The sequence below is a fragment of the Actinoallomurus vinaceus genome (assembly GCF_039542055.1).
GTDB lineage: Bacteria > Actinomycetota > Actinomycetes > Streptosporangiales > Streptosporangiaceae > Actinoallomurus > Actinoallomurus vinaceus.
In genome coordinates, this window is sequence record NZ_BAABHK010000001.1 from 1068995 (window position 1) to 1123658 (window position 54664).

59 protein-coding genes (1 of these 59 only partly in view) are annotated in these 54664 nt (G+C 70.7%); 32 read left to right on the plus strand and 27 right to left on the minus strand.

Annotation, left to right across the window (positions count from 1 at the left end; all coding sequences use genetic code 11):
- Positions 1–155: 155 nt before the first annotated feature.
- The 5 genes from ABEA24_RS04950 to ABEA24_RS04970 all read left to right on the plus strand — a co-directional run bounded on the left by ABEA24_RS04950 (position 156) and on the right by ABEA24_RS04970 (position 5883).
- Positions 156–1640, plus strand: a complete 1485-nt coding sequence (locus ABEA24_RS04950) for a DUF4331 domain-containing protein (RefSeq protein WP_345429401.1) — start codon at positions 156–158, stop codon at positions 1638–1640.
- Between the two features lie 53 nt (positions 1641–1693).
- Positions 1694–2989: a tetratricopeptide repeat protein gene (locus ABEA24_RS04955; RefSeq protein WP_345429402.1), complete on the plus strand. Its 1296-nt coding sequence runs from the start codon at positions 1694–1696 to the stop codon at positions 2987–2989.
- An 85-nt stretch (positions 2990–3074) separates the two neighbouring features.
- Entirely contained in the window at positions 3075–4511 is a 1437-nt protein-coding gene (locus tag ABEA24_RS04960) for a hypothetical protein (RefSeq protein ID WP_345429403.1), read from the plus strand.
- A gap of 62 nt (positions 4512–4573) precedes the next feature.
- Positions 4574–5152, plus strand: coding sequence for an ECF RNA polymerase sigma factor SigK (sigK, locus tag ABEA24_RS04965; RefSeq protein WP_345429404.1), 579 nt, complete (start codon positions 4574–4576; stop codon positions 5150–5152).
- Complete coding sequence (locus tag ABEA24_RS04970; protein ID WP_345429405.1) at positions 5152–5883, plus strand: anti-sigma factor; 732 nt, start codon at positions 5152–5154, stop codon at positions 5881–5883. Before sigK ends, ABEA24_RS04970 begins: the two co-directional genes overlap by 1 nt.
- A gap of 57 nt (positions 5884–5940) precedes the next feature.
- Here ABEA24_RS04970 and ABEA24_RS04975 read toward each other — a convergent pair whose 3' ends face one another.
- Together ABEA24_RS04975 and ABEA24_RS04980 are read right to left on the minus strand one after the other, a co-directional pair.
- Positions 5941–6558: a DJ-1/PfpI family protein gene (locus ABEA24_RS04975; RefSeq protein WP_345429406.1), complete on the minus strand. Its 618-nt coding sequence runs from the start codon at positions 6556–6558 to the stop codon at positions 5941–5943.
- 139 nt (positions 6559–6697) lie between these two features.
- Complete coding sequence (locus ABEA24_RS04980) at positions 6698–7630, minus strand: SRPBCC family protein (protein WP_345429407.1); 933 nt, start codon at positions 7628–7630, stop codon at positions 6698–6700.
- A 279-nt stretch (positions 7631–7909) separates the two neighbouring features.
- Here ABEA24_RS04980 and ABEA24_RS04985 point away from each other — a divergent pair, with 279 nt between their 5' ends.
- Together ABEA24_RS04985 and ABEA24_RS04990 are read left to right on the plus strand one after the other, a co-directional pair.
- A complete protein-coding gene (locus ABEA24_RS04985) occupies positions 7910–8548 on the plus strand; it encodes a TetR/AcrR family transcriptional regulator (RefSeq protein WP_345429408.1) in 639 nt (212 codons plus the stop codon).
- Positions 8549–8635: 87 nt separating this feature from the next.
- Positions 8636–9457: a class I SAM-dependent methyltransferase gene (locus tag ABEA24_RS04990; RefSeq protein ID WP_345429409.1), complete on the plus strand. Its 822-nt coding sequence runs from the start codon at positions 8636–8638 to the stop codon at positions 9455–9457.
- Positions 9458–9478: 21 nt separating this feature from the next.
- Here ABEA24_RS04990 and ABEA24_RS04995 read toward each other — a convergent pair whose 3' ends face one another.
- The 4 genes from ABEA24_RS04995 to ABEA24_RS05010 all read right to left on the minus strand — a co-directional run bounded on the left by ABEA24_RS04995 (position 9479) and on the right by ABEA24_RS05010 (position 14664).
- Positions 9479–10324, minus strand: coding sequence for an FAD binding domain-containing protein (locus tag ABEA24_RS04995; protein WP_345429410.1), 846 nt, complete (start codon positions 10322–10324; stop codon positions 9479–9481).
- A 118-nt stretch (positions 10325–10442) separates the two neighbouring features.
- Positions 10443–12908 (minus strand): xanthine dehydrogenase family protein molybdopterin-binding subunit, encoded by a 2466-nt coding sequence (locus ABEA24_RS05000; protein ID WP_345429411.1) that lies wholly within the window; start codon positions 12906–12908, stop codon positions 10443–10445.
- Positions 12905–13390: a (2Fe-2S)-binding protein gene (locus ABEA24_RS05005; RefSeq protein WP_345429412.1), complete on the minus strand. Its 486-nt coding sequence runs from the start codon at positions 13388–13390 to the stop codon at positions 12905–12907. The genes ABEA24_RS05000 and ABEA24_RS05005 overlap by 4 nt, the downstream gene beginning before the upstream one ends.
- A gap of 434 nt (positions 13391–13824) precedes the next feature.
- Complete coding sequence (locus ABEA24_RS05010; protein ID WP_345429413.1) at positions 13825–14664, minus strand: AraC family transcriptional regulator; 840 nt, start codon at positions 14662–14664, stop codon at positions 13825–13827.
- 136 nt (positions 14665–14800) lie between these two features.
- Between ABEA24_RS05010 and ABEA24_RS05015 the strand changes: the two genes are divergently transcribed.
- The 3 genes from ABEA24_RS05015 to ABEA24_RS05025 all read left to right on the plus strand — a co-directional run bounded on the left by ABEA24_RS05015 (position 14801) and on the right by ABEA24_RS05025 (position 18724).
- Positions 14801–15583 carry a phytanoyl-CoA dioxygenase family protein gene (locus ABEA24_RS05015; protein ID WP_345429414.1) on the plus strand — a complete coding sequence of 261 codons (783 nt, stop codon included), beginning with the start codon at positions 14801–14803 and terminating at the stop codon, positions 15581–15583.
- A gap of 396 nt (positions 15584–15979) precedes the next feature.
- On the plus strand, positions 15980–17281 hold the full coding sequence (locus tag ABEA24_RS05020; RefSeq protein ID WP_345429415.1) for a DUF2079 domain-containing protein: 1302 nt from the start codon (positions 15980–15982) through the stop codon (positions 17279–17281).
- 12 nt (positions 17282–17293) lie between these two features.
- Positions 17294–18724: a hypothetical protein gene (locus tag ABEA24_RS05025; RefSeq protein WP_345429416.1), complete on the plus strand. Its 1431-nt coding sequence runs from the start codon at positions 17294–17296 to the stop codon at positions 18722–18724.
- Between the two features lie 441 nt (positions 18725–19165).
- Here the strand turns inward: ABEA24_RS05025 and ABEA24_RS05030 are convergent, their stop codons facing one another.
- Positions 19166–20467 carry a sensor histidine kinase gene (locus ABEA24_RS05030; protein ID WP_345429417.1) on the minus strand — a complete coding sequence of 434 codons (1302 nt, stop codon included), beginning with the start codon at positions 20465–20467 and terminating at the stop codon, positions 19166–19168.
- Positions 20464–21132, minus strand: a complete 669-nt coding sequence (locus tag ABEA24_RS05035) for a response regulator transcription factor (RefSeq protein ID WP_345429418.1) — start codon at positions 21130–21132, stop codon at positions 20464–20466. Before ABEA24_RS05035 ends, ABEA24_RS05030 begins: the two co-directional genes overlap by 4 nt.
- Positions 21133–21223: 91 nt before the next feature.
- Between ABEA24_RS05035 and ABEA24_RS05040 the strand changes: the two genes are divergently transcribed.
- Both ABEA24_RS05040 and ABEA24_RS05045 read left to right on the plus strand, forming a co-directional pair.
- Positions 21224–22519, plus strand: a complete 1296-nt coding sequence (locus tag ABEA24_RS05040) for a COG4705 family protein (protein WP_345429419.1) — start codon at positions 21224–21226, stop codon at positions 22517–22519.
- Positions 22520–23201: 682 nt separating this feature from the next.
- Positions 23202–23405: a DUF1737 domain-containing protein gene (locus ABEA24_RS05045; RefSeq protein ID WP_345429420.1), complete on the plus strand. Its 204-nt coding sequence runs from the start codon at positions 23202–23204 to the stop codon at positions 23403–23405.
- A 147-nt stretch (positions 23406–23552) separates the two neighbouring features.
- Here ABEA24_RS05045 and ABEA24_RS05050 read toward each other — a convergent pair whose 3' ends face one another.
- Complete coding sequence (locus ABEA24_RS05050) at positions 23553–24293, minus strand: SDR family NAD(P)-dependent oxidoreductase (RefSeq protein WP_345429421.1); 741 nt, start codon at positions 24291–24293, stop codon at positions 23553–23555.
- A gap of 147 nt (positions 24294–24440) precedes the next feature.
- Here ABEA24_RS05050 and ABEA24_RS05055 point away from each other — a divergent pair, with 147 nt between their 5' ends.
- Both ABEA24_RS05055 and ABEA24_RS05060 read left to right on the plus strand, forming a co-directional pair.
- Positions 24441–25073 (plus strand): TetR/AcrR family transcriptional regulator, encoded by a 633-nt coding sequence (locus ABEA24_RS05055; RefSeq protein WP_345429422.1) that lies wholly within the window; start codon positions 24441–24443, stop codon positions 25071–25073.
- A 278-nt stretch (positions 25074–25351) separates the two neighbouring features.
- On the plus strand, positions 25352–26059 hold the full coding sequence (locus tag ABEA24_RS05060; protein WP_345429423.1) for a hypothetical protein: 708 nt from the start codon (positions 25352–25354) through the stop codon (positions 26057–26059).
- 184 nt (positions 26060–26243) lie between these two features.
- On the opposite strand, the gene ABEA24_RS05065 is transcribed toward ABEA24_RS05060, so the two are convergent.
- Together ABEA24_RS05065 and ABEA24_RS05070 are read right to left on the minus strand one after the other, a co-directional pair.
- Entirely contained in the window at positions 26244–26438 is a 195-nt protein-coding gene (locus ABEA24_RS05065) for a hypothetical protein (protein WP_345429424.1), read from the minus strand.
- Complete coding sequence (locus ABEA24_RS05070; protein WP_345429425.1) at positions 26435–26716, minus strand: hypothetical protein; 282 nt, start codon at positions 26714–26716, stop codon at positions 26435–26437. The genes ABEA24_RS05065 and ABEA24_RS05070 overlap by 4 nt, the downstream gene beginning before the upstream one ends.
- A 141-nt stretch (positions 26717–26857) precedes the next feature.
- Here ABEA24_RS05070 and ABEA24_RS05075 point away from each other — a divergent pair, with 141 nt between their 5' ends.
- Entirely contained in the window at positions 26858–27652 is a 795-nt protein-coding gene (locus ABEA24_RS05075; protein WP_345429426.1) for a helix-turn-helix domain-containing protein, read from the plus strand.
- Positions 27640–27732 carry a DUF397 domain-containing protein gene (locus tag ABEA24_RS53440; protein ID WP_425551141.1) on the plus strand — a complete coding sequence of 31 codons (93 nt, stop codon included), beginning with the start codon at positions 27640–27642 and terminating at the stop codon, positions 27730–27732. The genes ABEA24_RS05075 and ABEA24_RS53440 overlap by 13 nt, the downstream gene beginning before the upstream one ends.
- A gap of 55 nt (positions 27733–27787) precedes the next feature.
- On the opposite strand, the gene ABEA24_RS05080 is transcribed toward ABEA24_RS53440, so the two are convergent.
- Complete coding sequence (locus ABEA24_RS05080) at positions 27788–28378, minus strand: short chain dehydrogenase (protein ID WP_345429427.1); 591 nt, start codon at positions 28376–28378, stop codon at positions 27788–27790.
- Positions 28375–29349 (minus strand): NADP-dependent oxidoreductase, encoded by a 975-nt coding sequence (locus tag ABEA24_RS05085; protein ID WP_345429428.1) that lies wholly within the window; start codon positions 29347–29349, stop codon positions 28375–28377. The genes ABEA24_RS05080 and ABEA24_RS05085 overlap by 4 nt, the downstream gene beginning before the upstream one ends.
- A 158-nt stretch (positions 29350–29507) precedes the next feature.
- Here ABEA24_RS05085 and ABEA24_RS05090 point away from each other — a divergent pair, with 158 nt between their 5' ends.
- The gene (locus tag ABEA24_RS05090) at positions 29508–30404 is read left to right on the plus strand and encodes a helix-turn-helix transcriptional regulator (protein ID WP_345429429.1); all 897 of its coding nucleotides are present in this window, start codon (positions 29508–29510) and stop codon (positions 30402–30404) included.
- A gap of 3 nt (positions 30405–30407) precedes the next feature.
- Here ABEA24_RS05090 and ABEA24_RS05095 read toward each other — a convergent pair whose 3' ends face one another.
- Positions 30408–31568, minus strand: a complete 1161-nt coding sequence (locus ABEA24_RS05095) for a PucR family transcriptional regulator (protein ID WP_345429430.1) — start codon at positions 31566–31568, stop codon at positions 30408–30410.
- A gap of 119 nt (positions 31569–31687) precedes the next feature.
- On the opposite strand from ABEA24_RS05095, the gene ABEA24_RS05100 reads away from it, so the two are divergent.
- From ABEA24_RS05100 to ABEA24_RS05120, 5 genes are all read left to right on the plus strand, one after another.
- Positions 31688–32614 (plus strand): proline dehydrogenase family protein, encoded by a 927-nt coding sequence (locus tag ABEA24_RS05100; protein WP_345429431.1) that lies wholly within the window; start codon positions 31688–31690, stop codon positions 32612–32614.
- 15 nt (positions 32615–32629) lie between these two features.
- Positions 32630–34255, plus strand: coding sequence for an L-glutamate gamma-semialdehyde dehydrogenase (gene pruA / locus ABEA24_RS05105; RefSeq protein WP_345429432.1), 1626 nt, complete (start codon positions 32630–32632; stop codon positions 34253–34255).
- A 121-nt stretch (positions 34256–34376) separates the two neighbouring features.
- Complete coding sequence (locus ABEA24_RS05110) at positions 34377–34712, plus strand: YciI family protein (RefSeq protein WP_345429433.1); 336 nt, start codon at positions 34377–34379, stop codon at positions 34710–34712.
- A gap of 2 nt (positions 34713–34714) precedes the next feature.
- Positions 34715–35926: an RNA polymerase sigma factor gene (locus ABEA24_RS05115; RefSeq protein WP_345429434.1), complete on the plus strand. Its 1212-nt coding sequence runs from the start codon at positions 34715–34717 to the stop codon at positions 35924–35926.
- Between the two features lie 81 nt (positions 35927–36007).
- Positions 36008–36715 carry a DUF899 family protein gene (locus ABEA24_RS05120; protein ID WP_345429435.1) on the plus strand — a complete coding sequence of 236 codons (708 nt, stop codon included), beginning with the start codon at positions 36008–36010 and terminating at the stop codon, positions 36713–36715.
- A 53-nt stretch (positions 36716–36768) separates the two neighbouring features.
- Here ABEA24_RS05120 and ABEA24_RS05125 read toward each other — a convergent pair whose 3' ends face one another.
- Positions 36769–37557, minus strand: coding sequence for a thioesterase family protein (locus tag ABEA24_RS05125; protein ID WP_345429436.1), 789 nt, complete (start codon positions 37555–37557; stop codon positions 36769–36771).
- A 61-nt stretch (positions 37558–37618) separates the two neighbouring features.
- Entirely contained in the window at positions 37619–37738 is a 120-nt protein-coding gene (locus tag ABEA24_RS05130; RefSeq protein ID WP_345429437.1) for a 3,4-dihydroxy-2-butanone-4-phosphate synthase, read from the minus strand.
- 141 nt (positions 37739–37879) lie between these two features.
- Here ABEA24_RS05130 and ABEA24_RS05135 point away from each other — a divergent pair, with 141 nt between their 5' ends.
- Both ABEA24_RS05135 and ABEA24_RS05140 read left to right on the plus strand, forming a co-directional pair.
- Complete coding sequence (locus ABEA24_RS05135; protein ID WP_345429438.1) at positions 37880–38518, plus strand: flavin reductase family protein; 639 nt, start codon at positions 37880–37882, stop codon at positions 38516–38518.
- A 173-nt stretch (positions 38519–38691) separates the two neighbouring features.
- Positions 38692–38907, plus strand: coding sequence for a hypothetical protein (locus ABEA24_RS05140; RefSeq protein WP_345429439.1), 216 nt, complete (start codon positions 38692–38694; stop codon positions 38905–38907).
- A 172-nt stretch (positions 38908–39079) separates the two neighbouring features.
- Here the strand turns inward: ABEA24_RS05140 and ABEA24_RS05145 are convergent, their stop codons facing one another.
- Complete coding sequence (locus tag ABEA24_RS05145; RefSeq protein ID WP_345429440.1) at positions 39080–40618, minus strand: alkaline phosphatase D family protein; 1539 nt, start codon at positions 40616–40618, stop codon at positions 39080–39082.
- A 191-nt stretch (positions 40619–40809) separates the two neighbouring features.
- Between ABEA24_RS05145 and ABEA24_RS05150 the strand changes: the two genes are divergently transcribed.
- From ABEA24_RS05150 to ABEA24_RS05170, 5 genes are all read left to right on the plus strand, one after another.
- Positions 40810–41583 (plus strand): TetR/AcrR family transcriptional regulator, encoded by a 774-nt coding sequence (locus tag ABEA24_RS05150; protein ID WP_345429441.1) that lies wholly within the window; start codon positions 40810–40812, stop codon positions 41581–41583.
- Positions 41583–42782 (plus strand): cytochrome P450, encoded by a 1200-nt coding sequence (locus ABEA24_RS05155; RefSeq protein WP_345429442.1) that lies wholly within the window; start codon positions 41583–41585, stop codon positions 42780–42782. The genes ABEA24_RS05150 and ABEA24_RS05155 overlap by 1 nt, the downstream gene beginning before the upstream one ends.
- A 29-nt stretch (positions 42783–42811) precedes the next feature.
- Entirely contained in the window at positions 42812–43033 is a 222-nt protein-coding gene (locus ABEA24_RS05160) for a ferredoxin (RefSeq protein WP_345429443.1), read from the plus strand.
- A 241-nt stretch (positions 43034–43274) separates the two neighbouring features.
- Positions 43275–43679 carry a cupin domain-containing protein gene (locus ABEA24_RS05165; RefSeq protein ID WP_345429444.1) on the plus strand — a complete coding sequence of 135 codons (405 nt, stop codon included), beginning with the start codon at positions 43275–43277 and terminating at the stop codon, positions 43677–43679.
- Between the two features lie 65 nt (positions 43680–43744).
- Positions 43745–45223, plus strand: coding sequence for an MptA/MptB family glycosyltransferase (locus ABEA24_RS05170; RefSeq protein WP_345429445.1), 1479 nt, complete (start codon positions 43745–43747; stop codon positions 45221–45223).
- A 78-nt stretch (positions 45224–45301) separates the two neighbouring features.
- On the opposite strand, the gene ABEA24_RS05175 is transcribed toward ABEA24_RS05170, so the two are convergent.
- Positions 45302–45535: a hypothetical protein gene (locus ABEA24_RS05175; RefSeq protein ID WP_345429446.1), complete on the minus strand. Its 234-nt coding sequence runs from the start codon at positions 45533–45535 to the stop codon at positions 45302–45304.
- The gene (locus ABEA24_RS05180) at positions 45522–46742 is read right to left on the minus strand and encodes a PspC domain-containing protein (RefSeq protein ID WP_345429447.1); all 1221 of its coding nucleotides are present in this window, start codon (positions 46740–46742) and stop codon (positions 45522–45524) included. The genes ABEA24_RS05175 and ABEA24_RS05180 overlap by 14 nt, the downstream gene beginning before the upstream one ends.
- 120 nt (positions 46743–46862) lie before the next feature.
- Here ABEA24_RS05180 and ABEA24_RS05185 point away from each other — a divergent pair, with 120 nt between their 5' ends.
- Together ABEA24_RS05185 and ABEA24_RS05190 are read left to right on the plus strand one after the other, a co-directional pair.
- Entirely contained in the window at positions 46863–48026 is a 1164-nt protein-coding gene (locus tag ABEA24_RS05185) for an ATP-binding protein (RefSeq protein ID WP_345429448.1), read from the plus strand.
- A complete protein-coding gene (locus ABEA24_RS05190; protein WP_345429449.1) occupies positions 48023–48712 on the plus strand; it encodes a LuxR C-terminal-related transcriptional regulator in 690 nt (229 codons plus the stop codon). Before ABEA24_RS05185 ends, ABEA24_RS05190 begins: the two co-directional genes overlap by 4 nt.
- Positions 48713–48748: 36 nt before the next feature.
- Here ABEA24_RS05190 and ABEA24_RS05195 read toward each other — a convergent pair whose 3' ends face one another.
- From ABEA24_RS05195 to ABEA24_RS05230, 8 genes are all read right to left on the minus strand, one after another.
- Positions 48749–49243 (minus strand): beta-class carbonic anhydrase, encoded by a 495-nt coding sequence (locus tag ABEA24_RS05195; RefSeq protein WP_345429450.1) that lies wholly within the window; start codon positions 49241–49243, stop codon positions 48749–48751.
- Between the two features lie 175 nt (positions 49244–49418).
- Positions 49419–49856: a GNAT family N-acetyltransferase gene (locus tag ABEA24_RS05200; protein ID WP_345429451.1), complete on the minus strand. Its 438-nt coding sequence runs from the start codon at positions 49854–49856 to the stop codon at positions 49419–49421.
- Positions 49857–49953: 97 nt separating this feature from the next.
- Complete coding sequence (locus ABEA24_RS05205; RefSeq protein ID WP_345429452.1) at positions 49954–50325, minus strand: hypothetical protein; 372 nt, start codon at positions 50323–50325, stop codon at positions 49954–49956.
- Positions 50326–50341: 16 nt separating this feature from the next.
- A complete protein-coding gene (locus ABEA24_RS05210; protein ID WP_345429453.1) occupies positions 50342–50824 on the minus strand; it encodes a roadblock/LC7 domain-containing protein in 483 nt (160 codons plus the stop codon).
- Entirely contained in the window at positions 50821–51678 is an 858-nt protein-coding gene (locus tag ABEA24_RS05215) for a hypothetical protein (protein WP_345429454.1), read from the minus strand. The genes ABEA24_RS05210 and ABEA24_RS05215 overlap by 4 nt, the downstream gene beginning before the upstream one ends.
- Positions 51668–52003 carry a hypothetical protein gene (locus ABEA24_RS05220; RefSeq protein ID WP_345429455.1) on the minus strand — a complete coding sequence of 112 codons (336 nt, stop codon included), beginning with the start codon at positions 52001–52003 and terminating at the stop codon, positions 51668–51670. The genes ABEA24_RS05215 and ABEA24_RS05220 overlap by 11 nt, the downstream gene beginning before the upstream one ends.
- Positions 52004–52278: 275 nt before the next feature.
- Positions 52279–53220, minus strand: coding sequence for a nucleoside hydrolase (locus tag ABEA24_RS05225; RefSeq protein WP_345429456.1), 942 nt, complete (start codon positions 53218–53220; stop codon positions 52279–52281).
- A gap of 53 nt (positions 53221–53273) precedes the next feature.
- Positions 53274–53984, minus strand: a complete 711-nt coding sequence (locus ABEA24_RS05230; RefSeq protein WP_345429457.1) for a PIG-L deacetylase family protein — start codon at positions 53982–53984, stop codon at positions 53274–53276.
- Positions 53985–54073: 89 nt separating this feature from the next.
- Between ABEA24_RS05230 and dhaK the strand changes: the two genes are divergently transcribed.
- Positions 54074–54664, plus strand: partial view of a dihydroxyacetone kinase subunit DhaK gene (gene dhaK, locus ABEA24_RS05235; RefSeq protein ID WP_345429458.1) — the 5' portion only. Its footprint extends 405 nt past the window's final position; 591 of the gene's 996 nt are visible here — the first part of the coding sequence; its start codon is at positions 54074–54076; the stop codon falls past the right edge of the window.

Below are 54664 nucleotides of genomic sequence, written 5' to 3' on the forward strand. Positions count from 1 at the left end.
TGCGCGGGCGGCCTCGGCGGCCGACACGCGCTGAGTCTCCGGTGACGCCGGTAGGCGCTGAGCCCTGTCGCGAACTTCGTGCGAAGAGGACCAATCCGCTCGCCGTCGAGTGACGAATAGCGGTCGGACACAGCACCCGCACGAAGGAAGCTGCGATGTCACGATCACTGCCGGCCCGGTCGAGGGCCGTCGCCGCGCTCGCGGTGGGAGGCGCTCTCCTCATCGGCGGTCTGGCCGGCCTGGCGCCGCCCCGGGCCACCGCCTCCAGCCACCGCGAGGCGCCGCTCATCTCCGGTGAGCCGCAGTACGACAACACCGACGTCTACGCGTTCGTCAGCCCCGACAAGCCCGACACCACCACACTGATCGCGAACTTCATCCCGTTCGAGGAGCCGGCCGGCGGCCCGAACTTCTACAAGTTCGCCGCGGACGCCCGCTACGACATCAACATCGACAACGACGGCGACTCCCAGACCGACCTCACGTACCGGTTCGAGTTCCAGCACCACTACAAGAACCGCGGCACGTTCCTCTACAACACCGGCCCGGTACGGAGCCTCGACGACCCGAACCTCAACTTCACCCAGACGTACGACCTGACGCTCATCCACCGGGCGCACGGGACCGCGCAGTCGGCGCGGACGCTCATCGACGACGCGCCGGTCGCGCCGTCGAACGTCGGCCAGGCGTCCATGCCGGACTACCGGACCCTGCGCACTCAGGCCGTCAAGCCGCTGCCGCAGGGCGGGCAGGTGTTCGCCGGGCAGGCGGAGGATCCCTTCTTCCTCGACCTACGGGTCTTCGACCTGCTGTACGGCGGAAACCTGAAGGAGGTCGGCAACGACACCCTGCGCGGCTACAACGTCAACACGATCGCGCTCCAGGTGCCGTCCAAGACGCTCGCCCCCACGCAGCCGATCATCGGCGTGTTCTCCGACGTGCAGCGGCGCACCGCCGCGGGCGGGTACACGCAGGTGTCGCGGCTCGGCAACCCGCTGGTCAACGAGGTCGTGATCCCCCTCGCGGACAAGGACCGGTTCAACGCCTCGATCCCCTGGAACGACGCCTGGTTCGCGAACTACGTGACCCGCCCCGAGCTGCCGAAGCTCATTCAGAAGATCTACAAGATCCCGGCACCCGCCGAGCCGCGGAACGACCTCACGCAGGTCTTCCTCACGGGCGTTCCCAAGCTGAACCAGCCGCCCGGCGTGCGCCCCGCCGAGCTGATGCGGCTCAACACCTCCATCCCGCCCGCCAAGAGTCCCAAGCGGCTGGGCGTGCTCGACGGCGACAACGCCGGCTATCCGAACGGCCGCCGGCTCACCGACGACGTCGTCGACATCTCGCTGCAGGTCGTCGAGGGCGAACTACTCGGCAAGAAGAACGACCTGGGCGACGGCGTCAACGCGAACGACGCCGCGTTCGACCGGGCGTTCCCGTACGTCGCGTCGCCGAACTCCGGCTCGGCGGTGAGCAAGGCGGGCGTCCGGGTCCGGCCCGGCGCGTACAACGACCTCCCGGACGTCAAGACCGGCCGCCACTTCCCCGCGATGCCCGCCGCCGCGACCGGCCTGGGCGCGGCCGCCGTCATCGGCGGCGGGTCCATGTGGCTCCGTCGCCGCCGGCAGTCCCGCTCCTGACCCTCCGGAGACGGCCCGGCCGCCGCGCGGCGGCCGGGCCGGAAAGGTGAACCATGCGACGTCTGCTGACGGCAGGGATCATCGTCGCCGTGGCCGGTGGGCTCACCCTCGGCTCGGCGGCCGCCTTCGACCGGCGATTCGAGCCCGCCACCACACCCGCGGCCGCGGCCGGCCCCGACCGGATCTCCACGGCGGACCTGACCGCCGACGTGGCACAGCTTCAGCGGCATCTGCGCACGCAGCCGCGCGACGCGGCCGGATGGGCGACGCTCGGCCTCGCCTACGTGGAACAGGCCCGGCTGACCGCGGACCCCTCCTACTATCCGAAGGCGGAGGGCGTCCTGCGGCGCTCGCTCCAGGAGTCGCCCCGCCGGAACGCCGCGGCGCTCGCCGGACTCGGCGCCCTGGCCGCCGCGCGGCACGACTTCGCCGGCGCGCTGCGGTACGCCGACGCCTCCCTCGCCGTCGACCCGTACGGCACCCGGGCCAACGGGGTGCGGATCGACGCACTCGTCGAACTCGGCCGCTACCCCGAGGCGCTCGCCGCCGCCCGCCGCGCCGACAGCCTGCGGCCCGGCATACCGATCTTCACTCGGCTCGCCTACGTCCAGGAACTGCGCGGCCGGTCCGGCGAGGCACGGCGGATCCTCCTGGGCGTCTCCGCGACCGACCCGGGCGACACCGCGTACGTCGAGACGCAACTCGGCGAGCTGGCCTGGAACTCCGGTGACCGCCGGGAGGCGGGCCGCCGCTTCGCCGCGGCCCTGCGCGCCGACGCCTCCTACCTGCCCGCCCTCGACGGCCGGGCCCGGGTACGGGCGGCGGAGGGCGACACCGCCGGGGCGGTCCGCGACCTGCGGGACGTGGTCGCACGCCTGCCCCTGCCGTCGTACGTGATCGGCCTCGGCGAGCTGTACGAGTCGCTGGGCCGGGGCGACGAGGCGCGACGGCAGTACGCCGTCGCCCGGACCTGGGAACGGCTCGCCGCGGCCGACGGCGTCTCCACCGACCTGGAGACCGCGCTGTTCGCCGCCGACCACGGGGATCCCGCCGAGGCCCTGCGCGCGGCGCGGGCCGAGTGGGGGCGACGGCGTTCGCTACACGTCGCCGACGCCCTGGCCTGGGCCCTGCATGTGAGCGGGCGCGACCGCGAGGCGCTCGGATACGCCGAGCAGGCCACCCGGACCGGTTACCGCAACGCCCTGTTCCGCTACCACCGCGGCATGATCGAGAAGGCCCTGGGCCGCCGCGCCGACGCCCGCCGTGACCTGGCGGCCGCGCTTCACCTCAACCCGTGGTTCTCCCCGCTGCAAGCGCCCCGAGCGCGCGCCGCCCTGGAGGCATTGTGATGACCGCCGTCGTGCTGATCACCGTTGTCGCCTCCGGAGGCGTCGTCATGCCCGTGCTGATCAATCTTGCCCGAGAGGCGCTGTCATGACCGCCGCGCTGCTGATCGCCGTCTCCCTGCTCCATCCGCTCGGGAACTTCACCGTGAACACCTACGACGGCCTCGTGGTCGCCCCGGGCGAACTGCGGATCGACCACGTGCGGGACCTCGCCGAGATCCCGACCGCCCAGGCCGGCGTCACGGAGGCGGACCTTCCGGCCTGGGGCGCGAGCACCTGCCGGCAGGCCGCGGCCGCCATGCGGATCACCGTCGACGGACGCCCGGTCACCGCGACCGTACGGTCCGCGGCCGCCTCGGCCCGGCCCGGCCAGGCCGGGCTGAACACCCTCCGCCTGGAGTGCCGGATCATCGCGCCGGTACGGGCCGGCGCGATCGCCTTCCGGGACGACGGCGTCCCCGGGACCGGCTGGCACGAGGTCACCGCACGCGGTGACCGCATGACCCTCACCACGGCCGACGTGCCGGAACACACCCGCAGTGCGCGGCTGACCGCCTATCCGAAGGACATGCTCGGCTCCCCGCTCGACCGCCGCACGGCGACTCTCCGCGTACGGGCGGGCGGCCCGCCCCTCGCGGACACCGACGGAACAGGCGCCGCCCGCATCCTCCCGCGCGGCGCCGACCGGCTCACCCGGTCGTTCACGTCGCTGGTCGCCCATCGCCGGCTCACCCCGGGCTTCGCGGCCCTCGCCCTGCTCATCTCGGTCGTCCTCGGCGCTCTGCACGCGCTCGCCCCAGGACACGGAAAGACCATCATGGCGGCGCAGGCAGTGGGCCGGGGCCGACGCGCACCGCGGGACATTCTCACCCTCGGCGTCACGGTGACGGTCACCCACACCGCCGGCGTCCTGGCGCTCGGGGTGCTCGTCGCGGGTGGTTCCACGCTGACGCCCGCCGCGCTGTTCCCCTGGCTCGGCGCGGCGAGCGGCGTGCTGGTCGCTGTCGCCGGCGCGGTGCTGCTGCGGCGAGCACTCCGCCCCGACGGCCACGGCCACACCCACCACGCTCACGGCCACCATGACCACGAGCATCACGCTCACGGGCACGGCCACCATGTCCACGGGCGTGCCGAGGGGAGAGGAAGGGCGCACACGCGTCGGCGGCGGGGGAGTCTCGTGCTCATGGGGTTCGCCGGGGGACTCGTCCCCAGTCCGTCGGCCGTCGTGGTGCTGGTCGGCGGCGCCGCGGTCGGCCATGCCTGGTTCGGGGTGCTGTTGGTGCTCGGCTACGGTGTCGGGCTCGCGCTGATGCTCGTCTCGGTCGGGCTGTTCGTGGCCGGATCGGGCCGGTTCCTGGCCAAACGTGTGCTCGAAGGCCGCCTGCTCCAGGGCCGTCGCCTGTTCGGCAGGTGCCTGTTCGGCGGGCGCGGCGTCGTGGCCGCGTCGGCCGTCCCGGCGGGCAGCGCGGCCCTCGTCGTCGTCCTCGGCCTCGGTATCGCCGTGCGCAGTCTCGGCGCATTCTGATGACCAGCCTTGGCGCAAAAGCGTACGATCCGGGCAGTGCGAGCGGGGAGTGCCCAGTGCCAATGCTGCGAAGACCCGGGTCGGCGTCGCGTGAGCACCGGTCCGAGCTCGACCGGTTGCTCGGCCGGGTCGCCGCCGGCGACACCGCGGCCTTCGAGCGGCTGTACGACGAGGTGGCGGGGGCGGTGTACGGCCTGATCCACCGGGTGGTCCGCGACGCGGCGCACGCCGAGGAGGTCGCCCAGGAGGTGCTGGTCGAGGTCTGGCGTTCGGCGCCCCGGTACGACCCCGCACGCGGCGGGGCCATGGCCTGGATCATGACGATGGCGCACCGCCGTGCCGTCGACCGGGTGCGTTCCGAACAGGCGGCGAGCGAGCGCGCCGACCGTGCCGGGCGGCGTGAGGTCGTCCCGGCCCACGACGAGGTCGCCGAGAGCGTCGAGACCCGCCTGGAGCACGAGCGGGTCCGCCGCTGCCTCGAAAGGCTCACGCCCTTGCAGCGCGAGTCCATCGTCCTCGCCTACTACGAGGGATACTCCTACCGTGAGGTCGCGGAGCGGGTCGCCACGCCGCTCGGAACGGTGAAGACCCGGATGCGCGACGGCCTCATCCGCCTGCGCGACTGCCTGGGGGTCGCCTGATGAGCGACGACCTTCACGTCCTCGCCGCCGCCTACGCCCTCGACGCACTGACCGACGCCGAGGAGCGCCGGCTGTTCGAAGCGCATCTGGAGGAGTGCGCCTCGTGCGCCGCGGAGGTTCACGGTTTCCAGGAGACCACGGCCCGGCTCGGCGCCGCCGCCGCCCGCACGCCGCCGCCCGGGCTGCGCGAGCGCGTGCTGGCCGAGGTCCGTGAGGTGAGCCAGTCGCCTCGCGCGGCCGAAGGGGCGGATGTGATCCCGTTGCGGCCCCGCCGCCCTGGACGTGCACGGCTCGTCGTCGCCCTCGCGGCGGCGTGCCTCGTGGTCGTGGCCGTCTCCGTGGGGGTGGTGCTCGGCACGCAGCGGTCGGACCGGCCCGGGTCGGCGGACCGTACGGTGGCGGCCGTGCTCTCCGCCCCGGACGCCCGTACCGTGTCCGGATCCGTCGCCTCCGGCGGGACGGTCACCGTGGTGGCCTCCCGATCCCAGGGCCGGGCGGTCCTCACGTCGTCCGGGCTGCGTCCGCCGCCGGCGGAGAAGACGTACGAGATGTGGCTCATCGGCCCGGGCGGGATCCGCGCCGGAGGACTGGTCCGGCCGGACGCCGCCGGTCACATCCGCACGCTCGTCGAAGGCACCCTCGCGGACGCGAACAAGGTCGGGATCACCGTGGAGCCCGCCGCCGGCTCCCGGCAGCCGACCACCAAGCCCATCCTGCTCCTGAAGATCTGAGCCAGATCGCTTCGGACGCCATCGGCGTACTGGCGGTCTACGTTTCTACGTTCGTGCCTACAGCGGGGCGACAGGTTGCCGGGCGTCGGCCCGAATGGCGGAGAACACCCGCTCGACCGTGTTCTCCTTCTCCCCGACCGGCGCCACGTAGTGGATCACGGCGCGGGCGGCGGCCTCGCCGAGCGCCTGGTCGATCACCCAGGCGCCAAGGTACTGCGACGCCAGGCAGCCACCGGCCGTGGCGATGTTGCCGACCGCGTGGAACGGCGCGTCCAGAACCTCGACGCCGCACGCCTCCACCCATGGGCGGCTGATGGTGTCCGTGCACGCGGGGATCGAGGCGAGCAAGCCGAGGCGCGCCAGAACCAGTGCCCCGGAACACTGCGAGCCGATCAGCTGTCGGCTCGGGTCCAGCGGGATCGATGCGATCAGGCTGTCGTCAGCAACGACGTCCCTCGTCTTGATCCCGCTGCCGACCAGCACGACGTCGGCCTCGGGGATGAAGTCGAAAGATCGCTGTCCAGTCACCTCGACGCCGTTCATCGAGGTGACGGTAGGTGTCGGCGTGGTGATGTAGGCCGTCAGCCCATCGCGACGACAGCGATTGATGATCGCGGCGGAGATGAAGCTGTCCAGCTCGTTGAACCCGTCGAAGGTCAGCACGGCGACCTGCATCTCGATCCCCTAACCCAGCTGTCGATGAACACACTGATCAGACGGTAAGCCGACCATCCCGCCTGGAGTCTCATCCCGGCGGCGCACATCGCGGCCGCGCGCCGGGAGCGGACGCCACCGGCCCGACCGGCGGCGGAAGTCAGCGCAGGCGCCGGATGAGACGCCAGATCACCAGCAGCAGCGCCAGCCCGGCGACCAGCGGCACGACCCGCTTGGCGACCGAGGGTCCGGCGACCTCGAGCAGGTTGATCGGCTCCGACTCGGGCCGGGCCGCAGGGGTGCCGACGGGTTCGCGCGCGGTGGCCTTCTCCGGCGCGCGGGCGGACTCCGCCGGGACGCGCTCCGGCGTACTGGGCGCGGTCTCGGCCGTGGCGCCGCTCGCGGCCTCTTCCGGGGCGCTGGTCGCCATCTTGGCGGGAGCGTCGGCCGCGGTCTGCTCCGGGACGCTGGGCGCCGTCTCCGCTGGAGCGTTCGGCACGGCCTGCTCGGGGACCGCCTCCTCGGTCGTGGCCGCGGTGGAGGCCTCCGCCTCGACCTTCGCCTCGGCGGGAGCAGCGGTCCCGCGCTCGGTCGGCGTGCCCGTGGCGGTCTCGCTCGGCGTCCCGGTGTCGGCCGGCGTCGCCCTCTTCTCGCTCGCCAGCTCGGTGGCGAGGTTGTCGGCGAAGCGGCTGATCAGCTTGCCGCCGACCTCGGCGAGGATGCCCCGGCCGAACTGGGCGGGACGCCCGGTGACGTTCAGTTTGGTGTGGACGGTGACGCTGGTGCGTCCGTCGTCCTCGTGCAGCGTGGCCTGGACCGTGGCGGAGGCGGTGCCCGAACCTCGGGCCTCCTTACCGGACGCCTCGATCGTGACCGTGTGGGCCTCGTCGTCACGGGACGCGATGCGGGCGGTGCCCCGGTAGGTGATGGTCATCGCGCCGAGGCGCACCTTGAGGCGGCCGGTGAACTCGTCGGCCTCGGCCGCGTCGAGCGTCGCTCCGGGCATGCAGGGCGCGATGCGCTCCACGTCGAGCAGCACCTGCCACGCCTGTTCCACCGGCACCGGAACGGTGAACTCGTGATCGAGTTCCATGCCTTGCCTCCTCGTGATCGGTGGTCTGCGGGTGACATTACGGCCGGGTTCGCCACATACGCCAGTGAATAGGACGAGGCCGTCGTGGTCATGTTCCGGTGGCCCGTCACTCCGCTCACCCCGGGTGCGTTTCCGTGCATACCCGAAGTGAGCGGAGCGACACCGTTCGCCCGACCAGGCTCGGCCGACCACCCTTCAGCTGCCGGCTCCTCACTACACGCATGTGTAGTATGGTTTACGAACGTATAGCCGACTGCACGGACGGATAGGTGGGCGACAGTGTCGACGACGGGGCCGGACCCTGAGGACCTCACCGCCCGTGCTCGCATCAGAGATGCGGCGTTGCTGCAGTTCGGTGCGCACGGGTTCGAGCGGGCGACGATCCGGGGGATCGCCGAGGCGGCCGGCGTCTCCTCGGGGCTGGTGCGCCATCACTTCGGTTCCAAGCAGGCGCTGCGCGAGGCATGCGACGACTACTTGGCCAAGGTGCTCCGTCGGCTCAACGACCAGGTCCGGAAGGACCGCGCCCCAGGTGACGCGAACTACGTGGCCGCCGCCCGCGCCGCGCTGGGCCCGTACCAGCGGTACCTGGCGCGCGCCTTGGCCGAGGGGTCTGCGGCGTCGGTGTTCGACGAGATGGTCCAGATGGGTGTGCAGTGGCTCGCGGACACCGACAAGGACCGCCCCGATCCACCCGACGTCGATCGCAAGGCGCGGGCGACGGTGATCACCGCGATGTCGCTGGCCATCTCGATCCTGCACGAGCATGTGTCGCGGGGGATGGGTGTCGAGGTGTCCAGTCCCGAGGGTGACCTGCTGCTCGCCCGGACCTTGATCGACATCTACTCCCACCCCCTGCTCAGTCCAGAGGGCGCCGCATTGGCCCGGGCCGCTCTCGACAAGATCCAGAACGAATAGCGGAACGGACCGCCCGAGGCCGTCTCGGCGGCTCCACCCGCAAACCCCTGTCAGCGCCTGAGCCTTTTCGTCGGAAAGGACGTTTCCATGGATAAGATCGCGGTTGACTTCACGGGCGTACGGGTGACCGCGCTCGTCGAGTTGTATCTCCGGTGGCTGGACAGCAAGGAACAGCATCCGATCCTCGGCGACACGCGCGCGGATGAAGCCGTGCAGCGTTTGGACTTCGACTTTTCCCAGCTCAAGCCCATGAATATCGGACGCTTCGCCGTCGGTGTCCGATCCCGGATCATGGACGAGTGGGCTGCGCGGTATCTAGCGGATAATCCGGATGCGCTCGTCCTGGATCTCGGCTGTGGGTTCGACAGCCGAGTCTTCCGGGTCGAGCCGTCGGCCGGACACCATTGGTACGACGTGGACTTCCCAGACGTCATTGAGATCGCGAACCAGCTGTACCCCGAGCGTGCGGAGCACAGTACGATCGGTGCGTCCGTCGTCGATCCGGATTGGCTCATGCAGATTCCCGGCGACAAGCCCGTTGTGGTCGTGGCCGACGGGCTGTTCGGATTTCTCACCGAGGACGAAGTGCGGCGGGTCTTCAAGCAGATCGTCGATCATTTTCCGACCGGAGAGTTTCTGTTCAACACGTATCCGACGAAGACGAAGAAGCAGCTTGAAAAGCGGCCGGGACCGATCTTCGGGAAGTTCGGCGTCTCGATCAATTGGGCGCTCGACGACGAGCGAGCCGTCGAGAAGTTCGACGACCGCCTGCATTTTGTGGACGAGTGGAGCCAGCTCGACCGGTCCCTCCTCACTAATGCTCCGCTGTACTATCGGGCCCTTTGCGCGATGATCAGGGCAGTTCCGGCATGGCGGCAGGGAACAGGCGTGCTCCGCTACCGATTCTGACCACCCCGATCAATCAGGACACTAGACGCCCGCCGCCGTAGCGAGGGCGCGGGCGGTCAGCACCTGGGCGAGATGCCGCCGATACTCCGCCGAACCGTGCAGGTCGCTCGGTGGACTCGTGCCGTCGGGGGCGTCCTGGGCCGCGCTCTGGAACGCCTCGCGGGAGGCCGGGCCGTCCGCGACCGCCGTCTCGACGGCGTACGCGCGGACCGGCGTCGGTCCCATGTTCGTCAGGCCGATCCGCGCCTCGGCGACCTCGCCGTCCGTGCGCCGGACCAGGCACGCGACCCCGACGACCGCCCAGGCCTGCGCCGTACGGTGGAACTTCTCGTAGTGGAAGCCCCAGCCGGTGTAGGCCTTCGGCAGCCGGACGCCGAGGAGGATCTCGTCCGGTTCCAGGGCCGACGTCAGGTAGTCGGTGAAGAAGTCGCCTGCCGGGATCTCCCGCGCCGACGTGACGAACACCCCGTCCATGGCGAGGACGACGCCCGGCAGGTCGCCCGCCGGGTCGGCGTGCGCGAGGGATCCGCCGAAGGTGCCCCGGTGGCGTACGGCGGGGTCGGCGACGGTGGTGGTCGCGGCGGCGAGCAGCGGGGCGTGCGCGCGGATCAGCGGGTCGCGCAGCACCTCGTAGTGCGTGGTCATGGCCCCGACGAAGACCGAGTCGCCGTCGTCGCGCACGCCCCGCAGCTCCGGGAGGGCCGAGACGTCGATGAGCACCTCGGGGTAGGCGAGGCGCAGGCGCAGCAGCGGCATCAGGCTCTGCCCGCCGGCCAGCACCTTGCCCTCCTCGTCCGCCTCGCGGAGTGCGGCGACGGCTTCGCCGAGCGTGGACGGCCGGACATAGTCGAACGGTGCCGGGATCATGCGGCACCTCCCGTGGATCCGAGCGTGGACGGCCGGACGTGGTCGAAGGGCGCCGGGATCATGCGGCACCTCCCGTGGACCGGAGCGGACGGCCGGACGTGGTCGAACGGTGTCGGGATCATGCCGCACCTCCTGCGGATCCGAGACCGCCGCCCGCGCCGGGCTCGGGCGCGCCTTCGGGTGGAGCCTGCCCGCGGGTGCCGCGCAGGGCGCGCCAGACGCGTTCGGGCGTGCAGGGCATCGGCACGTCGTCGACCCCGTACGGGCGCAGGGCGTCGACGACCGCGCCCACGACGGCGGGCGTCGAGGCGATGGTGCCGGCCTCGCCGACGCCCTTGACGCCGAGCGGGTTGGTGGTCGCCGGCGTCTCGGTGCGGTCGGTGGTGAAGGTCGGCAGGTCGGCCGCTGACGGGACGAGGTAGTCGGCCATTGTGGTCGTCGTCAGGTTGCCGTCGGCGTCGTACACCGCCTCCTCGTACAGCGCCTGGGCGATGCCCTGCGCGAGGCCGCCGTGTACCTGCCCCTCGACGATCAGCGGGTTGACGACCTTCCCGACGTCGTCGACGGCGACGTACGAGCGGATCTTCACGAACCCGGTCTCGGTGTCGACGTCCACCGCGCACAGGTGCGTGCCGTGGGGGAAGGAGAAGTTGTCCGGGTCGTGGGTGGCGTCGGAGTCGAGCGACGGCTCGAACCCCTCGGGCAGGTCGTGCGCCGCGAACGTCGCCAGCGCGACCTCCTGCAGCGTACGGGCCTGGCCGGGCACGCCCTTGACCTTGAACGACCCAGCGGAGAACTCGAGGTCGCGCTCGTCGGCCTCCAGCAGGTGCGCGGCCATCCGGCGGGCCTTGTCGACCACCTTGTCGCAGGCGTTGTAGAGCGCGACCCCGCCGACGGCGAGGGACCGCGAGCCGTACGTGTCCATGCCCTTCGGCGAGATGCCCGTGTCCCCGTGCAGGACGCGCACGTCCTCGAACGGCACGCCGAGCCGGTCGGCGGCGATCTGCGCCCACGCGGTCTCGTGCCCCTGCCCGTGCGCGGAGGACCCGGTGACGACCTCGACCTTCCCGGACGGCAGGACCCGTACGGACGCGTGCTCCCAGCCGCCCGCGCCGTACGACAGCGAGCCGAGGACCCGCGACGGCGCGAGCCCGCACATCTCGGTGTAGGTCGACACGCCGATGCCGAGTTGTACGGGATCGCCGCGGTCCCGACGGTCGGCCTGTTCGGCGCGCAGCTTGTCGTAGTCGAACAGCCGCATCGCCTTCTCGGTGGCGGCCTCGTAGTTTCCGGAGTCGTACGTCAGGCCGGCGATCGTGTCGTACGGGAACTCCTCGTGCCGGATCCAGTTGCGCCGGCGTACCTCCAACGGATCCAGGCCGAGCTCGGCGGCGAGCTCGTCCATCATCCGCTCGATGGCGTAGGTCGCCTCCGGCCGGCCCGCACCCCGGTACGCGTCGGTCGGCGTCTTGTTCGTGAAGACCCCGGTGCAGGTGAAGGAATAGGCGTCCATCTTGTAGATGCCGTTGAACATGAACGCCCCGAGCAGCGGGATGCCGGGCGTGACCAGCATCAGGTAGGCGCCCATGTCGGCGAGCAGGTCGACCTTCACGCCGCGGATCCGGCCGTCGCGGTCGGCGGCCAGGGACAGCCGCTGGATCTGGTCGCGGCCGTGGTGGACGGCCATGTTGCCCTCGCTGCGCGACTCGGTCCACTTGACCGGGCGGCCGAGGCGCTTGGCCAGCAGCAGGCAGACGACCTCCTCGCCGTACACCTGCAGCTTCGAGCCGAATCCGCCGCCGACGTCCGGCGCGATCACCCGCAGCCGGTGCTCGGGGATGCCGGTGACCGTGGCGAGCATCAGCCGCAGGATGTGCGGGATCTGCGTGGCCGACCAGAGCGTGTACTCGTCGCCGACGGCCGAGCAGACCACGGCGCGGGGCTCCATGGCGGTCGGGATCAGCCGCTGCTGGACGTAGCGGCGTTCGACGATCACGGGCGCGTCCCGGAACGCCGCGTTCAGGTCGCCGGCCTCGAAGACCCACGTGTAGCTCTTGTTCGTGCCCTTGTCGACGTGGACGAGGTCGGCGCCCTCCGCGATCGCGCGTTCCATGTCGACGACGGCCGGCAGCGGCTCGTAGTCGATGTCGATGGCCTCCAGCGCGTCGACGGCGGCGTACCGGTCGCGGGCGACGACGGCGGCCACCGGTTCGCCGACGTAGCGCACCTCGCCGACCGCGATCGGCGGGTGGTCGGGCAGGACCATGTCCTCGGTGACCGGCCACGCGCACGGCAGGCTGCCCTGCTCGTCGCCGAGGTCCGCGCCGGTGACGACGGCGACCACCCCGGGCCGCGCGCGCGCGGCCTCCACGTCGATCCGGCTGATCCTGGCGTGGCTGATCGGGCTGCGCAGGAACGCCACGTGGAGCAGGCCGGGCAGCTGGATGTTGTCGGTCCAGTTGGTCTTCCCGGTGATCAGCCGGGCGTCCTCCGAACGGCGGCGGGCCCGTCCGACCTCGCCTGTCGCGTCCGGCGCGCTCGGCGTGACCTGCTCGGTGACGGCTTCCGAAGCGACCTCGCTCATGACCGCGCCTCCTCGGCCTGCCGCATGCCGTCCGCGGCGCGGCGGACCGCGCGGACGATGTTCTGGTATCCGGTGCAGCGGCACAGGTTGCCCTCGAGCCCGTCGCGGATCTCGTCATCGGACGGGTCGGCGTTCTCCCGCAGCAGGTCCAGCGCGGCCATGATCATGCCCGGGGTGCAGTAGCCGCACTGCAGCGCGTGTTCTTCGTGGAACGCCCGCTGCAAGGGGTGGAGGTTCTGCCCGTCACCGAGGCCCTCGATGGTGGTGATCTCATGGCCGTCCGCCTGGACGGCGAGGACGGAGCAGCTCTTGACGCTGAGGCCGTCCATCAGGACGGTGCAGGCCCCGCAGTTGGACGTGTCGCAGCCGATGGGGGTGCCCACCTTGCCGAGCCGGTCGCGGAGGTAGTGCACGAGCAACAGACGTGGCTCGACCTCGTCTTCGTACGTGACGCCGTCGACGTCCACCGACACACGCGGCATTCGTCCTCCCAGGAAGTGCGTTTCGTACACGGACATGTCAGGTCCGGGGAGGCCGTTCGGGCGTGCCGAGCCCGTGCTCGACCGCCCCACGGGCGCCGGCGTCGTACGGGCACCGACGTCCAGGCCGGGGCGGCGCACCGGTCCCCGGAGCACGGTTCGGGTGCGGGCGTCAGCCTTGGTTGAACTGGTGGTGCGTGTTCACGTGGTGGCTGCGCCGGGCGCCCTTGCTGTGCTTGCGGCGGATCTTTGCGCTGGCTCGTCGGATGCGTTTTGCACGGCTACGCGACATCGCTGGCTCCAGAGGCAAGGAGGCGTGTGTTTCAACGTAAGCCGGGAATGCCGGATTAGGCCAGAGGGAAGACAAAAAGTGGACCCCGGTTGACCGTGCCTGGGCGGTGCGGGGAACGCGATCCTCGCGGCGTGCGCCGGAGCGGTCAGCCGCCGGGGCGGAACCGTGTGCGGTACGCGGCCGGGCTGAGGGCGAAGAAGTGCCGGAACCGGCGGCTGGCGTAGTTGGGATCGTGCCAGCCCACGAGCCTTCCGATCGCCGCGACGGGCAGGTCGGTCTCGATGAGGAGTGCTGCGGCGCGTTCGGCGCGCAGCCGGCCCAGATAGGTCATGGGCGGGATGCCGAGCTGCGCGGTGAACAGGCGTGTCAGGTAGGGAGGCGACACGCTCACGGCGGAGGCGAGTTCGTCCAGGTTCCAGGCGCGCTGGATGTCGTTCTCCAGCAGTTGCGCTGCGGCCACCACGGCGGGGTGGCCGTGGCCGGTCCGGTCGCCGGTGGGGTCGGTGGAAAGGGACGCCGCCGTGCCGCCCAGCAGGCAGAGCAGTATTCCCACCCGCACGGCATGGGGGGTCGGACCGGGCCGACCCGCGGTCTCGGCCAGGCCGGTCTCGACGATGCGCAGCGCGGCGGGGTCGAGCCGGAGCCGGTGGCCGGATGGGCCGGCGGTGTGCAGGACGCGGCCGAGGGACGGGTCGGCGCGTAGCCAGGCCAGTTCGCGCCGGAACACCTCCAGGCCGACGTACAGGTTGTAGACGAGCAGCCGGCGGCAGTCGCGATAGCCGTGCCAGTCGCCCGGGCGGAGCATCGTCACCGAGCCGCGGTCCAGGTCCCGTTCGCCTGCGGCCGAGACGTGCGTGGCGGTGCCGCCGGTGACCACGGCCAGCTCGATGAAGTCATGACTGTGGGCGGAGGTGTCGCTCCGCAGCTCGAACCGCTCGGCGACGATGGGCGGCCCGCCCGGCGGGAAGACCTCCGCCAACCGCACGCGATGCATCGGGCCCCTCTCCGATGGGTGTTGTCAAGATTGTGCTACACCTGGCGGGCTCTCGTGCTAGCCGCGTGGCCGCGGGGACGGCGACAGTTGTCGAAAGGACGACCCCCGGAAGACGAGGAAGATGAGCATGACCGTCGCCCCCACAAGCCCACGTACGACGCCGGAGAGCCTTTCCGAGGACGCCGTGTCGGCGTACCGCCGTGATGGTTTCGTCCACCTGCCTGGAGTCATCTCCCGCGCGGACGCCGCCAGGTTCGCCGAAGCGGCGCTGACGGCCCGGAACACCGTCCGGGACAACCACGAAGGGATGATCTTCACGCAGTTGCTCCAGCTGTGGCGTCACGACGAGACGCTGCGCGAGCTCACCCTGAACCCGGACCTGGCGGCCATCGCGACCCGGCTGGCGGGGATCCCGCTGCGCCTCTGGCACGACCAGCTGCTGATCAAGGAGCCGCACAACGGGGCCGCGACCGAGTTCCACCAGGACCAGCCGTACTGGCCGCACGCCGGCTCACGGCACGCGCTCTCGGCCTGGGTGGCGCTGGTGGACGTGCCGGTCGACCGCGGCTGTATGACGTTCATCCCGGGCTCCCAGCACCTGGACGGGCTGCGGTCGCAGGATCTGTCCGACCACGGCGACATGTTCACCGTGGCGCCCGAGCTGCTGTGGGAACAACGCGTCACCGTTCCCCTGCGCGCGGGGGACTGCACGTTCCACAACTCCCGCCTCGCGCACAGCGCCACACCCAACTTCACCGACGATCCCCGTATCGCTCACGTCACCATCTACGTGGACGCGGACCTGACCTTTGCGGCCGAACCCGCGCACCCGGTCACCGACCCGCTCGGCCTGACCGTGGGCAGCCCCCTGCCCGACGAGCACTTTCCACCCTTCAGCGCCTCCGCGTAGGACACCCGCTGGATCCGCCGGGGACGGACGCCGCGGTTCGTACGGCCGCCCCCGGCGGATCACCACTGCCCTGCACTAACCGGACAATCTGCTATTCGGCGCCAGGATCAGCCTGCAATAGGCACTTAAATGCTGTGGGCGGTATATCTACCGCTGATTCGGGACAGACGTTGAGTGTCGTCGTCGGCCGCCGCACGCGACTCTTGACGAATTAACCGGACTTTTCGGTAAACCTCGCTACTGTCGGCCCCTTCGGGGTTGGACGCGACGGGTGCGGGGTGAACAGTGGCGGCGGCTGTCGGGCACAGGACTTTCACGGGGGAGGCCGCCGAAGGGCCACGGTCTCGTCGTTCGGTGCTGCGCTATCTCCCTGTTGCGGCTTTTTTCGCGCTCTATGTGACGTATTCGATTGTTCGGCACGCTCATGCCGGAACGGCCGGGTACGACCTTGGGATATTCGACCAGGCCGTCCGTGGGTACGCGCACTTCCGCGCACCGGTCGTGGCGCTCAAGGGGCCGGGATTCAACCTCCTCGGCGACCACTTCCATCCGATCCTGATGCTGCTCGCGCCGTTCTACCGCGTGTGGCCGGACGCCCGGATGCTGCTCGTCGCGCAGGCGCTGCTCATCGCCGTGTCGATCGTGCCGATCCTCCGCTTCGCGGAGCGACGCCTGGGCACCGCCCGAGGCGTCGCCGTGGCCGTCGCGTACGGCCTCTCCTGGGGCATCCAGGGCGCCGTCGCGTTCGACTTCCACGAGGTCGCCTTCGCGGTGCCGATCCTGGCCTTCGCGCTGACCGCCCTGGCCGACGGGCGCCTGCGCGCGTCCGCGGCCTGGTCGCTCGCCCTCCTGTTCGTCAAGGAGGACATGGGCCTGACGGTCGCCGCGATCGGCGTTCTCGTCATGGTGCGGCGGCGGTGGCGGCTCGGCGCCGCGCTGACCGTGACCGGGCTGGTCACGAGCGCGCTCGTCATCCTCGTGGTGATCCCGTCGTTCAACCCGCACGGCGAGTACCGGTACTGGAACGCCGTCGGCAGCCAGAGCGGTGGTCTCCTGCACACCGCCATGGTCGACCCGGGCGGGAAGCTGCTGTTGCTCGCCTACGTCGCGGGCGTGACGGCCTTCGTGGCCCTCAGATCGCCGCTCGCGCTCGTCGCCGTCCCCTCCCTGGCGTACCGGCTGGCGTCCGACAACCCGCTGTACTGGAGCACCCAGGTGGTGCACTACAACGCGATCCTCATGCCGATCATGTTCGTGGCGTTCGTGGACGGTGTCGGCCGGCTGGAGGCGGACCCGCGGCCGTACGCCCGCCGGTGCGCGCGCCTCGCCGTCCCCGCCGTGCTCCTGATCGCCGTCGCCCTGGTGCCGAGCCATTCCTTCCGGCACCTGTACAGCCCGCGCTTCTACCGGACCCCGCCGAGCGCGCGGGACGCGCACCGGATCCTGCCCCTCATCCCCGACGGCGCCCGCGTGGCGGCCGGCAACTACCTCGCGCCCCAGCTCACCGACCGCTGCGACGTCGTCCTCTTCCCGAACGTCAACCACGTACCCGTCGACTGGGTCGTGGTCGACATCACACGGATGAGCGGCGTCCCCGCGCCACCGGACCAGCAGGAGGCCGCCTTGAACGCGCTTCCGTCGCAGGGATTCCGACGGATCGCCCAAAAGGGTGGCATTGTGTTGTTCCGTCGCACGTGAATCGGAGGGGTCGTGACCAGTGTCGAGGAGCGCGTCGCCGACGATCCGTCGGCGACGGGGACAGTGCCCGGTCATGTGCGCCGTGCCCTGGCGGTCGCCCGCGCGCACCGTGTCTTCCTCGTCGTGCTGCTACCCGCCGTCGGGCTGCGCCTGGTGGCGATGCTCGGCTACCGCGGCGCGCTGTGGTTCCCCGACTCGTACGACTACGTCAGCGGGGCGCTGACCCTCACGCCCAACCTGATCCGGCCCAGCGGCTACTCCCTGTTCCTGTGGCTGCTCTCGCCGTTTCACAGCCTGACCCTCGTCGTGCTCGTCCAGCACGCCATGGGCGTGGCCGTGGGCGCCATGGTCTACGCGCTGCTGCGCCACCGCTTCGCGCTGCCCACCTGGCTCGCGTCCGCCGCGGCGGTCCCCGCCCTGTACGACGCCTTCGGCATCCAGCTCGAACACCTCGTCCTGTCCGACACGCTCTTCACCTTCCTGGTCACCCTCGCCGTGACCCTCGCCCTGTGGCGGAACACCCTCAGCACCCGGCGGATGGCCCTTGTCTGCCTCCTCGTCGGCCTCGCGGCCGTCACCCGCTCCGTGGGTCTCCCCGTCCTCGTCCTGATGCTGGCCTGGCTGGCGCTACGGCGGGCGGGCTGGCGCGCCGTCGCCGCCGGGCTCGTCGCCGGGCTGCTGCCGATCGTCCTGTACGCCGGGTGGTTCTCCTCCCGTACACACCAGTTCGGGCTCACGTACAGCACGGGGATCTTCCTCTACAGCAGGACGATGCCCTTCGCCGACTGCCGGAAGATGAAGCCCCCGGTCGACGAACTGCCGCTGTGCATCGACACGCCCCCGAACAAGCGGGGACGGTCGCAGTACTACATCTGGGGCCGGATCTCGCCGTTCCACCGGCTCGGCGAGCACAAGTTCACGGCCGACACCGAGGCCCGGGCGGGCGACTTCGCCCAGCGCGCGATCCTCGCCCAGCCGGGCGACTACGCCGGGACCGTGACCTCCGACCTGCTGCGGACGTTCCGGTGGAAGCACCCGCCGTTCCCGGAGACCACCACCTACGACTACTACCTCTTCCAGCAGCACCCGCCGCAGCCGCCCCCCACCGCGGTCCGGCGGATGCGCCCGTACGACCGGGGCCACCTCAACACGCACGTCGTACGGCCGTACTCCCGGATCATGCAGGTGTACCAGCGCTACTTCTTCCTGCGCGGCACGATGTTCGGCCTGATCCTGCTCGTCGGGCTGGGGGCGCTGCTGCGCCGGCGGTGGGAGGCGCTGCTGCCCTGGACGGTGGCGGTCGCCGCGATCGTCGTGCCCCCGACCACCGCCGAGTTCGACTACCGCTACGTCATCCCGGCGGTCCCCGTCGCCTGCGTCGCCGCCGCCCTCGCCTTCATCCGCCGCGACACCGCTGCTCCCGAGCCGGCGGACGAGGCGTAGCCGGATCCGCGGGCGCGTGGTCCCGCCCGCACACGAACGGCTCGTCGATCTCGTGTCAGGTACCCGCGATCGGGGGCGCGCTTTCGTGTGCGGCCGGGACCGTCGTCCCGGGCGCAGTGGTACGCCTCTCTCACCTCCGTACGCGCTGACCTGGGCCTTTCAGTCGAAGCTGAAAATCATGGCCGCACCTCACGGCGGAGAATTGAGCCAGTCGATGCTGATGTGATCGTGATGGCACAGTACGTGGGGTGTCTGTCTTGAGCTGGAGGTCCTGGTTTGTTTCGTGTTGGTGATGGCTTGATCGTTCTGTGGTCAGGAAGGGATGGCTCGGTCCCACGTACACGAGAGCTCACCCGTGGTCATCAGGTTCGAGATGCCTTCCCGCGGTTTTTCCCGGTCTCCCCGAGGATCAGCGGAGAGCCCCGACCGGGATCGGGGTGATCAGCCGCGGGGCAGGGAAATGACGAATCGTCCGGCAGCGTCGATGGCGATGTCTCCGTCAGCGGTACGGGCCAGTCGTCGGGCAAGTGCGAGCCCGAGTCCGACGCCGTCGTGACCGTCGTCGGGGTTGGCGCGCCGGCCTGGTTCGAACACTGCGTTGCGGAGCTCCACCGGTACGCCGGGACCGTCATCGGTGATGATGATCTCTACGTCGGCCGTGCACTCCACGGTGATCTGGTTCCGCGCGTAGCGGCGGGCATTGTTCAGCAGAGGCACGAGGATGCGCTCGACCAGGTTCGCGGGTACCCCAGCCGTCACGTCTTTACCGGTTACCACGATCGGTGGACCCTCCGTGTTGCGCTCGGCCATGTCACGGGCCAGGTGGAGCAGCGGGCATCGGCCCCGGACCTGATCGGTGGGGATGGTGAGCAGGGACTCACAGATCCGCTGCATGGTGGCCGCGCTCGCCGCGATCGCTTGATGTGAGGCGCCTCGTTCGGCCGCGGTGCGGTTTCGCGCGATCAGCCAGTCGATCTCCGCGGTGATCTGGGCCAGCGGGGTCCGCAATTCATGTGAGAGTTCAGCGGAAAGTTGTTGTTCGTGGCGCAGGACGGCGGAGAGCCGATCGAGTAGCTGATCAAGGTTTCTCGCCAGCCCGGCGAGTTCGGCAGGACGGTGTTCCGCGCCGAACCGGTGATGGGTTCCGTTCTCTCCCCATTGCGTGGCTTGCTCGCTCATCTGTGTTACCGGCCGGAGGGCACCGTGAACGATCGCGCGAGTCAGTAGGTAGACGCCGAAGAGCAACAGCAGGGCGAGGATGGCCGAACCGGCCAGCACCAGACGAGCCAGGTCGCTGTAGGGGTCAAGATCAACCGCGCTGACCACCGTGCCCACCCGCCGGCCTTCGGACATCACCGGCAGCGAGTAAACCCTCCAGGCGTACGGCGTCTTGATGTCGGTGAAGGTCTTGCGCTGCCCGGCCATGCGGTCCGCGCTCGCCTGCAGCCCTTTGGGTGCTCTGGGGCGCTCGATGGCTGTGTAACCCTGGTAGATCCAGACTCCGACATCCAAAGCGCGGTCGTCGGAGGGTTCCAGCACTCGGATATGGCCGTCCGGCCAGGTCTGCAGGGTCGCTGCCACGGCCGCCGCCCGAGTCCGCAGCAGGTCATCGGACTGTCTACGCAGCTGTGCGTGAAGCGCCAGGTTAAAGATGACGGTGAGCAGCGTGACCCAGATCGCCGTCGTGGTCAGCGCGAGCAGAGCGAGGCGGCCGCGTAGAGTCGCCGGTATGAGGGCCCTCATGTGAATCGGTAGCCGACGCCGCGTATGGTGCTGATGCCCCGCTCACACCCGGCTTCACGGAGCTTACGGCGCAGGCGCCTCAGGTACTGGTCGAGGGTGTTGTCATTGACTTGGGCGCCTTCGGGCCAGGCCGAGCGCACCAGGGCATGTCGCCGGACGACCGCGCCAGGGTCCGCCATCAAGGAGGCCAGCAGCCGGAACTCGGTGGGTGTAAGGGGCATCTGTGTGCCGTCTGCGGTCTTCAGCACGTGTGCGACCGGGTCCAGCAGCAGACCGTCGACCTCGGTGACCGCCTCGCGACCGGCTCTGCGCAGCGCCGCGCGGATCCTGGCAGCGAGTTCGGCCAGGTGGAAGGGCTTGGCGAGATAGTCGTCGCCGCCTGCGGAGAAGCCCGAAAGCCGGGAAGTGAGGCCATCACGAGCGGTCAGGAAGATGACCGGCATGTCCAACCCGGCGGCGCGCATGGCCTGACAGACGTCCCTGCCATCGGAGTCGGGCAACCCGATGTCCAGCACGACTGCGTCGATCTGGTCATCTATCGTCCGCAGCGCGCCTGCTCCGTCCGCTGCTGTCAACACCTCGAAATTCTCCTCGCGCAGGCCTCGGGCGAGAACGTCACGAAGTCCGTGGTCGTCCTCTACGACCAGGACGCGGTGGATGGTCACATCGTCAGGTTACGGACCTCCCGTAACCCGAACCCACCTGCCTGCCGAAGCGTTCAGGTTGTGTTCAGGCACGCCGTGCCAGCCTTCCCCGATGACAACAACCCAGCAGATCCGGATCGGCGAACCGACCGGCCGGCAGATGCTCAACAAGGTGCCTGAGGTCACGGTCTGGTTCTGGATCATCAAGATCCTCTGCACGACCGTCGGCGAGAGTTTCGCCGACTACATCAACGAAACCCTCGGCTTCGGCCTGACCAACACCATGCTGTTGTTCACCGCGGTATTCGCGGTCGTGCTAACGGTCCAGTTCCGTACCAAGCGCTACAGCCCGTTCCCGTACTGGCTGACCGTGGTGGTGGTCAGTGTCACCGGCACGCTGTACACCGACATGCTCACCGATAAGCAACACGTCCCGCTGTGGTTGAGCTCGACGGTGTTCTCGGTCCTGCTGGCCCTCGTCTTCGGGGTCTGGTGGCTGCGCGAGCGGACCCTGTCGATCCACAGCATCACGACCTTCCCGCGTGAGGCGTTCTACTGGCTGACCGTCCTGGTGACGTTCGCGCTGGGCACCGCCACCGGTGACTGGACGCTGGAGCTGACCAACTGGACGCCCGCGCAGTCGGTGTTCCTGCCGCTGGGCCTCATCGCGTCGATCACCGCTCTGTGGAAGTTCGGCGCCAACCCGGTGCTTTCGTTCTGGCTGGCCTACATCCTCACCCGCCCGCTCGGCGCCAACATCGGTGACTGGCTCGCCTCCCCGAAGGTCGCGGCCAACCCCGGCGACCCGGTCGGACTCGGCCTGGGCACCTTCATCACGAGCCTGATCTTCCTCGGCGCTATCCTGGCGACGGTCATCTACCTGTCGATCAGCCGTAGCGACGTCGCCAAGACCTACGAGGCGACGCACGCGCCGTCGGTCACCACCAACGCGCGCCGGGAGCGCATCGCGCTGGGAGCCTTCGGCGTGATCGCCGCCGGCACCGTCGCGCTGATGGTGTGGGCCCACGGCCAGCCCCACGTCACCTGCGACCCGACCGGTCAGAGCGAGACGATGCCGGCCTGCCCGAAGCCGGCCCTGACCGGCGACCAGACGACCGCCGCAGTGGCGAAGTACGAGAACCTCGCCCAGACGGCGATCGCCCAGGACCGGGCCGGGAAGGCCGCGGCCTCCCACGCCACCGTGCAGAAGATGCGCGATGACTGGGACGCCGACGCCACCTCGCTGCAGGCGGTCAACAAGAAGACCTGGACCCTGCTCGACAACCAGATGGACGCGGTCCTCAAGACGTACGCCATCGACCACGGCCACATCAAGCCGGCCCCAGCCGCCAAGCAGGAGAAGCAACTCAACGTCCTGCTGGCCGACTTCAAGAGCCACCGCTTCTGAATGGGCGCGTGAAGTAGGCGGATCACCTTTCTGCCCCGCGGGGTGGCCGGTACGGGCGGCCGACGGTAGAAGCCCATGAAGACGCCGGCCCCCAGCAGCGCGACGAGTCCACCGGCCAGGCGTCCTACTCTCCCGAACGTGTCCCCAGCCGCCAGGCAGCGGAGCGTGACCGGGCCGGGGCGGCCGGCTTCACATAACGCCTGGACCCGACCACCGCCGGGCCCGGCACCGCGGTCGCCGTAATGCCGGGTCTGACCTGCTGAGACGCTTCCCGGTTGGGCTCGGTGTCCGCGACCGCCGGCCGTTATCCGGGCGGCGCTCCGCCCTCATGTACACCGCGTGACCTGCGGCAACCGCGCCACTTTGGGGCTGGGGACACGTTCGGGAGCGGAGGGCCGAGAAACCCCGGAGTTCGCGCGAACCCAAGGGTCGATGCCGGACGGTTGGGGTCGTCTGAGTGGTTATGCGCCCTTGGGTTCATCGGAAGCCGGACCGCGTACGGCCAGCCGGGTCCCATGGCGGCGTAGGCACGCGCCCGGGACGCGGCGACAGTAGCCGTGGCGGGCCCGGCGGGGCCAGCGAGCCTGAGCTGGCGTACGGCGCCGCAGGCGGCTTACACTCGACCCCGACTGACCTCGCCGAACCGCCCTAACGGCGGGTATGTGACGTCTAGGCTGCCCGCATGGCCGACGCTGAGAAGCTGCCCCGGTACCGCGTACTCACCGGCCCGGACGATGCCTCCTTCTGCTGGCGGGTCAGCGAAATGCTCGATCTGGGTTACGAGCTGCACGGCTCTCCCTCGGTGACGTTCAACGGCGATCGCGTGATCGTCGCTCAGGCGCTCGTACGTCGAGAGGGCACCGGTACCGACGCTGGTCGGCGCTGAGGGCCCGGGGCGCCGCGTCCTCGCGATGCTCCTCGCGCGTACGGCCGCCGCACGGTCGGAACGGCCGCACGCCATCGCGGAGGGACGCCGCACGTCTAGGGCCCCGACCGGCCGGCGCGGAACGGCCCGGATCGATCCTCTGTTGGATCACCCGGCGGTGGGCTGCGGGGCCAGGGACTCGGGGTGGACCTGCTCGACACGGTCGCGCTTGGTGTACATGTCCCAGTAGTGCTCGGCGAGGTCGTCCGGGTCGACGACCGGGAATGCCGCGAGCGACTCGGAGGCGGCCGCACCTGCGGTGGCCGCCTCGGCCATCTCACTGCGGGCGATGGAGGCCGCGATGGAGAGGGTGCCGGCGTAGATGCCGGTGTCGGCCAGCTCACCGTTGAGGGAGTACAGGTAGTTGCGGGCGGCGGACATGACCGGGCCGATTCCGCTGAGGTGGGGCATCGGCTGCACGGCGGAGTAGCCCTGCGTCAGCAGGAAGGCGCCGTCGCCGCGCTCGGTCCACTCCGGCAGCACGGCGCGGACCACCTCCACCGGGGTGAGCAGGAGCAGCGGGATCAGTCCCTCCAGGGTGGCCGCGTCCAGCTCGGCGGCCGGGGTGAAGTTCTGCTCGAAGCCGATCGGCCCGTATTCGAGCACATCGATCCGGCCGAAACGGTCGCGAACGGCCGCGACGAGAGCGGGCACCTCGGCGGGTTCCGAGAGGTCGGCGGAGAAGGCGGCCGCCTCGATGCCTTCGCCGGCGAGCTGCTCGACGAGCGCGTCCAGGCGGTCCTTGCGGCGGGCCACCAGGGCGACCTGGAAGCCTTCGCGCCCGAAGCGGCGGGCGACGGACACACCGAGACCGGTACCGGCTCCGAAGACGGCGATCACTTTGGACATGGCTGCTCCTTGGATCGAGAGCTATGTTGACCCGAGGGTCAAATTACTCCTTCACGCTAGCATGGAACTTGACCCTATGGTCAACTTCCGTCTGCGGAGAGGTGGGATCATGGAGGACGCCACGCCAGGACCAGGAGGAACGACCGGATGCGGGCCGACGCGCAACGAAACGCGGAGAAACTGCGGGCAGCCGCTGCCGAGCTCTTCCAAGAACGCGGCCTCGACGTACCGCTGAAGGAGATAGCCCGGCGGGCCGGCGTGAGCCACGGCACCCTCTACAACCTCTTCGGCACCCGCGAGGCGCTCATCGACGCGGTGGTGACCGATCTGGCGGCGGACCGCCTCGACGGGGTCGCCGAGCAGGCCCTGGCCTTCGAGGACGCCTGGGAGGGGTTCGCGTACTACATCGAGAAGGTCTGCGAACTGCAGGCCGTCGATCCCGCGGTCGCCGACGTGGTCAGTGGCCGCTACCCGGGCGCCGAGCGCCTCATGGCCGTCTGCGGCCGGGCGAAGGACGCCGCCACGCGGATCATCGAGCGAGCCCGGCATGCAGGTGCGCTACGCCCCGACTTCACCGACGAGGACCTTCTGTTCACCTTCGGCGCCAACGCCATGCTGGCCCGCGCCGCCGCCGACGCGGCTCCTCACGCCTGGCGGCGCAGTGTCGCCTTCCTCCTCGACGGTCTGCGCACCGAGGCCGTCCGCGGGCCACTCCCGGTCGGCCCTATTACCCCGCAACAGGTCTACGAGGTGATGCGGAGCCTCAACGGCAAGCCATGACGGGGAATCAGCCGCTGAGCGCGAAGAAGCGCTCGGCCTCCGCCAGGGCTTTCTCGTCGGCCAGGATGTCGCCTGGGCGATTCGCATAGCCCAGAAGCTCCCCGCCCCAGCGCATGCCCATGTAGTCAGCGGAGATCTTCAGGGTCCCCAGGAAAGGTTCCGTGCGGGCCTGAAATGGGGGGTGTCCTCTACTTGGCAGGTGCACTGTGGGCGGCAACACTGGTATGCCGCAAGGTGCCTCACCCCTTTGCGGTCATTTTGGAAGGGAGCGGCGCCAGATGTCGCAGCAGTCCACCCGTCGGCCGCGATCCGTGTCGGTGTCCCGGGCGCTCTGGGCGGTCATCGTGACGTGGCTTGGCATCCCCGTTCTCCTCGTCGGACTGGTCTTTCTCGTCGGTGGACTGATGAGCGTGGGCCACGGGCCGAAATGCGACGGCACGCCCATGAAACCCGGCGACGTCTGCACCATCAGAAGCGGGGATTCGACGATGGGTGGTGAGGTGGTGAGCTACGACGAGATGGTGAAGCGACACAAGAGTGCGCTGCCCGACGCGCTGCTCATGGGCCTGCCGTCGGCCGGCCTGGCAGCGGTCGCTCTGCTGTGGGCCTTGCCGGCGCTTCGGGCCGATGTCCGGATACCAGGACGCACGCGCGTCACGGCCCGCCCGCTTATCGGCCCTGGGCAGGCACCGGCCGTGCAGCGACTGATGGAGAACTTCGAGCAGGCCGGAACACTGCGGTTGGGCGAACTGGAGCTTTCTCGTGACGGGGCGTCCGATCCCAGCGGGAATCTTCTGCCGTGGAGCGATGACTGGGAGTTGAGCGGGGTGAGAACGGGCAAGAAAAAAGAGAAGCACAAGGTGGTCATCGACGCTCCCGGTGGCCGGTGGCTGTCTGCCGTTGTGCCGAACCTGCCGGTGGCTCAGGCGCTGCTCAAAGTTCTGGTTCAGCACCATGTGGGCTCTCCGGGCAGTGCCGGTTCCTAAGGATGCGCTGAAACTTCTGCAGTACTTCGAGCATCATCGGACGCCCCCAATCGGGGAAGAACGGTGCACCCCAGGAACCCCACGGCAGCAGGGGCCCGGGTGTCGCGTCCCCGTGACGCTCGCATGTGCGGCCGCCCCATCGGCGGGGAGACGGCGGGCACGCCATCACGGAGACGCGGCACGACTACGGCTCCGCCCGGTCAGAGCGGAACTGCCGGTCGTAGAGTTCGAGGCTCTTGCGTGCCGCCTCCGGATACCGCCGTACGAGCCGGTCCAGGTGCGTCAGGTCGACGGCCTGGGACACTCCTTGCGAGCCGATCGAGTTCAGGATGTCGAGGAACTCGTTGACGGAGCGCATGAGCTCGTCCGGCGAGGTCATTTCCCGGGTGGAACGGAGACGACCTTCGTGATGAGCTCGACGGCCTTTTCGATCTCGTCCGCGCCGCAGATCGGCTTGTCCCAGCTCCACCACCAGCAGAGGCGTTCGTTCTCGTCCGGCTTGGCCGTGATGATCTCCGCGAGGTGATTGCTGGTCCCCGGCGCGTGAACGTAGACCCGCGTCGGGCCCTGCTGCTGCGCGTCCAGGCCGGCCGCCTGGCAGGCCGTCACGAGTTTTCCGGCGAGTTCGTGGACGTCTTCGAGCGAATTGATGGCCATGGTGACTCCTCGTTGTCGTTCGACTCCACAGAATGACCGAGAAGTCGTACGCTGGGAGCCCCCAATGCGTGGAGCGCGACGTGACAAGAGGCGCGTCCCACGTTTGCACGGAAGGTGTGCAGCGAGATGTCGGGAAACCGCATGACGGCGCGGCAGTTCGTCGGCCGAGAGATCCGCCACGCCCGCGAATCGAAGCAGCTCACCCGCGCCGAGCTCGCGAAGACCTTCCCGGTCTCCGAATCCCTCGTCGCATCGTGGGAAAGCGGACGACTCATCCCGAAAACGGAATACCTTCCTCACCTAACCGGTATTTTGGGTCTTCCCGATGTAATACTGCGGATACTCGATGATCTGGTCAGTAGGGAGGTCGCACCGGAGTGGCTCGACAAGTGGACGAGAGCGGAGTCTGATTCATCGGCGCTGCTGACCTTCGAGCCGCTGGTGGTCCCAGGTCTCTTGCAGACGGAGGATTACGCGCGAGCGGTCCTTCGACTCGGGAAGCCGGCTCCCCTTGATCTTGAGGGGCAGGTGAGTGCGCGGTTGGCGAGACAGAAGGTTCTGACACGCGAGGACCCTCCGCTGTACCACGCGGTGCTCGACGAGGCGGTGATCCGTCGACCGGTCGGCGGGCCGGCGACCATGCGTGATCAATTAATGCGGCTGGTCGACCTCTCGCGACGGGACGAGATCATCATTCAGGTGATCCCATTCGAGGTGGGCGCACACGCCGGAGTCGCTGGTGCTGCGATCGTGCTAGCGAATATCAACGGCTCGGAGGTCGCCTACGTCGACAACGCGCTTCGCGGGGAAGTGGTAGAAAAACCGGAAGATGTCGCCGCGATCCGGCGACTCTGGCAGATGCTGAGCGCCAAGGCACTGCATGAAGACGCATCGATTGAGCTCATCATGAAAGCAGCAGAATCATGGGAAACCTGACCTGGCGTAAGTCGACCCGCAGCACGAACAACGGCGGCAACTGCGTCGAGGTTGCCGTGGCTGAGAAGAGTGACAAGTAACAAACCCCTGACATCCCCCGCCCTTGTAATACCGGAGCCAAGGGCGGGGGATTCTTCATCTCGGGAGAAGGATCTGACCCTGCGTCGTTCCTTCGATGGCTCGAAGGTAGGTGCGGGCGACCTCGCTCGCCGGGGTCCCTCGGGTGCCGTCCTCGCCCATCGCCTCGAGGGTCTCGGCGACCCAGCCGGGGCTCACGGCGTTCAGGCGCAGGCCTCGGGGCATCTCGATCGCGGCGGCCTCGACGAAGGCCTCCAGCCCGGCGTTGACGAGGGCGCCGAATGCACCCCCCGGCGTCGGTTCGTCGAAGACGCCGCCGGTGAGGGTGATGGATCCGCCGTCGCGTACGAGGTGCAGCGCCCGGCGTACGAGGGTGACCTGTCCGAGCAGCTTGCCGTCCAGGCCGGCCGTGAAGTCCTCGTCCGAGGTGGATGCGAGCGGGGTCAACCGGCCGCTCGCCGCACAGCACACGACGGCGTCGAGGTCGCGCACCGACGTGAGGGCCGCCTCGATCGAGGCCGGGTCCGTCATGTCCACCATCACCGGCCCGTTCCGGGCCGCGCGTACGACCTCGTGACCTTTGTCCTCCAAGGCGGCGACGACCGCGGAGCCGATGGTGCCGGTCGCACCGATCAGCAGGATCTTCATGCACCTGCCTCCTCGTCGCGGACGACCAAGACGATCTTTCCCCGGGTGTGGCCCGTGTCGAGCAGTTCGTGCGCCACGGCGCCCTCCTCCAGCGGCAGCGTCCGGCTGACCGCGACCGACAGGGACCCGGACTCGACGAGCTGAGCCAGGCGGGCCAGCCCCGCCCCATCGGGGAGGACGATGTGCCGTACGACGCGGACCCCGGAAGCCTCGGCCGCCCGCTCCAACGATCCAGGGCCCCGAGCCGCGCCGGGGACAGACGCGAACACCCCGCCGCGACGAAGCGTGGCCACCAGGCCGTCGTCGCCTGCGCAGTCGATGACCACGTCGATGTCGCGGTACGCGTCGGCGACACGCGTGGTCGTGTAGTCGACCGCCTCGTCCGCTCCAATCGTCTTGAGGAAGGGGTGGTTGACGTCCTGGGCGACGCCGATGACGTGGGCCCCGTGCGCCTTCGCCAGCTGTACGGCCAGGTGCCCCACCCCGCCGGCCGCGCCGTTGACCAGTACGCGCTGCCCCGGCGACACACCGGCCAGATCGAGCGTCTGCAGGGCGGTGAGGCCGCACAGCGGCAGCGCCGCCGCGGCCGTGTGGTCCATGCCGTCCGGCTTGGCGGCGAGCTCATGAGCGGGTGCGCGGACGTACTCGGCGTAACCCCCGGCTGGCTGCGGGAAGCGCGGCATCCCGAAGACCTGGTCGCCGGGCGCGAACCGCGCCACTCCCGGGCCGACGGCCGCGACGACGCCCGACACGTCCCAGCCCCACACGTACGGGCCCTCGCCGAACCAGTCCCGGATCAGGCCCGCCCGGGCGACGGAGTCCGCCGGGTTCGTTCCGGCGGCGGCCACCCGGACCAGGACCTCCCCGGCGCCGGGCTCCGGCCGCGCCACCTCGGCGATCCGCAACACCTCCGGCCCGCCGTACGTCGCGGCGACGAGCGCGCGCATCGATTCCCCCACAGTGACCTCCATGCCTGATCATCGACGAGTGCGTGTCCCGGCGATCGGGATCACGACCCGACTCTGGCGGCCGTCGCGGATCGTGCCGAGCCCTGTGCAAGAGGTAGGACCACGGTTCCTACCCCTGACAGGTGCAGGCTCAGCGGTCGCGGACCCGGCAGACTGTCCGTATGGAGCAGAGTCCGGAGTTGGGGGAGTTCCTGCGCTCACGGCGGGCGCGGCTCCGGCCCGAGGACGCGGGGCTGGTGGACTACGGCGGGCGGCGCCGGGTGCCCGGCCTGCGCCGCGAAGAGCTCGCCCGGCTCGCGGGGGTCAGCGTCGGCTACTACACGCGCCTTGAGCAGGGACAGAGCCCGGGCGCCTCCGACGCCGTCCTCGACGCGATCGCGCGGGTCCTGCGGCTGGACGACGACGAGCGGGCGCACCTGTACGTCCTGGCCCGCCCGGTGTCCGGGCCGCGACGCCGCCCTGCTCCTGAGCGCCTGCGTCCCGCGATCCGCGTCATGGTCGAGTCCCTCGGGGACGTGCCCGCCCTGGTCTTCGGGCGGCGCGTCGACGTGCTCGCCTGGAACAGGATGGGGCACGCCCTGCTCGCCGGGCACCTGGACTTCCACGCGCCCGAGCGGCCGGCCGACCGGCCCAACTGGGCGCGGCTGTTCTTCCTCGACCCGCACATCCGCGCGCTGTTCACCGACTGGGACAAGAAGGCCCGCGACACGGTCGCCGACCTCCGCCTCATCGCGGGCCGGTACCCGGACGACCGTCTCCTCGCCGAGCTCATCGGCGAGTTGACGATGAAGAGCGCTGAGTTCTCCGCCCTGTGGTCGGCCCATTCCGTACGCCGCTGTGCCCATCACATCCGTGAGTTCCGGCATCCCGTCGTGGGCCCGCTGACCCTCACCGACGAACTGCTGCAGTTTCCGGACGACGAGGGCCAGCGGCTGGTGATCTTCACCGCCGAGCCGGGGTCACCGTCCCGATCCGCCCTGAGCCTGCTCGCCGGCCTGACCGCCGAACACCCCGAACCCGGCCGGGACCGGCAACCGGGAGTCCTCCGCTTGCCGTGACTTTCAATCCATGGGTTCCGGGGACGAATCCGTAGGGTCTTCGGGCGTGGTGGCCAGGCGGAAGGTCTTGATGGCCAGGTGCAGCAGGAGGCGGTCCGACCCGGAGTCCAGGTCGAGGCCGGTGAGTGCCTTGACCCTGGACAGCCGGTAGTACAGGGTCTGCCGGTGCACCGACAGGGCCTCGGCGGTGCGCTGGGCGTGACCGGCCTGGTCCAGGTAGGTCTCGGCCGTGCGGAGCAGGTCGGCGCGTGCGGGTTCCAGGAGCGGGAGCAGGGCCGGGTCGGCGAGCGGTGCCGTGGGTGTCGCCATCGGGGGCGCGGCGATCAGCCGGTAGGCGCCGAGTTCGTCCCAGCAGGCCACGGGCCCGAGTCGGGGTTCGGCGCGCGCGGCCCGTACGGCCGACCGGGCCTCGCGCAATGAGTGCGGCACATCGGGCAGGTCCGTTCTGGCGCCTCCCACGCCTGCAAGTGGGGAGCCGGTGACCGAATCGAGCAGTGCGGCGGCGATCGTCCGGGCGGGAGCGATGTCGGCGGGGTTCGGCAGGGGTACGAGGAGCGCCAGGCCGGCTGGGCTCTGATGGGTCAGCACGCCGTACGGCAGCCGGACGCGGGCGGGTTGTGGGGCGGGGCTCGTCCAGACGACGGTGACGGACGCGGACGCCGATGCCGGATGCCGCAGCGCGCCCAGGGTTCGGGCGGCCTCGGCGCGGTCCGTCGCCGAGCCCGACAGCAGTTGCTCGAATGCCCGCGGCGCGGCCTCCGCCCGCCAGGTGTCGGCGGCCAGCAGCCGTCCGGCCCGGCTCGCCAGGGTCATCACCCGGGTCATGCGGGGATCGGCGGGGTCGATCGTGCCGTCGTCCAGCAGCCACAGGTATCCGTAGACGGCGCCCTCGTGCCGGGCGGGCAGGCACAGCCGTGCGCGGACCCCTTCCGTGGGGTCGGCGGGGGTGCGGACCGGGCCGGTCGCGCGGGTGATCCCGAAGCCCTCGAACCAGGCGCGTACCTCCGGGGAGGAGCGGCGGCGCAGGATCGAGCGGGCGCGTACCGGGTCGAGGTCGTCGTCGTGGGAGCTGAACGCGATGAGCGTGAACTCCCGGTCCTCCAGAGTCACCGGCGCCTGGAAGAGCGCCGATACCTCGTCCACCAGGCTCTGGTAGTCACTCATTTCATACAAATGTACAAGGCGTGGTGGCCAGGGTCGTGACCGATGTCGATGGCGGCCGTACCGCCCGGATCGTAGCTTCGGGGCATCGAAATTCCCCTGCTTGACCTGGGAGGTCGCCAGTGTTGGGCCCTGTCTTGCTCGCCGCCTCGCGCAGTGACCGGATGCACCGGCTCGTCAGCCGGGCCCCGGTGACCCGGCCCGTCGTCGACCGCTTCATCGCCGGCGACTCGCTGCCGGAGGCGCTCGAGGCCGTCCAGGCGCTCGCCGCCCAGGGCATCGAGGTCACCCTCGACCACCTGGGCGAGGACATCACCGACGCCGACCAGGCCCGCCGCAACCGCGACGCCTACCTCACGCTGCTGGAGGCGCTCGGCGGCGAGGGGCTGGGCGGGCGCGCCGAGGTCTCGGTGAAGCTGTCGGCGTTCGGGCAGAGCCTGCCCGGTGGCCACGACCTCGCCCTGGCGGGCGCCCGCCGGGTCTGCGAGGCCGCCGCGGCGATCGGCACCACCGTCACGCTCGACATGGAGGACCACACCACCGTCGACTCGACCCTGGCGATCCTCGCTGAGCTGCGCCGCGACTTCCCGCAGACCGGCGCCGTCCTGCAGGCGTACCTGCTGCGCACCGAGGACGACGCACGGGCACTGGCCGTCGAAGGGTCGCGGGTGCGCCTGGTCAAGGGCGCGTACAAGGAACCCGCCTCCGTGGCCTACCAGAGCAAGCGGGACGTGGACCTGGCCTACGCGCGCTGCCTGCGGATCCTCATGGCCGGAGACGGCTACCCGATGATCGGCTCGCACGACCCGCGGATGATCGAGCTGGCCGTACGGCTCGCCGAGAGGTACGGCCGCTCCGTCCGCACCTATGAGTTCCAGATGCTGTACGGCATCCGCGCCGCCGAGCAGCACCGGCTGGCCGCCGAGGGACGGCGGGTCCGCGCCTACGTTCCCTATGGCGCCGACTGGTACGGCTACTTCATGCGCCGCCTGGCCGAGCGGCCGGCGAACCTCGCCTTCTTCCTGCGCTCGTTCACCACCCGCCACTGACCCTTGGAGGTTCCCTTGGACGCCATCACCCAGGTGCCCGCACCGGTCAACGAGCCGGTGCACGACTACCGGCCCGGCAGCCCCGAGCGCGCCCGGCTGGAGTCCGAGCTTTCCGCGCTGTCGGCCGGCGGCACCGAGCTGACCTGCACGATCGACGGCCGGGAGCGGATGGGCGGCGGCGAGCGGATCCCCGTCGTCCAGCCGCACAGCCACCGGGAGGTGCTGGGCACCACCGCCAACGCCGACCACGCCGACGCCAAGGCCGCCGTGGACGCCGCCCGCCGGGCCGCCCCCGGCTGGCGGGCCCTCGGCTTCGACGACCGGGCGGCGATCCTGCTGCGCGCCGCCGACCTGCTGTCGGGGCCCTGGCGGGAGACGATCGCCGCCGCCACCATGCTGGGCCAGTCCAAGACCGCCCAGCAGGCCGAGATCGACGCGCCGTGCGAACTGGCCGACTTCTGGCGGTTCAACGTTCACTTCGCCCGCCAGATCCTGGCCGAGCAGCCCGTCTCGTCGCCCGGCGTGTGGAACCGCGCCGACCACCGGCCCCTGGAGGGCTTCGTCTACGCGGTCACCCCGTTCAACTTCACCGCGATCGCCGCGAACCTGCCGACCGCGCCCGCCCTCATGGGCAACACGGTCATCTGGAAGCCGTCGCCCACCCAGCAGTTCGCCGCGCACTTCACCCTGCGGCTGCTGGAGGAGGCCGGGCTGCCGCCCGGCGTGATCAACATGGTCACCGGGGACGGCCGCGCCGTCTCCGACGTCGTGCTGGCCGACCCCGACCTGGCGGGCGTGCACTTCACCGGCTCGACCGCGACCTTCCAGCACCTGTGGCGCACCGTCGGGGAACACCTCACCGGCTACCGCTCCTACCCGCGCCTGGTCGGCGAGACCGGCGGCAAGGACTTCGTCGTCGCGCATTCCTCGGCGGACCCGGCGACGCTGGTCACCGCGCTGATCCGCGGCGCGTTCGAATACCAGGGGCAGAAGTGCTCGGCCGCCTCCCGCGCCTATGTGCCGCGCTCCCTGTGGGGGCGGATCCGGGACGAGCTCGTCGCCGAGACCGAGGCGCTGACCATGGGGGACGTACGCGACCTGCGCAACTTCGGCGGCGCGGTGATCGACGCCAGGTCCTTCGGCCGGCTCAAGGACGTCCTGGAGCGCGCCGCCAAGGACCCGGCCATCGAGGTCCTGGCGGGCGGGACCTGCGATGACAGCGAGGGCTACTTCGTCCGCCCGACCGTCCTGGTCTGCGACGACCCGGAGCACGAGGTGTTCCGCAGCGAGTTCTTCGGCCCCATCCTGGCCGTCCACGTCTACGACGACGCCGACTACGAGCCGATGCTCGCCCAGATGGAGTCGGTCAGCCCGTACGCGCTGACCGGGGCGATCTTCGCCCGTGACCGGGCCGCCATCGCCCGCGCCACCGAAGTGCTGCGGTTCGCCGCCGGCAACTTCTACATCAACGACAAGCCCACCGGCGCGGTCGTCGGCCAGCAGCCCTTCGGCGGCGGACGCGCCTCGGGCACCAACGACAAGGCCGGCTCCGCCCAGAACCTGCTGCGCTGGACGTCCACCCGGACCATCAAGGAGACCTTCGTCCCGCCGACCGGCCACCGCTACCCGCACATGGGCTGACCGCCCGACGAACCACAGGCCGTGCCGGAAGGCCACAGATCGCGTCGCGGACGGCCGGGAGCCGGGCGCCCCGCCCGAGACCTACCGCCGGACCTTCCGGCCGTGAGCAAGAATCGAGCGCATGAAGTACGTGCTGCTCATCTGCGATGACGAGACGGTCTCGCCGAGCAACGAGGAACTCGCGGCGGACCCGGTGCACCAGGCCTGGCTGGCGGATCTGGACCGGCGGGGCGGCAGGCTCGTCGGCGCGCGGTTGCGTCCGGTGGTGGACGCGACCACGGTCCGGGTCCGTGACGGTGAGACCTTGGTCTCGGACGGGCCGTTCGCCGAGACCAAGGACTTCGTCGGCGGCTTCGTGATCGTCGAGTGCGCGGACCTGGACGAGGCGATCGAGATCGCCTCGGGCCATCCGTACGCGCGCTGGGGCGGTGTCGAGATCCGCCCGGTCTGGGAGTGACCGTGTCCGGCGACCCGGTCCGGGCGGCGGTCGACGCGGCGTTCCGGGACGAGTGGGGCCAGGTCGTGGCGACCCTGATCGGGCTGACGGGGGACTGGGATCTGGCCGAGGACTGCGCGCAGGACGCCTTCGCCGCAGCGCTGAGGACCTGGCCACGCGACGGCGTGCCGCGCCGCCCGGGCGCCTGGCTCACCACCACGGCCCGCAACCGCGCGACCGACCGGCTGCGCCGCGACGCCGTCGGCGCGGCCAGGCTGCGTCAGCTCGCGGTGCTGGCACGTGACCCGGACGAGTCGTCGTCCGAGGAGATCCCGGACGATCGGCTGCGGCTGATCTTCACTTGTTGTCATCCGGCGCTGCCGTTCCCGGCCCGGGTCGCGCTCACCCTGCGCACCTTGGCGGGCCTGAGCACGGCCGAGATCGCCCACGCCCTCCTGACCGCCGAGCCCGCGATGGCACAGCGCCTGGTCCGGGCCAAGCGCAAGATCGCCGAGGCCGGCATCCCGTATCGCGTACCACCCGCCGAGATCCTTCCCCAGCGGCTGGCCGCCGTCCTCGCGGTGCTCTACCTGATCTTCAACCGGGGCTACGACGAGGAGGACACGCGTGCCCTGGCGGCCGAGGCCATCCGGCTGGCCCGTGTCCTGGTCCGGTTGATGCCGCACGAACCCGAGCCGCGCGGGCTGCTCGCGCTGATGCTGCTGCACGAGGCCCGGCGCGCGACCCGTATCGACGACGGCGTGCTGGTCACGCTGGAGAACCAGGACCGATCCCGGTGGGACCGGACGCTGATCGCCGAGGGGGTCGCGACGCTCGACCAGGCGCTGGCCCTGCGGCGTACCGGGCCCTACCAGGTGCAGGCCGCGATCGCCGCCTGCCATGCCACGGCGCCGGACGCGGCGAGCACCGACTGGCCGCAGATCGCGATCCTGTACGGCGAACTGGCCCGGCTGGCGCCGTCCCCGGTCGTGGACCTCAACCGCGCCGTGGCGGTCGCGATGGCGGACGGGATCCCGGCCGGCCTGGCCCTGGTCGACGAGCTCGCGGCGTCCGGCCGGCTCGAGGGCTACCACCTGCTGCCCGCGACCCGGGCCGACCTGCTGCGCCGAGCCGGTCGTGCCGGCGAGGCGAGGGCGGCGTACGAGGAGGCCCTGAAGCTGGCGCCGACCGAGGCCGAGCGCCGCTACCTGACCGGCCGGCTTGAAGAACTCTGAGATTTCCATCGGCCGATGTCGATCCGGCAGGGCCGCCTTCGTCGATGGGGTGAAAGTCCACCGGAGACGAAGGGAAACCTCGTGAACACCGCGCACAGGATCACCGACCGGGCCGCCTACCAGGCCGAACTCGACGCTCTGCGGATCCGGGAGAAGGCGCACACCCACGAAGGCGACGCCATCGCGGCCGCTCGCCGTCGGCTGCCGATGGTGGAGGTCGACGCCGCCGCCAAGCTGATCGGTCCCGACGGGCCGGTCACGCTGCTGGAGACGTTCGAGGGCCGCCGGCAGCTGATCGCCTACTACCAGATGTGGCACACCGGCCATCCGGCCGCCGAGCAGTGCGAGGGCTGCACGTTCTTCAACAGCCAGGTCCGCGAGCTGTCCTACCTGCACGTACGCGACATCACGTACGCGACGTTCTGCCAGGGCCCGTACGAGGAGAGCGTCCGCTACCGCGACTTCATGGGCTGGGACGTGCCCTGGTACTCCGCGGCGGAGTCCATCGACGTCCTGATGGCGGGGCGCGGCCGGTTCATGCTGGCGTGCTACCTGCGGCAGGGCGACCGGGTCTTCGAGACCTACTGGACCACCGGCCGTGGCGTCGAGGTGATGGACCAGACCTACGGCCTGCTGGACCGCACCGTGTACGGGCGGCAGGAGCCATGGGAGGACTCGCCCGCCGGCTGGCCGCGGGCCGACAACATCGCCCGGACCAACGGACGTCCCACCGCCCAGTGGCCCCGCCTGGAGGCCGGACGCTCCGACGACCTCGCAAGCGGGCGTTGATCGACCAGTGCGAAGGGCCGGCCACGGGCCGGCCCTTTCCGGAGCAGCCGGGTTCAGGTTGTCCGTTGGCGGATGAGGAGAGGTTGGGCGACGTCTCCGAGGCGGCCGTCGGGGTCGGAGAGGGTGGCGTCGGTCAGGCCGAGGCCGTCGTCGGCCAGGTGGGTGCGGGCGTCCAGGTACACCCAGTCGCCCTCGGGGTGGCGCAACAGCGTGGTGGTCATGGTGGGCGGGATGGACAGCCACTCGTGGAAGGGCAGAGTCGCCGACACGCCGTTGGCGGAGTCGGCGACGATCAGCGCGCGGGCCAGGCCGTTGAGTTTCCGCCCCGCGATCAACGGGATGCGGACGCGGGTCCACACCTGCGCGGCGCCGCGAGTGTCCTGGCCGCCGGTGAAGCGCCATTCGATGGCCTGGCCGTAGCCCCAGTCGGTCAGGCCGTGGAAGTCGTACTCCTCGGTCGGCGCGGGCGGGAGCGGAGGCGGCGGGACGCTCTCGGTCCGTACGGGCGGGGTCGGGCCCGTCGCGATGTGCCAGGCGCGGGCGGTCACGGCGGCCCGCCCATCGACGATCAGGTGGGCCTCGGTGAGGCGGACCTGCCGGCCGGGCCGCAGCGAGGTGACCTCGACGCGGGCGGTGCGCCGCGGGATGGGGGCGAGGAAGTCCACCGAGATCCGGGCCATCCGCATGCCGGGCGCGACCGTGGCGTCGATGGCGTGGGCCAGCAGCGCGGTGGGGGGCCCGCCGTGCTGCGCGTCGCTGTCCCAGGGGCTTTCGGTCGCGCTCGTCGGCTCGTAGACGTCCTCGCCGGTCGGCAGGTAGAAGGCTTCGGGCTGCTCGCTCATGGATCGATCCTCGGGCATGGGCCGGCGAGAGGAGCCGGGCGGGTCGCGAAAGGGAAGATCCTCACAGATACCTCGCGAGGTCGGCGACGTCGAGCAGGGGCAGGCCCCAGCGCAGCGCGAAGATCTCCAGGTCGGCGGCCTTGGCCATCGTGCCGTCGGGGTTCATGACCTCGCAGCACACCCCGACACGCGACGATCTTCACGCTCAAGCAGTGCCGGCCCAGGGCGCCGGCCGTCCCGAACCCCACGTCGCATTCCCGCCAGCGTCCCCGGCGGAGCTCGGGCAGGGTCGTTCCGTACACCGCTGAGAAGGACGGGGAAGATGCACAAGGTCGCCGCGTTGAAGGTGCTGTACTTCGGGACCCCGGTGGTCCTGATCGGCTCGCGGAACGAGGACGGTTCGGCGAACCTCGCGCCGATGTCGTCCGCCTGGTGGCTGGGCGACTGCTGCATGCTGGGCCTCGGCAACAGCGGTCAGACGACCGCGAACCTCCGGCGCGAACGCGAGTGCGTGCTCAACCTCGCGTCCTCGTCGATGGTGGACGCGGTCGACCGGCTCGCTCTGCTGACCGGGAAACCCGAGGTCCCGGATTTCAAGGTGGAGCAGGGCTACCGGTTCGAGCGGGACAAGTTCGGCACGGCCGGGCTGACCGAGCAGCCCGCCGAGCTGGTGGGAGCGCCGCGCGTCGCGGAGTGCCCGATCCAGCTGGAGTGCGTCGTCGAGGCGATCCACCCCTTCGAGGGGCCGGATCTGACCGCGACGGCGTTCCAGGTGAGGGTCGTCCGCGCCCACGTCGAGGAAGAACTGATCATCCCGGGGACGCACTACGTCGACCCGCTGCGGTGGGACCCGCTGATCATGAAGTTCTGCGAGTTCTTCGGCGGCGGCGAGAACATCCACCCGTCGCGGCTCGCCGACGGCTGGAACATGCCGCACCGGATCGACCATGCGCTCCGCTAGACGGGCAGGGAACGCGACGACGGATTGTGGCTGTGGGTCTTGTGCCTGTCGATGATCATGGATGAAGATCGTTTGTCGGATCGGCCAGGGGTCTGACTCCGATACACCCGTGACAGAAAGGCACGCAGATGCGCCTACGCGTTGCAATTGCCAGTGTGGGGATCGCCGCCGGTATGGCTTGCGGGATGAGTGCGCCGGCCCATGCGGCCGTGCCGCAGACGGCCGCGGGCGCGCTGGCCTCGTGGCACTACGTCGAGTTCTGGGGCAGCCAACGCGACTGCATCGACGCTGGTCAGGAATATCAGCGTGAGGGCTGGAGATACAAGTGCGAGTACGGTTACGACGACCACGTCGAGGCCTGGGGCTGGGTCCTTTCCATCTGGGAGTAGCCCGGGCCCGCAGTGGCCTCCAAGGCGGTGACCGGCGGGTGACGTGCTTCGCTTCCCGCCAGTCACCCCCCTCAGACCCTCCTTACACAGCGGTTGAGATACCCCTCGACCAGCCGGACCGCGCTCGACGTGCCGGACGCCTCTGCCGTGCTCCGATCGGCCGCGAAGAAGTTCAGCGCTTCGGGTCGAGGGTGACGGTGTACAGGGCCTTTCCGGCCAGGTCGCGGAGCCGTACGGTCAGCGACCCCGAGTCGCCGTCGATGGCGACCTCGCCGAAGAACTGGTAGCCCTCCAGTGGCGAGGTGTTGGCGTGCGGCGGGACCTGCTGGAACTTCACCTGCGGGCCGAAGGTGCCGTCGAGGGCGTTCGGGCCGAACGCGCCGGCGTTCAGCGGACCGGACACGAACTCCCAGAACGGGTCGAAGTCCTGGAACGCGGCCTTGGCCGGGTCGTAGTAGTGCGCGGCCGTGTAGTGGACGTCGGCGGTCAGCCACACGACGTTCCGTACGCGCCGCTTCTTGATGGTGGACAGCACGTCGGCGATCTGCAGCTCGCGGCCGAGCGGCTTGCCGTTGTCGCCCTGGGAGACGGCCTCGATGCCGTGCGCGTCGGAGACGACGAGCGAGAGCGGCATGTCGGCGGCGACGATCTTCCAGGTGGCCTTGGAGGCCGCGAGTTCGCGCTTGAGCCACTCCGCCTGCGCCTTGCCCAGGATGCCCTGGTCGTCGGCGGTGGCGTTGTCCGGTCCGTTCGCGTCGCGGTAGGTCCGCATGTCGAGGACGAACACGTCGAGCAGCGGCCCGTAGGAGATCTTGCGGTGGACGCGGCCGTCGCCGCTCGGCCGCTCGGCGATCGGCAGGTACTCGAACAGCGCCTGGTGGGCCCGCGCGGACAGCACGTCGACGCGCTTCTCGGTGTAGTTCGGGTCGTCGAGGATCTGCCCGGGCCACCAGTTGTTGTGCGTCTCGTGGTCGTCCCACTGGTTGATCTGCGGGACGACCGCCGCGAGGGCGCGGAGGTTCTCGTCCATGAGGTTGTACCGGTGCTGGCCGCGGAACTCGGCGAGCGTCTCGGCGACCTTGGACTTCTCCGGGGTCGTGAGGTTCCGGTAGATCCGCCCGTCGGCGAGCGTCACCGTCGCCGGGATGGGGTTGTCGGCGTACCAGTGGTCGCCGCTGCACAGGAAGAAGTCCGGGTCCAGCGCCTTCATCGCCTTGAAGATCCGGTAACCGCCGATGTCGGGGTTGATGCCGAAGCCCTGGCCGGCCAGGTCACCGGACCAGACAAAGCGGATGTCGCGGCGCGTGCGCGGCGCCGTGCGGAAGGCCCCCTCGGCGGGCGCCGACAGCAGGGACGTGTCGTGCGGGTCGGCGAGGCGCACCCGGTAGTGGATCTGCTCCCCGGCGGGCAGGTCCCGCAGCCGCACCTTCCCCGTCAGGTCGGTGTCCGGCGTCAGCAGCGGACCGCGGACGGTCGCGAACCGCCGGAAGTCGGGCCGGGTGCTCACGTCGACGAGCATCCGCGCGGGCCGGTCGGCGCGGGTCCACACGATCCCCCCGTGGGCGGAGACGTCTCCGCTCTGCACGCCGTGGGTGATCTGCGGGCGCCCCGCCCGTACGAGCGCCGCGGCCTGCGGGCCGGTGCCGAGCAGCGTCGCCCCGCCCCCCGCGATCAGGCCGTTGCGGATGAAAGAACGCCGGTCGAGTCCCATCGTGCAATCCTGTCTCACGAAAAACCGGACCGATCGTGGCCGCTCCCGATGGACGGTACGGGACCCGGGCATGGCGTCGAGGTAAAAAGCCCCTGCTCACCTGGCACGGCCCGCGCCGGATCCCTCCGGACGGCCTGCCTCAGTGCGCTTTACATCTTGTATGGCGAACAGTCACGACGTATGGTCATGGCGTGGATCATCATCCGGTGCTTCACGACGGCGCCCCGGCCGAACCCGGGGCGACGCCGTCGCCGACCGCCGATCCGGCGGTGCCTGAAGGCAGACTGAGCCTGCGCGAGGAGCAGAAGAGGCTGACCCGCCGCCGGATCCTCGACGGTGCGGTGGCGGTGTTCGAGACCACGTCCTTCGCCGAGGCGACGATGGAGGACATCGCCCGGGCGGCGGGGGTCACCCGGGTGACCGTCTACGCGCATTTCGCCGGGAAGACCGAGATCGTGCAGGCGCTCGTGGCGCACATGTACAAGGTCGCCGACGAGGCCTACACCGACCTGGCCACCCAGCCGGTGTGGACCCGCCAGGCGATCCGCACATGGCTGGAGGGCGCCACCGGACGCTGGCGCCAGATGGCCCCGGTGGTCCGGGCGCTCGTCGCCGCCGGGCCGACGGCGACCGGCGACGGTGCCCGCGACCGTTCCCGCGCCGCGCGCGAACGCCACGTCGCCCTGCTCACCGATGACCTCCGACGCTGGCGGGGCACCTCTCCCGCGGAGGCGCGGCAGCGGGCCCTGATGGCCGTGCTGCAGACGGAGTCGTTTCTGGCGGTATGGCTCGCCGGTGAGTGGCCGGTGGCGACCGATGATCCGCTCGAGCTGCTCGTCGACGCCCTGTGCCATCTGCTCGCGCCCGCGCTGGGCGAGCGATCGGGATGGCGTCTGCGTTCCGGCCTGATCGGCGTGCCTCCACGTCACGTGATGTACACCACGTCCCCTCAGAGGAGTCGGTGATGACAACGGTGAAACCCTGGTCCGACCTGCTCGGCGCGTCCGAACGACTGGACGTCGCTCCGGCGTTCGACGAGCTCCGCGAACAGCCCCTGTGCCGGGTCCAACTCCCGTACGGCGAGCCCGCCTGGCTCGTCACCCGCTATGAGGACGCCAAGGTCGTCCTCGGCGATCCGCGGTTCAGCCGGGCCGCCGGCGCCGGACGCGACGAACCGCGCACGCGGCTGCACATGGGGTCGCCCGGCAACCTTCTGCGCCTGGACCCGCCCGAGCACAGCCGCCTGCGCAGACTCGTGGCCAAGGCGTTCACCGCCCGGCGCGTCGAACAGCTGCGGCCCCGCGCCCAGCAGGTCGCCGACCATCTGGTGGACCGGATGCTGGCCGCCGGACCGCCCACCGACCTGGTCGAGGACTTCGCGCTGCCCCTGCCGATCACCGTGATCTGCGAACTGCTCGGGGTGCCCGTCGAGGACCGGCACGACTTCCGTGTGTGGTCCGACGCGTTCCTGTCCACCACCCGGTTCACGCCGGAAGAGGTCGCCGAGCACACCGGGCGGATGCGGGACTACATGGCGGGCCTGATCGCCGAACGCCGGAAGGCCCCGCAGGACGACCTGCTCAGCGCGCTCGTGGAGGCACGCGACCAGCACGACCGGCTGTCGGAGGAGGAACTGCTGACGATGGCCGAGGGGATCTTGGTCGCCGGTCACGAGACGACGGCCTCACAGATCCCCAACTTCGTCTACGTGCTGCTGACCCACCCCCAGGCACTCGCGGCCCTGCGCGCGGATCCGGACCTGATTCCGCAGGCGGTGGAGGAGCTCATGCGCTACGTCCCCCTCGGGAACGGCGCGGGCAGCGCGCGCTACGCGCTCGAAGACGTCGAACTGGGCGGGGTGACGGTGCGCGCCGGGGAACCCGTGGTGGTCGCCCTGCAATCGGCGAACCGGGACGGATCGGTCTACACCGACCCCGCCACGCTCGACCTGGAACGCAAAGAGGCATCCCACATCGGCTTCGGCCACGGCCCGCATCACTGCCTGGGCGCCCAACTGGCCCGGATGGAACTCCAGGTCGCCCTGGGCACCCTGCTGCACCGCCTCCCGGACCTGCGGTTCGCCGCCTCCGAAGAGGGCACCGTCTGGAAGACCGGGGTGGCCACGCGGGCACCCGCACGGATGCCGATCGCCTGGGACCAGTGAGAACCCGAGGAGACGGGAAGGACACCGAAATGACCTGGCTGATCGAGGTGGACGGGCGGACCTGTATCGGCTCCGGCATCTGCGCCGGAACCGCACCCGGCCACTTCACGCTCGTCGACGGCACATCCCGGCCCACACGCCGGGAGGCGGACCCGGCCGACGAGGCGGTCGACGCCGCCGAATCGTGCCCGGTCGAGGCGATCAGCATCCGCGACAAGGAGACCGGGGAGATACTCGCCCCCCAGCAGTGACGGCCTCCAGCCGATCGAGCGGGTGGGCAGGGTCGCCCTGCCCACCTCTCGGCGCGCGCGTTTGACGGCGCCGGTCGGCTGCCTGCACACTTGACTCCATGCCAGCGCGCCAGACTCCGACCGCTCTCGTGGCCTCTCGCCACGCGGTCGCCGCGCTGTGTCCTTCGTGTTGTTGTCGCTGACTCCGTTCAGACCGACCGCCGGCCCTGCGGCACCGCTGCCGCGCCACGAAGGACTTCCGTTGAATCTCTCGGTCATTCCCGACCTCACCATGCAGGGCGACGCCAGCCCGTACGCCGCCCGTCCCACCGTCACGATCGGCCGGCTGGCCGGGCTCGTCCGTGAGCTCGCCGCCCGCCCCGGCGACTGGTGGAACCTCGCCCGCTTCGACGGCGTGCCCGTACGGCTGCCCGGGGAGCAGGAGATCTGGCTGTACGCGTGGGCGCCTGGGCGCCGCGCCGCCCCCACCGCCGACGTGCTCGCCGTGCTCGCGGGAGAGCTGTCCGAACGGACGATCACGGACCAGGGGGTGGCCGAGCGCGCGCTGCGGGCCAACCGGGTCCGCGTGTACGGTGGCGGGCACCCGCGTGAGCTGGTAAATCCGGGTCCGGGGTACGCACTCAGCCTCCACGCGACCGTCAGGTGAGCGTTCGGTGAACACCGCGCGGGAGCGGCTGCAACCCCGATATTCCGGCCTTAACGTCGTATTCCATGTCCCGCGTCTTTTCCTGGGTGATGCTGGGGGCGAGCATCGTCGCGATGGGCGCGGCAATGGTGCTCGGCACCTCCGCGGCCGTTCCGTACTTCGGCCCGACCTGGCCGTTCCTGACCTTCGGGGGTTCGCCGTCCTGGGCGACGGTCACGACCCTCACCTGGATCGCGGCGGCGAGCGCGGGAGCGGGAGTGCTGTCCGGGCTGTACGCCCTGCGCAAGGGCCCGTGGGTGAGCCCACGCCGCCTGCTCCTGGCCGGAGCGGTCGTCGCCTGCGTGTACGCGCTGCTCCCGCCCACCGGCTCCGTCGACATGATGAACTACGCCATCTACGGGCGCATCGCCGACCTGGGCCGGGACCCGTACGTCACGACGCCGCTGCGCCTCGCCCACACGGGTGACCCGGTCGGCCTGCTGATGCCCAGCGGCTGGCAGCGGGTCCCCACCGTGTACGGGCCGGTGATGACCGGAATCCAGTGGCTCGCCGCGCACTTCGGCGGCAACTCGATGGCGCGGATCATCTTCCTGCTCAAGTGGGCCAACGCGGCCGCGTTCATCGGCACCGGCGTGATCCTCGACCGGATGACCGGCCCCGACCCGGTGCGCCGGCTCCGTGCCTGCCTGCTGTGGACGGCCAACCCGCTGATCCTGTTCTGGATGGTGGGCAGCGGGCACGCGGACGTCTTCGCGGTGTTCTTCCTCGTGGCCGCGCTGTACGCGGCGCGGCACTCGGCGTTCGCGGGCGGGCTGCTCGGCGGAGCCGCGGTCGCGGTCAAGGCGTCGTTCCTCTTCCCCGCGGCCGGACTGGTGATCGCCGCCTGGCTGTCCCCGGCGCGGTACCGGCGCGCGGCGGCCACCGTGGTCGGCTTCCTCCTCGTCGGCGGTGGCGGCTACGTGCTGGCCGGGCCGGCGGCGATGCACTCGCTCAACGCCCGGCTCGGCCGCAAGAAGGACCGGTACCTGCCGGTGCCGGAGTTCATCCTGACCCACCACGGGCTCTACATGGTGTGGATGGGCGTGCTCGCGGTCGCGCTGACGGCCTTCCTGTGGTGGCGGGCCGGCCTGCCGTTCGCGCTGTGGCGGCGGCCGTCCGCCGAGGTGCAGCGGCTGCCGCTCGACGTGCTGCCCGTGGCCGTGCTGGCGTTCGGCACCACCCTCGTCTCGCCACTGCAGTACCCCTGGTACGACGCCATGCTGCTGCCGATACTGGCGCTGCTGCCGTACCGGCGGCTGGACTGGACCGTCATCTTCCGCGGTGTCCTGCTCGGGGTGTTCACCCTCCCCGGTGTCCGCGTGAACGGCTACCAGCACCTCGGCGTGCGCTGGGTCAACCTGCTGTGGCTGGCGGTCTTCGTCCTCGTCGTGTGGCGGACGAGCCGCAGAGCTCCCGCCGCCGAACCGCCCATCGAGCCGTCGACCCTCGTACCCCCGGCACCGCCCTCGTCGGCGTCCCCGTCCTCACCCGCTCCGGCGGCCTGACGCGACCCTGCTCAACCTGCCTCGTCGCTCAGCGCTCCGGCGGCCTGACGCGACCCCGCTGTCAGCCTGCCTCGTCGCTCAGCGCTCCGGGCCCTTGCCGTACCGGGCGTCGAGGCGCCACGCGTTCCGCGGGTCCGTGGGCTCGCGCCGCCGCGACCGGAACATGACGCGGACGAGAGCGAGCACGCCGAGGGCGCCGACGAGGCCGGGCGCCACCCAGACGGGCGGGCTCCCGGCGAGATAGATGTACGCGACGGCGAGGAACAGGGCCGCCGCCAGCAGCGACGACGGGTCGAACCTATGCCGGAACACGGGTGACCTCCATGTCCCCGACCGTGCTGCGGAGGCGCAGCTCGATGATCGGCGCCGCGCCGTTCGGCCGTACGTCCGGTTCGAGGACGCGGACGACCCGGGCGCGGGGGCCGCCGGTGATCTGCCGGTCCACGGTGATGTCCCCGAGGAACGCCTGGGCGTTCAGCTCGACGCGCGCCGTGGCGGGCAGCTTGACCGTGAGCACCCCGACCGTCACCGTGGCGGTGACGCGGATGCGCTGTCCGGGAGTGAGCGGCACCGAGGTCAGGTCGACGGCGCCCTCGCCGACGAGGACCTTGTGCGACCGCTCGGCCTGCGACACGTCGGCGGGCCGCCACGCGGAGGCGTGCGTCCTTCGCGCGATGGACGGATCGCCGGCGATCGAGGTCGATGCGAGGGCGAGAGACATGATCGCTCCAACGAAGATCAGCTTGCGGTCCCGGCCGAACCAGGAGCCGACGAAAATGCCGGCCGCGACCACGACGAGTGCGCCGGCGATGATGGTCTGGAGGCCGCCCAGGTCGGGCCGCCGATCGCCGACGGCGTACAGCACGCTCGCCACCAGCACGGCGGTCACCATCGTGGACACCGTCAGGTACGACCTGCGCCGGCGTGGAAGGACCGGCGAAGACGTCGGCGGCGAGGGGGGAGGCGGTGCCGTTTCGAGCGGCTCCGTGCGCGCCAGACGAGCAAGATCGATCATACCGTCAGGCATACGATAAGGCGGGACGGTGGGTGGGGCCGGGGGAGTCCACGACGCCAGGGGACGGCCCTTGACGCGGTCGGGGAGGCTGCGGGCGAGGAGGACCAGGTCGACGCCGCGTGAGCGCGCCGTGAACAGCGCGAGGGCGAACACCACGACCACCGCGAGCGCGTTGGGAGACGTCCAGTCGCCCGCGATTCCGAGGACGGCGCCCGCGCCCAGCGCGAAGCCGAGCAGCGCGAGCGCGGTGTCGCCGTCGAACAGCCGGTGGCCGAGCCCCTCGATCTTCGACGGCCCCCCGTCGGGCTGTCCCATGAGCAGGAACGCCCCGACGTACAGCAGAACGCCGACTCCCGTGGTGAGGACGAGCAGCGCGAACCCGATGCGGAACACCACCGGATCGATGCGCGTGTAACGCGCCAGGCCGGCACACACCCCCGTGATGAGCCGGCCTTCCTGCGAGCGGGTGAGCCGCCGCGGCGGCGCGCCGCTGTCCTCGGTCATGGAGACATCGTCCCGAACGCCATCGCCGATCACCATCCGGGAGACCCCTGACACGTCCCTGAGGGAGGCTCCGGGGGAAGCCCCGATGCGATCCGGCGCGGAACGTGTGACGATCGGCGTGTGCCCGAAAACCCTGGTGAGGCCGGCGACGGTCCCCGACGTCTCGAACGACGCGCCGACGGCCGGGTCGTCGGCGGCGTCTGCCGTGGCCTGGCCGAACATCTGGGGCTCGACCTCGTCGTCGTGCGCGTGGCGTTCGCCGTGCTCATCGCGGCCGGTATCGGCGTCATCGCCTATGTCGCGCTGTGGCTGCTCGTCCCCCCACGGGTCGAGGCCCGGCCGTACCGCGACTGGACGCAACTGCTCGCGTACGGCGTGCTCGTCGGCGCGCTGTCGACGTTCACCCTGACCTCGGCCACGGAGACCCGGGCACTGTGGCCGGTGGTCGCGGGCGGCATCGGCGTCGGCATCATCTGGCAGCAGGCCGACCCCGAGCACCGGCGGCGCTGGGTCCGCAACACCCGTTCCCTGTGGATCCGCAGCGTCGTCGGCGCGGCCCTCGTCACCGCGGGACTGGTCGCCTTCCTCATCCAGAACATCCAGCACGTCGGGCAGGTCCTGCTCGGCTCGGGCATCATCGTCGCCGGAGTCGCCGTCATCGTGGCGCCCTGGCTGCTGCGCATGTGGCGCGACCTCGATGACGAGCGCCGGGAGCGGATCCGATCACAAGAGAGGGCCGAAGTGGCCGCGCACGTACATGACTCGGTGCTGCACACGCTGACGCTCATCCAGCGCAACGCGCACGACCCGAAAGAGGTCCAGCGGCTGGCGCGCGCCCAGGAGCGCGACCTCCGCGCCTGGCTGTACCAGCCGAAGGCGGACGCCGAGCAGGCGCTCGCCGCCGCCGTACGGAAGATCTCCGCGGAGGTGGAGGACCACCACGGCGTCCCCATCGAGGTCGTCTGCGTCGGCGACTGCCCGCTGGACGAGCGGCTCGGCGCGATGCTGCAGGCGGCCCGCGAGGCCATGGTCAACGCCGCCAAGTACGCGGGGACCGAGACCGCGCCGCCGTCCGTCTCGGTCTACGCGGAGGTGGACGGCGACGATGTGATGATCTTCGTACGGGACCGGGGACGCGGTTTCGACCTCGACGCCGTACCGGCGGACCGCATGGGCGTCCGGGAGTCCATCATCGGAAGGATGGAGCGCAACGGCGGCAAGGCGGAGATCCGTACGGCTCCGGGCGAGGGCACCGAAGTGAGACTGGAGTTGAAACGGACATGACGCGTGTGGTGCTGGTCGACGACCACCAGATGTTCCGCAGCGGCGTGAAGGCGGAGCTGGGCGACTCCGTGGAGATCGTCGGTGAGGCGGGCGACGTCGACGAGGCCGTCGAGGTCATCGCGGCGACCCGGCCCGACGTCGTGCTGCTCGACGTCCACCTGCCCGGCGGCGGTGGCGTGGAAGTGCTGCGCCGGGTGCTCAGTGGCGCGCGCGGCGGCGCGGCCGAGGGCGCGACGGGCGGCCAGAGCGCGACGGCCGGTCAGGGGGCGGCGACGCGTTTCCTGGCGCTGTCGGTGTCGGACGCGGCCGAGGACGTCATCGGCGTGATCCGCGGCGGCGCCCGCGGCTACGTCACCAAGACGATCTCCGGGCCGGAGCTGACCAGGGCGATCGGCCGGGTGGCCGAGGGCGACGCGGTCTTCTCGCCCCGGCTCGCGGGGTTCGTGCTGGACGCCTTCGCCGCGACCGACGCCCCGCCCATCGACCCCGAGCTGGACCAGCTCACCCAGCGCGAGCGCGAGGTGCTCCGGCTGATCGCCCGCGGCTACGCGTACAAGGAGATCGCCAAGGAGCTGTTCATCTCGGTCAAGACCGTCGAGACGCACGTGTCATCGGTGCTGCGCAAACTCCAGCTGTCCAACCGCCACGAGCTGTCCCGCTGGGCCGCCGCCCGCCGTCTCGTCTGACGGCGGACGGAGCGGCCCAGGGGCGACCTCGGCCGCTCAGGGAGTGACCTCGCGGAGCTCGCCGGTCTTGACGTCGAAGACGAAGCCGCGGACGGAGTCCTTGTGCGGGATGAACGGGTCGGCCTTGATCCGCGCGATCGACTCGCGCACGTCCTCGTCCAGGTCGGTGAACGCCTCGGCCGACCACTCGGGCTCAAGACCGGTCTCGGCCTTGAGCTGCGCGCGGAACTCCTCATCGGTGATGCCGAGCAGGCCGCACCCGGTGTGGTGGATCAGCATGATCTCCCTGGTGCCGAGCGACCGCTGACTGATCGCCACCGAGCGGATCACGTCGGGGGTGACCACGCCGCCCGCGTTCCGGACGATGTGCGCGTCACCGATCTCCAAGCCGAGCATGCTGAACAGATCGAGCCGGGCGTCCATGCACGCCACGACGGTCAGGTGCCGTTCCGGCGCCGCCGACAGAGCGCCGGTCGCGAAGTGGTCGGGGTAGCGCCGGGCGTTCGCCAAGAGTGCGTCGGTGACGGACATATGATCACTCCTCGGTTCATATCGCTCGCCACATTCCATCACGAAGCACATTTCCGGAATTCACTGCCCACTGTCCACGCGCGACACCGCGCCGACCGGTTCAGTCGGTGACCGGCACGTCACTGCGTACGGCGACGTCGGAGGAGTGGCCCGACGCCGGTATCAGGGTTTCGGTTCAGCGGCGGACCATGGGGACGTGGGGGATGCCGTCCTCGACGTACTCGGGGCCGTCGACGACGAAGCCGTACCTCGCGTAGAAGCCCGCGACGTGCGTCTGCGCGTCGAGCCGGACCGTACGGTCGCCGATGGCCTCCAGCGCGGCCTCCATCAGCCGCGCCCCCAGCCCGCCTCCGCGCGCGTGCGGCGCCGTCACGACCCGGCCGATCCGCGCGCCGTCCGGGTCGTCCAGGACGCGCAGGTACGCCGTGGGCCCACCGGAGTCGCCGGACAGCCAGACGTGCCGGGTGCCGGGCTCGGTGTCGCGCCCGTCCAGCTCCGGGTACGGGCACTCCTGCTCGACGACGAAGACGTCGACGCGAAGCTTCAACAGCGCGTAGAGGGTGGTCAGGTCCAGGTCCGTGAAGGCCGCCACCTGCGGTTTCTCATCGCCCATGACGCAGGATCCTAGATGGCGGCTACGGCGGCGCGGCGCGCGCGTCCGGAGGGCACCGCGACCCCGGGCGAGAGGCTCCGGGGCCGCGGGTCCGGCGTCACACTTCGATCTCCTCCTCGATGCCTTTGAGGTGGTGGCGGGCCAGCGCGAGGTTCGCTCGGGACCGGTCGAGTGCCAGGTAGAGGAAGAGGCCCTTCCCCTTGCGCCCGGTGACGGGACGGATGATGTGGTACTGCGCGGACAGGGTGATGAGGATGTCCTCGATGTCCTCCTTGATGCCGAGCTGCTCCATCGTGCGCAGCTTGGCGCGTACGACCTCGGTGTTGCCCGCCGCGGCGACCTGTAGGTCGAGCGTCTTCGAGCCGCCCAGGATGCCGAGGGCCATCCCGCTGCTGTAGTCGACGACGGCGGCGCCGACCGCGCCGTCGACCGCCATCATGCTCTTCAGGGCCAGATCCAGGTTGGACATGCGTGATCCTTTCGGGTTACGGGAGTGCGGGGCGCTGGGGGCCGGACGCCGCGTCGACCAGGTGATCGGCGATGTGGCGGGCCACGGGCCGGGATTCGAGGTGCAGGCGGCCGACGTTCGCGCCGGGGCCCGCCAGCACCGTGAGGGAGGCGGTCGGCCCGGCGGCGTAGATCACGGCGTAGCCCTTGGTGCTCTGGACGACCACTTCGCGGAAGGCGCCGTCGTTCGCGATGGAGACCATCCGCTGGGACAGCGAGAGTTCGCTGGCGGCCAGGGCCGCCATGCCATCGGGTTCGATCACGGTCGGTAGATCGTGCGCGATGAGCAGTCCGTCCGAGGAGGCGACCAGGCTGCCGGTCAGCTGGGGGAGGCGTCCGCGCAGTGTCCTGAGCGCCGCCAGCACGACGGGGTCGGGCGCGCGGTTCGGGCCGTGGGCCGGGTCGGGCATCGCCACCTTCGTCAACCTTTCTCGCAGACCGCCGAGCCGGCGCTTCGTCATGTCAGCTCCTCGAGCCCGGCCCGGAGCCGGAGGAGCACGTCGAGTTCGACCGGCGCCCAGGGGGCGGGTGCCGCCGTGTCCTCGCCGCCGTCCGATCCCCGAGCCGGCGGGCGTCGTCGCCGGACCGGAAGCGCGTCGGGCTCGTTCCGGGGCGGCCGGACCAGTTCGGCGGCGGTGAGGGCACGGACCGCCGTGAGGCACCCGAAGGCCGTACGTCCCAGGTCGCGCGCCAGATCGGCGGGCGTACGGTGGCCGTCCGCGTTGAGGATGACCTCGATCTGCGGGCCGGTCAGGACGATCCGCCGCCGGCGCACCGTGCGGACCGGGACGACCGGGACCCGGTCCACCAGCGTCGCCGGCCACCCGGCATCGGGCTCCTCGCGCCGGCGCGAGCACTCGCGCAGCAACGCGGTGGGGGAGACCCGGCACTCCGGGGCGGGCCGATGCGGCGGGCGTTCGGTGAAGGACGGGGCGGCGTCCGAATCGAGCAGGAAGTACACCGCGTCGAAGATCGCCAACAGCAGCCGCGTCTCCCGGTGCCACTCCGTGGGGGCGGGCCGGGGCCCGCCATCGGTCCGCCCGGGTGTCGGCCACCGGTCCGATGGAGCCGGTGGGCCCGCGTCGGGTGCGGGGGTCCAGCGGCTCTCGGCGAACGTGACGGCCCCGTCGGTGAGGTGGAGCACTCCGTCGTCGCCGGCCCGCAGCACGCCGGTGCGGCGGCCCTCCTCGGCTCGGCGTAATGCCGCGATCAACCTGTTCTCCGGCGGTGCCGGGGCCGGAACGACCGTTCCGGCCGCGGCGTACGGTGGTTCGCGAAGGGCGCCCGCCGGCCGTGCCGCTTCGTCACCGCGCACGTTCGGGCCCCGCCATTTCCTGGACCATTGTCTGCAGGCGATGCCGGGCCAATGCCAGATTTCCCTGCGTGCGGTCGATCAGCAGGTGCAGGAAGAGTAATGCGTCGGCGCTCGTGCCGACGGCGGCGAGCAGGTGATATCCGTTCGCGCCGCAGACGATGATCTCCTCGATGTCATCGCCGGTGGAAGTGCTGCTCATCGCCGGGTCGGCCAGGATCGCGCGGACGACCTCGGTGGTGCCTGCGGCGTTCTCGTGCCGGTCGACCACGTCCTCGCGGCCGGCCGACGCGACGCAGAGACCGGTGGCGCAGTCGACGAGGGTCACGCTCCGCGCGCCGGGAACGCCCATGAGCCGGGAAAGGCACCCGTCGATGCTCAGCACGCATTCCTCCTGATCGGACCAAGGCTTCCAGGAGGCTGAGACGCTACATCGCCCAGGGTCGCTACGCGGGGAATTAGCGCGAATTCGGTTTGTTAACCGAGAAAAAGACGGATTTCCGGTGCTTCGGGAGAAGAATACTTTTCGGTATTTAAATAGCCGGTCGGTTTTGGCGCCCGCATCGCCGCGGCCTCACCGGATCGCCGGTGCGAACGCTGATTTCACCGGAGGGCGGCCAGGAGGCGGTCCTGGAAGGCCGCGACGTCCACGCCGACGGCGACCCTGACGACCGGGCGGTCACCCTCGTCGGCGTACAAGCGGCGGTCCCACAGCGTCGTCCCGCGGGTGCGCTCGCCGCGCAGCTCGACCCGTACGGGCCGTTCGGCGTACTCCCCGATGGACGGGTCGACGGCCAGCATCGCGGCCAGCGCGTCGTGGATCACCGCTCCGCGCTTGCCGAGCGAGCGGGTGTAGGCGGTGGCGTAGAACTCCAGGATCCGGGCGGCGAAGCGCGCGACCTCGGAGTCGGCCTCGGCGAGCCGGTCCAGCCACCCGCCGTCGACCGCCGTCGGGTGGGTCGCGTCGAGCGGCACCAGCGTGATCGGCCAGCCCGCGCCCAGGACCAGCTCGGCGGCCTCCGGGTCGTGCCAGACGTTCGCCTCGGCGTGGCTGGTGATGTTGCCCTGGTGGTCGAACGCGCCGCCCATGACCATCACCTCGCGGAACAGCGTCGGCAGCGACGGCTCCAGCAGCAGGGCGATGGCGAGGTTGGTGAGCGGGCCGACGGCGAGGAGCGTCAGCTCACCGGGGTGCTCCCGGCCGAGCCGGATGATCTGCTCCGGCGCGGAGATCTCGACCGGGCGGCCCGCCGGCTCGGGCAGGCCGGTCTCGCCCAGGCCGTCCGTGCCGTGCCAGTCGTGCGCGTAGTTCACGTCCTGGGCCATGGGGCGGACGGCGCCCACGGCGACCGGCACCTCCGTCAGGCCGGCGCGTTCGAGGACCCGGAGCGTGTTGAGCGCGCCGACGTCGGGGGCGACGTTGCCGTGCACGGTGCCGACGGCGACGAGCTCCGCCTCACCGGCCTTCACGAGCGTCGCCAGGTACAGGAGGGTGATCGCGTCGTCGATGCCGGTGTCGCAGTCGAGCAGGATCTTGGGTGCCACGTTGTCCGTTTCCTGAGGGTGATTCAAAGCGGTTCGGGGTTCGCGTCCGGGGGTTACACCGCTGGAACGATCTGGAACGCCTCGGCCAGGCGGCCCTCGGGGAGTCCGCCGCGAGCGGCGTTCGCGCCCATCCAGGCGCGCAGCATCCCCTCCAGGTCCTCGTGGTGGGACACCTGGCTGACGTGGGAGCGCAGCGCCGCGAGCTTGCGGTCGAAGACGTCCGTGACGTCGACGTACTCGCCCAGCGAGGGCCCGCCCATCACCCAGATCTCCCGGGCGGTCCAGGCCTCCAGCCCCTCGGCGCGCAGCTCCGGGAAGGCGTACGGGTTCCGGGCGTCGGGGTAGACGGCGTCCCACGCGGCCGATCCCACCGCCCGGTGGTCGGGGTGGCCGGCGTAGATCCGTTCGTAGTTCCGCTCGGGGCTGGAGATGACCACCCGGTCGGGGCGGACCTGCCGGATCACGCGCGCGATGTCGCGGCGCAGGTCGAGCGTCGGCTCCACGCGCCCGTCGGGGTACCCGAGGAAGCGCACGTCGGTGACGCCGACGCACTTGGCCGCCGCGGTCTGCTCGGCCCGGCGCAGCGGGCCCATCTCCTCGCGCGGCACGTCGTCGTCGAAGCCGCCCGCGTCGCCGTCGGTCACCAGGAGGTACGCGACCTCGATGCCCGCGTCGGTCCACGTCGCGACCGTTCCGGCGCAGGAGAAGTCGATGTCATCGGGGTGGGCCATCACCACGAGCGCGCGCTCAACGTCATCGATCACGTTTCGACATCATACGGAGATTCAGGCTTTAACCCATCAATCAGCCACAACTCTGGCGTAGTGGGGTTGGACACGGTATTCCGGGAACCATGAAGAAACTGATCGGTGACGTAGACGACGTCGTCCTCGACACCCTGCGCGGCATGGCGGCCGCGCACCCGTCCCTGCGGGTCGACCTGGACCAGCGGATCATCGTCCGGGCCGACGCCCCGCGTACCGGCAAGGTCGGGCTGGTCTCCGGAGGGGGCTCCGGCCATGAGCCGCTGCACGGGGGTTTCGTCGGGTACGGCATGCTCGACGCCGCCTGTCCCGGTGAGGTGTTCACCTCACCGGTTCCCGACCAGATCCTCGCCGCGACCACCGCGGCGTCCGGCGGGGCCGGGGTCGTGCACATCGTGAAGAACTACACCGGTGACGTTCTGAACTTCCAGATGGCCGCCGAGTTGGCCGAGGACGAGGACGTCGAGGTCGTGCCCGTCGTGATCGACGACGACGTGGCGGTGCAGGACAGCACGTACACCGCCGGACGGCGGGGCACCGGGGCGACCCTCTTCGCGGAGAAGACCGCCGGGGCGCTGGCCGAGGCCGGCGGCACGCTGCAGGACGTCGCCGCCGTCGTCCGCGAGGTCAACGAGCGGACCCGTTCGTTCGGGGTCGCCCTGACCGCCTGCACCGTCCCC

What these genes read in the sequence shown, in the direction of transcription:
- ABEA24_RS05110 (WP_345429433.1), top strand. Translation starts at nt 34,377, where the DNA reads ATGAAGTACGTGCTGCTCATCTGCGATGACGAGACGGTCTCGCCGAGC.
- ABEA24_RS05045 (WP_345429420.1), top strand. Translation starts at nt 23,202, where the DNA reads ATGGCCGACGCTGAGAAGCTGCCCCGGTACCGCGTACTCACCGGCCCG.
- ABEA24_RS05145 (WP_345429440.1), bottom strand. Translation starts at nt 40,618, where the DNA reads ATGGGACTCGACCGGCGTTCTTTCATCCGCAACGGCCTGATCGCGGGG.
- ABEA24_RS05155 (WP_345429442.1), top strand. Translation starts at nt 41,583, where the DNA reads ATGACAACGGTGAAACCCTGGTCCGACCTGCTCGGCGCGTCCGAACGA.
- ABEA24_RS04950 (WP_345429401.1), top strand. Translation starts at nt 156, where the DNA reads ATGTCACGATCACTGCCGGCCCGGTCGAGGGCCGTCGCCGCGCTCGCG.
- ABEA24_RS05205 (WP_345429452.1), bottom strand. Translation starts at nt 50,325, where the DNA reads ATGTCCAACCTGGATCTGGCCCTGAAGAGCATGATGGCGGTCGACGGC.
- ABEA24_RS04955 (WP_345429402.1), top strand. Translation starts at nt 1,694, where the DNA reads ATGCGACGTCTGCTGACGGCAGGGATCATCGTCGCCGTGGCCGGTGGG.
- ABEA24_RS05085 (WP_345429428.1), bottom strand. Translation starts at nt 29,349, where the DNA reads ATGGAGGTCACTGTGGGGGAATCGATGCGCGCGCTCGTCGCCGCGACG.
- ABEA24_RS04995 (WP_345429410.1), bottom strand. Translation starts at nt 10,324, where the DNA reads ATGATCCCGGCACCGTTCGACTATGTCCGGCCGTCCACGCTCGGCGAA.
- ABEA24_RS05080 (WP_345429427.1), bottom strand. Translation starts at nt 28,378, where the DNA reads ATGAAGATCCTGCTGATCGGTGCGACCGGCACCATCGGCTCCGCGGTC.
- ABEA24_RS53440 (WP_425551141.1), top strand. Translation starts at nt 27,640, where the DNA reads ATGGGAAACCTGACCTGGCGTAAGTCGACCCGCAGCACGAACAACGGC.
- ABEA24_RS05050 (WP_345429421.1), bottom strand. Translation starts at nt 24,293, where the DNA reads ATGTCCAAAGTGATCGCCGTCTTCGGAGCCGGTACCGGTCTCGGTGTG.
- ABEA24_RS05180 (WP_345429447.1), bottom strand. Translation starts at nt 46,742, where the DNA reads ATGACCGAGGACAGCGGCGCGCCGCCGCGGCGGCTCACCCGCTCGCAG.
- ABEA24_RS04975 (WP_345429406.1), bottom strand. Translation starts at nt 6,558, where the DNA reads ATGCAGGTCGCCGTGCTGACCTTCGACGGGTTCAACGAGCTGGACAGC.
- ABEA24_RS05140 (WP_345429439.1), top strand. Translation starts at nt 38,692, where the DNA reads ATGGCTTGCGGGATGAGTGCGCCGGCCCATGCGGCCGTGCCGCAGACG.
- ABEA24_RS05015 (WP_345429414.1), top strand. Translation starts at nt 14,801, where the DNA reads ATGACCGTCGCCCCCACAAGCCCACGTACGACGCCGGAGAGCCTTTCC.
- ABEA24_RS05195 (WP_345429450.1), bottom strand. Translation starts at nt 49,243, where the DNA reads ATGTCCGTCACCGACGCACTCTTGGCGAACGCCCGGCGCTACCCCGAC.
- sigK (WP_345429404.1), top strand. Translation starts at nt 4,574, where the DNA reads ATGCTGCGAAGACCCGGGTCGGCGTCGCGTGAGCACCGGTCCGAGCTC.
- ABEA24_RS05055 (WP_345429422.1), top strand. Translation starts at nt 24,441, where the DNA reads ATGCGGGCCGACGCGCAACGAAACGCGGAGAAACTGCGGGCAGCCGCT.
- ABEA24_RS05125 (WP_345429436.1), bottom strand. Translation starts at nt 37,557, where the DNA reads ATGAGCGAGCAGCCCGAAGCCTTCTACCTGCCGACCGGCGAGGACGTC.
- ABEA24_RS05000 (WP_345429411.1), bottom strand. Translation starts at nt 12,908, where the DNA reads ATGAGCGAGGTCGCTTCGGAAGCCGTCACCGAGCAGGTCACGCCGAGC.
- ABEA24_RS05160 (WP_345429443.1), top strand. Translation starts at nt 42,812, where the DNA reads ATGACCTGGCTGATCGAGGTGGACGGGCGGACCTGTATCGGCTCCGGC.
- ABEA24_RS05210 (WP_345429453.1), bottom strand. Translation starts at nt 50,824, where the DNA reads ATGACGAAGCGCCGGCTCGGCGGTCTGCGAGAAAGGTTGACGAAGGTG.
- ABEA24_RS05090 (WP_345429429.1), top strand. Translation starts at nt 29,508, where the DNA reads ATGGAGCAGAGTCCGGAGTTGGGGGAGTTCCTGCGCTCACGGCGGGCG.
- ABEA24_RS05005 (WP_345429412.1), bottom strand. Translation starts at nt 13,390, where the DNA reads ATGCCGCGTGTGTCGGTGGACGTCGACGGCGTCACGTACGAAGACGAG.
- ABEA24_RS05065 (WP_345429424.1), bottom strand. Translation starts at nt 26,438, where the DNA reads ATGACCTCGCCGGACGAGCTCATGCGCTCCGTCAACGAGTTCCTCGAC.
- ABEA24_RS05170 (WP_345429445.1), top strand. Translation starts at nt 43,745, where the DNA reads ATGTCCCGCGTCTTTTCCTGGGTGATGCTGGGGGCGAGCATCGTCGCG.
- ABEA24_RS05095 (WP_345429430.1), bottom strand. Translation starts at nt 31,568, where the DNA reads ATGAGTGACTACCAGAGCCTGGTGGACGAGGTATCGGCGCTCTTCCAG.
- ABEA24_RS04990 (WP_345429409.1), top strand. Translation starts at nt 8,636, where the DNA reads ATGGATAAGATCGCGGTTGACTTCACGGGCGTACGGGTGACCGCGCTC.
- ABEA24_RS05060 (WP_345429423.1), top strand. Translation starts at nt 25,352, where the DNA reads ATGTCGCAGCAGTCCACCCGTCGGCCGCGATCCGTGTCGGTGTCCCGG.
- ABEA24_RS05135 (WP_345429438.1), top strand. Translation starts at nt 37,880, where the DNA reads ATGCACAAGGTCGCCGCGTTGAAGGTGCTGTACTTCGGGACCCCGGTG.
- ABEA24_RS05070 (WP_345429425.1), bottom strand. Translation starts at nt 26,716, where the DNA reads ATGGCCATCAATTCGCTCGAAGACGTCCACGAACTCGCCGGAAAACTC.
- ABEA24_RS04970 (WP_345429405.1), top strand. Translation starts at nt 5,152, where the DNA reads ATGAGCGACGACCTTCACGTCCTCGCCGCCGCCTACGCCCTCGACGCA.
- ABEA24_RS04980 (WP_345429407.1), bottom strand. Translation starts at nt 7,630, where the DNA reads ATGGAACTCGATCACGAGTTCACCGTTCCGGTGCCGGTGGAACAGGCG.
- ABEA24_RS05075 (WP_345429426.1), top strand. Translation starts at nt 26,858, where the DNA reads ATGACGGCGCGGCAGTTCGTCGGCCGAGAGATCCGCCACGCCCGCGAA.
- ABEA24_RS04960 (WP_345429403.1), top strand. Translation starts at nt 3,075, where the DNA reads ATGACCGCCGCGCTGCTGATCGCCGTCTCCCTGCTCCATCCGCTCGGG.
- ABEA24_RS05040 (WP_345429419.1), top strand. Translation starts at nt 21,224, where the DNA reads ATGACAACAACCCAGCAGATCCGGATCGGCGAACCGACCGGCCGGCAG.
- ABEA24_RS05190 (WP_345429449.1), top strand. Translation starts at nt 48,023, where the DNA reads ATGACGCGTGTGGTGCTGGTCGACGACCACCAGATGTTCCGCAGCGGC.
- ABEA24_RS05200 (WP_345429451.1), bottom strand. Translation starts at nt 49,856, where the DNA reads ATGGGCGATGAGAAACCGCAGGTGGCGGCCTTCACGGACCTGGACCTG.
- ABEA24_RS05030 (WP_345429417.1), bottom strand. Translation starts at nt 20,467, where the DNA reads ATGAGGGCCCTCATACCGGCGACTCTACGCGGCCGCCTCGCTCTGCTC.